Origin of the sequence: Bradyrhizobium ottawaense (assembly GCF_002278135.3) — a bacterium.
Lineage (GTDB): Bacteria > Pseudomonadota > Alphaproteobacteria > Rhizobiales > Xanthobacteraceae > Bradyrhizobium > Bradyrhizobium ottawaense.
Map to the genome: position 1 here is coordinate 3814641 of NZ_CP029425.2, position 56339 is coordinate 3870979.

General features: G+C 64.8%; 53 protein-coding genes and 1 pseudogene (2 of these 54 cut by a window edge). 40 read left to right on the forward strand and 14 right to left on the reverse strand.

Features of this window, described 5'->3' with window-relative positions:
• On the forward strand, positions 1-996 hold the 3' portion of the coding sequence (locus CIT37_RS18240) for a porin (RefSeq protein ID WP_038974922.1). 576 nt of this gene lie to the left of the window's left edge; only the last 996 of its 1572 coding nucleotides appear in the window; its start codon lies off the left edge, out of view; its stop codon occupies positions 994-996.
• A gap of 599 nt (positions 997-1595) precedes the next feature.
• Here CIT37_RS18240 and CIT37_RS18245 read toward each other — a convergent pair.
• Positions 1596-4040 (reverse strand): lytic transglycosylase domain-containing protein, encoded by a 2445-nt coding sequence (locus tag CIT37_RS18245; protein WP_161966543.1) that lies wholly within the window; start codon positions 4038-4040, stop codon positions 1596-1598.
• 279 nt (positions 4041-4319) lie between these two features.
• On the opposite strand from CIT37_RS18245, the gene dapA reads away from it, so the two are divergent.
• From dapA to CIT37_RS18265, 4 genes are read left to right on the forward strand one after another with little or no spacing between them, the layout of a single operon-like run.
• Positions 4320-5210: a 4-hydroxy-tetrahydrodipicolinate synthase gene (gene dapA / locus CIT37_RS18250; protein ID WP_095426319.1), complete on the forward strand. Its 891-nt coding sequence runs from the start codon at positions 4320-4322 to the stop codon at positions 5208-5210.
• A 55-nt stretch (positions 5211-5265) separates the two neighbouring features.
• The gene (gene mscL, locus CIT37_RS18255; RefSeq protein WP_028144386.1) at positions 5266-5679 is read left to right on the forward strand and encodes a large conductance mechanosensitive channel protein MscL; all 414 of its coding nucleotides are present in this window, start codon (positions 5266-5268) and stop codon (positions 5677-5679) included.
• A gap of 59 nt (positions 5680-5738) precedes the next feature.
• Positions 5739-6212, forward strand: a complete 474-nt coding sequence (gene smpB, locus CIT37_RS18260; protein WP_018320004.1) for an SsrA-binding protein SmpB — start codon at positions 5739-5741, stop codon at positions 6210-6212.
• A gap of 4 nt (positions 6213-6216) precedes the next feature.
• Positions 6217-6798, forward strand: a complete 582-nt coding sequence (locus CIT37_RS18265) for a peroxiredoxin (protein ID WP_038972467.1) — start codon at positions 6217-6219, stop codon at positions 6796-6798.
• A gap of 9 nt (positions 6799-6807) precedes the next feature.
• Here CIT37_RS18265 and CIT37_RS18270 read toward each other — a convergent pair whose 3' ends face one another.
• Both CIT37_RS18270 and CIT37_RS18275 read right to left on the reverse strand, forming a co-directional pair.
• Entirely contained in the window at positions 6808-7482 is a 675-nt protein-coding gene (locus CIT37_RS18270; protein WP_038972468.1) for a uracil-DNA glycosylase, read from the reverse strand.
• Positions 7463-8107 (reverse strand): LabA-like NYN domain-containing protein, encoded by a 645-nt coding sequence (locus CIT37_RS18275; protein ID WP_028144383.1) that lies wholly within the window; start codon positions 8105-8107, stop codon positions 7463-7465. The genes CIT37_RS18270 and CIT37_RS18275 overlap by 20 nt, the downstream gene beginning before the upstream one ends.
• Before the next feature lie 330 nt (positions 8108-8437).
• Here CIT37_RS18275 and rpoZ point away from each other — a divergent pair, with 330 nt between their 5' ends.
• The 14 genes and pseudogenes from rpoZ to CIT37_RS18345 all read left to right on the forward strand — a co-directional run bounded on the left by rpoZ (position 8438) and on the right by CIT37_RS18345 (position 24705).
• On the forward strand, positions 8438-8830 hold the full coding sequence (rpoZ, locus tag CIT37_RS18280) for a DNA-directed RNA polymerase subunit omega (protein ID WP_008133017.1): 393 nt from the start codon (positions 8438-8440) through the stop codon (positions 8828-8830).
• 204 nt (positions 8831-9034) lie between these two features.
• Positions 9035-11320, forward strand: coding sequence for a RelA/SpoT family protein (locus CIT37_RS18285; protein WP_018320008.1), 2286 nt, complete (start codon positions 9035-9037; stop codon positions 11318-11320).
• A 45-nt stretch (positions 11321-11365) separates the two neighbouring features.
• Complete coding sequence (locus CIT37_RS18290) at positions 11366-12118, forward strand: pyridoxine 5'-phosphate synthase (RefSeq protein WP_038950896.1); 753 nt, start codon at positions 11366-11368, stop codon at positions 12116-12118.
• Positions 12115-12534 (forward strand): holo-ACP synthase, encoded by a 420-nt coding sequence (gene acpS / locus CIT37_RS18295; protein ID WP_028144381.1) that lies wholly within the window; start codon positions 12115-12117, stop codon positions 12532-12534. Before CIT37_RS18290 ends, acpS begins: the two co-directional genes overlap by 4 nt.
• A 249-nt stretch (positions 12535-12783) precedes the next feature.
• Complete coding sequence (lepB, locus tag CIT37_RS18300) at positions 12784-13548, forward strand: signal peptidase I (protein ID WP_018320011.1); 765 nt, start codon at positions 12784-12786, stop codon at positions 13546-13548.
• The gene (rnc, locus tag CIT37_RS18305) at positions 13545-14366 is read left to right on the forward strand and encodes a ribonuclease III (RefSeq protein ID WP_028144379.1); all 822 of its coding nucleotides are present in this window, start codon (positions 13545-13547) and stop codon (positions 14364-14366) included. The genes lepB and rnc overlap by 4 nt, the downstream gene beginning before the upstream one ends.
• Complete coding sequence (gene era, locus CIT37_RS18310; RefSeq protein WP_028144378.1) at positions 14356-15282, forward strand: GTPase Era; 927 nt, start codon at positions 14356-14358, stop codon at positions 15280-15282. Before rnc ends, era begins: the two co-directional genes overlap by 11 nt.
• Positions 15283-15303: 21 nt before the next feature.
• Entirely contained in the window at positions 15304-15684 is a 381-nt protein-coding gene (locus CIT37_RS18315; RefSeq protein WP_038972470.1) for a hypothetical protein, read from the forward strand.
• Positions 15685-15831: 147 nt separating this feature from the next.
• A complete protein-coding gene (recO, locus tag CIT37_RS18320) occupies positions 15832-16584 on the forward strand; it encodes a DNA repair protein RecO (protein ID WP_038972471.1) in 753 nt (250 codons plus the stop codon).
• A gap of 101 nt (positions 16585-16685) precedes the next feature.
• Positions 16686-16973: a hypothetical protein gene (locus CIT37_RS18325; protein ID WP_028144254.1), complete on the forward strand. Its 288-nt coding sequence runs from the start codon at positions 16686-16688 to the stop codon at positions 16971-16973.
• Positions 16974-17033: 60 nt separating this feature from the next.
• Positions 17034-19292, forward strand: coding sequence for a DNA topoisomerase IV subunit A (gene parC, locus CIT37_RS18330; RefSeq protein WP_028144255.1), 2259 nt, complete (start codon positions 17034-17036; stop codon positions 19290-19292).
• Between the two features lie 374 nt (positions 19293-19666).
• Positions 19667-21211, forward strand: a pseudogene (locus CIT37_RS18335) (GMC family oxidoreductase).
• A gap of 1184 nt (positions 21212-22395) precedes the next feature.
• Entirely contained in the window at positions 22396-23001 is a 606-nt protein-coding gene (locus CIT37_RS18340; RefSeq protein ID WP_152036339.1) for a hypothetical protein, read from the forward strand.
• A gap of 351 nt (positions 23002-23352) precedes the next feature.
• Positions 23353-24705, forward strand: coding sequence for an adenylate/guanylate cyclase domain-containing protein (locus CIT37_RS18345; RefSeq protein WP_095426321.1), 1353 nt, complete (start codon positions 23353-23355; stop codon positions 24703-24705).
• A gap of 182 nt (positions 24706-24887) precedes the next feature.
• Here CIT37_RS18345 and CIT37_RS18350 read toward each other — a convergent pair whose 3' ends face one another.
• The 3 genes from CIT37_RS18350 to CIT37_RS18360 all read right to left on the reverse strand — a co-directional run bounded on the left by CIT37_RS18350 (position 24888) and on the right by CIT37_RS18360 (position 26108).
• Entirely contained in the window at positions 24888-25106 is a 219-nt protein-coding gene (locus CIT37_RS18350) for a hypothetical protein (protein ID WP_143279312.1), read from the reverse strand.
• Positions 25107-25316: 210 nt separating this feature from the next.
• Positions 25317-25628: a hypothetical protein gene (locus CIT37_RS18355; RefSeq protein WP_095426322.1), complete on the reverse strand. Its 312-nt coding sequence runs from the start codon at positions 25626-25628 to the stop codon at positions 25317-25319.
• 165 nt (positions 25629-25793) lie between these two features.
• Complete coding sequence (locus CIT37_RS18360) at positions 25794-26108, reverse strand: dodecin family protein (protein WP_271591059.1); 315 nt, start codon at positions 26106-26108, stop codon at positions 25794-25796.
• A gap of 256 nt (positions 26109-26364) precedes the next feature.
• Here CIT37_RS18360 and CIT37_RS18365 point away from each other — a divergent pair, with 256 nt between their 5' ends.
• Together CIT37_RS18365 and CIT37_RS18370 are read left to right on the forward strand one after the other, a co-directional pair.
• Positions 26365-26547 (forward strand): hypothetical protein, encoded by a 183-nt coding sequence (locus tag CIT37_RS18365; RefSeq protein WP_038950900.1) that lies wholly within the window; start codon positions 26365-26367, stop codon positions 26545-26547.
• Between the two features lie 178 nt (positions 26548-26725).
• On the forward strand, positions 26726-26953 hold the full coding sequence (locus CIT37_RS18370; protein ID WP_026202141.1) for a hypothetical protein: 228 nt from the start codon (positions 26726-26728) through the stop codon (positions 26951-26953).
• A gap of 155 nt (positions 26954-27108) precedes the next feature.
• Here CIT37_RS18370 and chrA read toward each other — a convergent pair whose 3' ends face one another.
• Both chrA and CIT37_RS18380 read right to left on the reverse strand, forming a co-directional pair.
• Positions 27109-28494: a chromate efflux transporter gene (gene chrA, locus CIT37_RS18375; RefSeq protein ID WP_095426323.1), complete on the reverse strand. Its 1386-nt coding sequence runs from the start codon at positions 28492-28494 to the stop codon at positions 27109-27111.
• Positions 28494-29312 (reverse strand): chromate resistance protein ChrB domain-containing protein, encoded by an 819-nt coding sequence (locus CIT37_RS18380; RefSeq protein ID WP_028144262.1) that lies wholly within the window; start codon positions 29310-29312, stop codon positions 28494-28496. Before CIT37_RS18380 ends, chrA begins: the two co-directional genes overlap by 1 nt.
• Positions 29313-29506: 194 nt before the next feature.
• Between CIT37_RS18380 and dmeF the strand changes: the two genes are divergently transcribed.
• Both dmeF and CIT37_RS18390 read left to right on the forward strand, forming a co-directional pair.
• Positions 29507-30460 (forward strand): CDF family Co(II)/Ni(II) efflux transporter DmeF, encoded by a 954-nt coding sequence (gene dmeF, locus CIT37_RS18385; RefSeq protein WP_095426324.1) that lies wholly within the window; start codon positions 29507-29509, stop codon positions 30458-30460.
• A 79-nt stretch (positions 30461-30539) separates the two neighbouring features.
• Positions 30540-31370: an N-acyl homoserine lactonase family protein gene (locus CIT37_RS18390; RefSeq protein ID WP_095426325.1), complete on the forward strand. Its 831-nt coding sequence runs from the start codon at positions 30540-30542 to the stop codon at positions 31368-31370.
• 5 nt (positions 31371-31375) lie between these two features.
• Here CIT37_RS18390 and CIT37_RS18395 read toward each other — a convergent pair whose 3' ends face one another.
• Both CIT37_RS18395 and CIT37_RS18400 read right to left on the reverse strand, forming a co-directional pair.
• Entirely contained in the window at positions 31376-31567 is a 192-nt protein-coding gene (locus CIT37_RS18395; protein WP_028144265.1) for a hypothetical protein, read from the reverse strand.
• 31 nt (positions 31568-31598) lie between these two features.
• Positions 31599-32756, reverse strand: a complete 1158-nt coding sequence (locus tag CIT37_RS18400; protein WP_028144266.1) for an MFS transporter — start codon at positions 32754-32756, stop codon at positions 31599-31601.
• Between the two features lie 165 nt (positions 32757-32921).
• On the opposite strand from CIT37_RS18400, the gene CIT37_RS18405 reads away from it, so the two are divergent.
• Positions 32922-34181 (forward strand): adenylate/guanylate cyclase domain-containing protein, encoded by a 1260-nt coding sequence (locus CIT37_RS18405; RefSeq protein ID WP_028144267.1) that lies wholly within the window; start codon positions 32922-32924, stop codon positions 34179-34181.
• A gap of 116 nt (positions 34182-34297) precedes the next feature.
• Here CIT37_RS18405 and CIT37_RS18410 read toward each other — a convergent pair whose 3' ends face one another.
• Positions 34298-35542, reverse strand: coding sequence for an MFS transporter (locus CIT37_RS18410; RefSeq protein ID WP_028144268.1), 1245 nt, complete (start codon positions 35540-35542; stop codon positions 34298-34300).
• 167 nt (positions 35543-35709) lie between these two features.
• Here CIT37_RS18410 and CIT37_RS18415 point away from each other — a divergent pair, with 167 nt between their 5' ends.
• From CIT37_RS18415 to CIT37_RS18435, 5 genes are all read left to right on the forward strand, one after another.
• Positions 35710-37062, forward strand: coding sequence for an Nramp family divalent metal transporter (locus tag CIT37_RS18415; RefSeq protein WP_095426326.1), 1353 nt, complete (start codon positions 35710-35712; stop codon positions 37060-37062).
• A 669-nt stretch (positions 37063-37731) separates the two neighbouring features.
• A complete protein-coding gene (locus CIT37_RS18420) occupies positions 37732-40755 on the forward strand; it encodes an adenylate/guanylate cyclase domain-containing protein (protein WP_246554606.1) in 3024 nt (1007 codons plus the stop codon).
• 149 nt (positions 40756-40904) lie between these two features.
• Complete coding sequence (locus CIT37_RS18425) at positions 40905-42035, forward strand: cytochrome P450 family protein (protein ID WP_240536456.1); 1131 nt, start codon at positions 40905-40907, stop codon at positions 42033-42035.
• Between the two features lie 19 nt (positions 42036-42054).
• The gene (locus CIT37_RS18430) at positions 42055-43863 is read left to right on the forward strand and encodes a hypothetical protein (RefSeq protein ID WP_038972477.1); all 1809 of its coding nucleotides are present in this window, start codon (positions 42055-42057) and stop codon (positions 43861-43863) included.
• Positions 43860-45341, forward strand: coding sequence for a Dyp-type peroxidase (locus tag CIT37_RS18435; protein ID WP_095426328.1), 1482 nt, complete (start codon positions 43860-43862; stop codon positions 45339-45341). Before CIT37_RS18430 ends, CIT37_RS18435 begins: the two co-directional genes overlap by 4 nt.
• Positions 45342-45376: 35 nt before the next feature.
• Here the strand turns inward: CIT37_RS18435 and CIT37_RS18440 are convergent, their stop codons facing one another.
• From CIT37_RS18440 to hemB, 3 genes are all read right to left on the reverse strand, one after another.
• A complete protein-coding gene (locus tag CIT37_RS18440) occupies positions 45377-46153 on the reverse strand; it encodes an arginyltransferase (RefSeq protein ID WP_028144274.1) in 777 nt (258 codons plus the stop codon).
• 122 nt (positions 46154-46275) lie between these two features.
• The gene (locus CIT37_RS18445; RefSeq protein ID WP_038950910.1) at positions 46276-46818 is read right to left on the reverse strand and encodes an RDD family protein; all 543 of its coding nucleotides are present in this window, start codon (positions 46816-46818) and stop codon (positions 46276-46278) included.
• A 326-nt stretch (positions 46819-47144) separates the two neighbouring features.
• Entirely contained in the window at positions 47145-48206 is a 1062-nt protein-coding gene (hemB, locus tag CIT37_RS18450; RefSeq protein WP_095426329.1) for a porphobilinogen synthase, read from the reverse strand.
• A gap of 124 nt (positions 48207-48330) precedes the next feature.
• Between hemB and CIT37_RS18455 the strand changes: the two genes are divergently transcribed.
• From CIT37_RS18455 to thiL, 11 genes are all read left to right on the forward strand, one after another.
• Positions 48331-48831: a DUF6163 family protein gene (locus CIT37_RS18455; RefSeq protein ID WP_018320039.1), complete on the forward strand. Its 501-nt coding sequence runs from the start codon at positions 48331-48333 to the stop codon at positions 48829-48831.
• A gap of 516 nt (positions 48832-49347) precedes the next feature.
• Entirely contained in the window at positions 49348-49866 is a 519-nt protein-coding gene (ldtR, locus tag CIT37_RS18460) for a transcriptional regulator LdtR (protein ID WP_018320040.1), read from the forward strand.
• Between the two features lie 200 nt (positions 49867-50066).
• Positions 50067-50303 (forward strand): hypothetical protein, encoded by a 237-nt coding sequence (locus CIT37_RS18465; RefSeq protein WP_028144415.1) that lies wholly within the window; start codon positions 50067-50069, stop codon positions 50301-50303.
• 55 nt (positions 50304-50358) lie between these two features.
• Positions 50359-50580, forward strand: a complete 222-nt coding sequence (locus CIT37_RS18470; protein WP_028144414.1) for a hypothetical protein — start codon at positions 50359-50361, stop codon at positions 50578-50580.
• A 260-nt stretch (positions 50581-50840) separates the two neighbouring features.
• The gene (gene glyA / locus CIT37_RS18475; protein ID WP_095426330.1) at positions 50841-52139 is read left to right on the forward strand and encodes a serine hydroxymethyltransferase; all 1299 of its coding nucleotides are present in this window, start codon (positions 50841-50843) and stop codon (positions 52137-52139) included.
• 15 nt (positions 52140-52154) lie between these two features.
• Positions 52155-52637 carry a transcriptional regulator NrdR gene (gene nrdR / locus CIT37_RS18480; RefSeq protein ID WP_011087793.1) on the forward strand — a complete coding sequence of 161 codons (483 nt, stop codon included), beginning with the start codon at positions 52155-52157 and terminating at the stop codon, positions 52635-52637.
• A complete protein-coding gene (ribD, locus tag CIT37_RS18485) occupies positions 52634-53782 on the forward strand; it encodes a bifunctional diaminohydroxyphosphoribosylaminopyrimidine deaminase/5-amino-6-(5-phosphoribosylamino)uracil reductase RibD (RefSeq protein ID WP_038950914.1) in 1149 nt (382 codons plus the stop codon). Before nrdR ends, ribD begins: the two co-directional genes overlap by 4 nt.
• A complete protein-coding gene (locus CIT37_RS18490) occupies positions 53782-54393 on the forward strand; it encodes a riboflavin synthase (protein ID WP_095426331.1) in 612 nt (203 codons plus the stop codon). The genes ribD and CIT37_RS18490 overlap by 1 nt, the downstream gene beginning before the upstream one ends.
• Before the next feature lie 107 nt (positions 54394-54500).
• On the forward strand, positions 54501-54992 hold the full coding sequence (ribH, locus tag CIT37_RS18495; protein ID WP_028144410.1) for a 6,7-dimethyl-8-ribityllumazine synthase: 492 nt from the start codon (positions 54501-54503) through the stop codon (positions 54990-54992).
• Positions 54993-54996: 4 nt separating this feature from the next.
• A complete protein-coding gene (gene nusB, locus CIT37_RS18500) occupies positions 54997-55494 on the forward strand; it encodes a transcription antitermination factor NusB (protein WP_028144409.1) in 498 nt (165 codons plus the stop codon).
• Positions 55495-55640: 146 nt separating this feature from the next.
• Positions 55641-56339, forward strand: the 5' portion of a protein-coding gene (gene thiL, locus CIT37_RS18505; protein ID WP_095426332.1) for a thiamine-phosphate kinase. It continues 300 nt past the right edge of the window; the window shows 699 of its 999 coding nt (coding positions 1-699); the start codon lies at positions 55641-55643; its stop codon lies off the right edge, out of view.

The window sequence follows — 56339 nt, forward strand, 5'->3', positions numbered from 1 at the left end:
TTCGACGCGCCCTGGACCAACTATCCCGGCAACAACTTCGACAGCCTCGTCGGCGGCAGCGGCACGGTCACTGGTGTCAACCAGTTCACCTACACCGCTGACTTCGGTCAGGGCGTGACGGCGTCGTTCTCGGCGGAAGACGCGACGGCTTACTACCAGGCCGGCAACCTCAACATGACCGGCGCTTCGGCGACTGGCATGATCGGCGGTTCGTATGGCTCGAACGCCATCGGCGGTTCGCGTTCGCCGAACCTCGTCGGTATGGTTCGTGTCGACCAGGCCTGGGGTCTGTTCCAGGCGTCGGTCGCCGCGCATGACAACCACGTTGCCTACTACGGCGCCACCGAGCCGACTGGCCACCCCGACGACAAGTGGGGTTGGGCTGTTCAGCTCGCTCTGTCGATCAAGAACATCCCGACTGGTGCGGGTGACGTGATCAACATTTCGGGCGTCTACACCGACGGCGCGTCCCGTTACAACTTCCAGAACCTGTCGGGCGGCAGCTACTCGATGTTCGGCAGCTCGGGCGTTGCCTACCAGAGCGTCGGCTTCGCCATCGCTCCGGACACCGTGTTCGTGACCGGCTCGTCGCAGGAGACTGTGAAGACCTGGGGCTTCCGTGGTGCCTACACCCACAACTGGGATCCCTACTGGAACACCGCGCTCTACGGTGCCTACGCTCAGGCACAGTTCGGCTCGCTGGCCAAGACCACGCTTTGCGGCGCCGGTGGTGCTGGCGGCGTGTTCGGCGGTCTCGCCGGTGTGACGGGTTGTAATCCTGACTTCGCCATCGGCCAGGTCGGTATCATCACCCGCTGGACCCCGGTCAAGAACCTCACGTTCTCGGCTGACCTGAACTGGACCCATCTCGACCAGAAGTACTCCGGTACGGTTGGTTACGCTGGTGCCGGCACGACGGCCAAGCCGGCCGCTGTGTACGAGCTGAAGGATCAGGACACCATCACCCTGCTCCTCCGCGCTCAGCGCAACTGGTAAGTTCGGTCTAACGACCTGACAGAGAGCCCCGGCGGGAAACCGCCGGGGCTTTTCCTTTGCCGCGATGCTTGCCTTCTCGCTTGGCGCAATGGGCCAAGTTTGGCGCATCGCTCTCCATTGACGGTCTTCGTTGCGATCTGATGGAAGTCGTGGTGGGAGGGCAATCGCACACGGCGTTTTCCGCCAAGTGAGCGCGCGCCTCGTCATTCGAGACGACCGCGAAGCCTGTCATAAGGCCGCCCTTTGCGCGGCCCCGTGGCGGTCTCCTGAGGCTGAGGCCAAGCGGCATCAGTGCCCGTCAAGACTGCTGCCGCACACTCCGTCCTCATCCTGAGGGCCCGCCAACGGCGGGCGTCTCGAAGGTTAGCTACAGAGGGGGCGCTCCCAAATGCGATTGCTCCGGGGTGGGAGAGGGAAGCTCCGCGCTTCCCATCCCTGGCAGTGGCGCGCGGGCGGAGAGCTGCGCTGGCCGGCGCGGCCGCGCATACGCTTCGCTGGTCTGTCTTTGCAGCGGTGGCGACAGGCCCTTCATCTGCACCGTGAGGCAACGGCAGCGCTCGCCACCCCTGCTCGCGGCTGCGAATCGAAAGAGCGGATCGCTATTCCACGCTGCCGGCGCCACGGCGCAGATCGGCTTCGATCTGTAGCCGTGTGCCGCCGCCGAAGCGGGCGCGGTAGACTTGCAGGTTCTCCATGATCCGCTGCACGTAGTTGCGCGTCTCGGAGAACGGAATCAGCTCGACCCAGTCGACCGCGTCGACCTTGGGGTCGCGCGGATCGCCGTAGCGCTCGACCCACTTCTTCACGCTGCCGCGGCCGGCATTGTAGGCGGCAAAGGTCATGATGTAGGAGCCGCGATAATCCTCGAGCAGTCCGCCGAGCTCGGCCGAGCCGAGCGTGGCGTTGTAGACCGAATCGTTCTTCAGCCGCCCCAGATCGTAAGTCGCGCCGTGACGCTTGCAGACAAAGCGCGCGGCGTCGGGCGTCACCTGCATCAGGCCGTAGGCCTGCGCCGGCGAGACCACTGACGGATTGAATGCGCTCTCCTGCCGCGCGATCGCATAGACGATGCTGCGCTCGACGTCGGGACCGATCGGGGTGAACTGCGGAATGCCGTTGACGGGGTAGGCGTAAAAGTCGAACGGCAGGCCGCGATTGAGCGCGGCCTTGCCGAGCAGCAGCATGCCGCGCGCATCGTTGTAGCGCTGGGTCAGCTCGCCGAGGCCGGCGAGTGCTTCGGGATCGCCGTTCTCGCCCATGTCGGCCAGCAGCGGTATCGCCATCTCGCGCTCGTCGAGCTCGTAGAGCAGGTGCGCGGCGCGCACGATCTCCAGCCGCTCGGCGCCGCGGCCGCGCGGCTGGCTGTTGAGCTCGATCTGCGGCAGGCCGAGCTTGGCCCGGGCGAGCTGGCCGTAATAGCTGGTCGATTGTTCGGCCGCGCGGGCATAGGCGTTGCGCGCCTCCTGCTGGCGCCCCGCCGCTTCCGCGGCGCGGCCCTGCCAATAGCCGGCACGCGCCAGCGCGGTCGGATTGACGCTGCCGACGCCGATGCGGGCGAAATGCTGGGTGGCGGCCGCAGGGTCGTTGAGGAAGCGCAGCGCGATCCACCCGGCCGTGAACTCCTGCTCGGTCTTGTAGATGTCGCGCGAGGGCAGTGCGGCGTCGCGCGCGATCAGATAGGCGCTGCGGAATTCCTCGGTGTCGATCATCTTGCGCGCCAAAAGACGCCGCTCGATCCACCATTCGTCGAGATTGTGGAGCCGGTTCGGATCCTTCGGCGCCGACAGCATGAGCTGGGCTGCTTCGGCGAACTTCTCCTCGCGGCGCAGCAGCTGGATCCTGCTGAAGGTGAAGCCGGGGTCGTTGTGCAGCTCGCGGGGCACGGCGTCGAGCAGCGCGCGCGCGTTCGGCGCCTTCTTGACGGCGGCGATGCGGGCCTTGGCGAGTGCGACATAGCCGGCGCCCAGGCGCTTTGCGGCGCGCAGCGCGGCCTCGTTCTCGCTGCCGTAGAGCAGGGTGTCCATCCGCGCCTTCTGGTCGCCCGGCGTCAGCAGGGCGCCGAACTGGTCGAGCGCGTTGTTCTCGGTGTCCTCGGACATCGGATCGCTGCGCCAGGCCTCGCGCACCAGCCGCTCGGCATTGGCGCGGTCGCCGCGCGCCAGCATCGCCTTGGCGAGCGTGAAGCGGCCCTTGGCGGAGATCGGAGATTCGTTCTCGAACCACGACCACGCGACGGAATCGTCGCGCCTGTCGTCCCACATCGCGGCCTCGAGGCGCCGGCGCAGGAAGGTTTGCGACGGCCAGCTCGGATTGGCGGAGAGGAAGGCGCGGTAGCGCTCCACGGTCGCGCCATTGTCCTCGCTGCGCAGGATGATCCATTCCGCGAGTTTTCGCGCGACCGGATCCGAGATGCCCGCTGCGACGCTGCTGGCGTCACCCGCCTTGCGCTTGCGCACGAGCTCGATGACACTCTCGAGGGCGTCCTTGTCACCCTGGGGCGTCGACGACGTCGCAGCGACCGCGGCCGGTATGACCGGCTTGCGCGGCGCGGCATGCTGGCGGGTCGCCGGAGCCAGCACCGGCGCTGCGGCCGGTCTGGCCGCGGGGGCGGAAGGTCTGACGGTGGCGGTCACGGCCGGCGCGGGGGCCGTTTTCGGCGGCGAACCGCTGGCGGCCGGATGCGATTTCGGCGCAGGGGTCGCTACGGCGGGCTTTGCGGCAGGCGTTGCTGCAGGCTTGGGCTTGTCCTTCGCGGGCTCTGTTCCGGCGCTCTTGCCGCCGTCCTTGCCGATCTCCTTGGCCGGTTTCTTCGCAGCGTCCTTCGCCGGAGCGCCAGCGGCACCCTTGCTCGCGCCCTTGCTTGCTCCCTGGCTTGCTCCTTTGGCCGCGTCCTTCGAAGTTTCCTTGCCGGTTCCCTTGGACGAGCCCTTCGCGCTGTCCTTGGCAGCGTCCTTGGCGGCCGGCTTCGCGGTGTCCTTGCCGGCTTCCGCAGGTGTCTCATTGGACTTGGCCAGGGCGGCGCAGCCGACCGACAGCCCTGCCATCAGGCACACGATGAGACCGGTGGATCGCCAGGCGGCACGAGGGAATGAGGTCACGGGTTTGGTCGCCCCGAATCAGTCAAGTGGCTCAAGATCTAGCTGTATTTGATTGAATATGCGGACAAAATACCAACAGCGGCTTACCGCGGGCGGGTTTGCACCACTACCACGGCAAAATCGCGGCCTAAACGGTGCGTCACACGGAAGCGGGCCTTTTACCGGCGGGATAGACCCGATATGAAAGGGGCTTGCTCAAGAGATAGCCGCGTACGGAGGAAGTCCATGGCAGCCAAGACGAAATTCCGGGGGTCGTTCACCGCCTTGGTCACGCCGTTCAAGAACGGCTCGCTGGACGAGGCGGCATTCCGATCCCTGGTCAACTGGCAGATTTCGGAGGGCACCAACGGCCTGGTCCCGGTCGGCACCACCGGCGAGAGCCCGACGCTCAGCCATGACGAGCACAAGAAGGTGGTCGAATGGTGTATCGCTGAAGCCAAGGGCCGCGTGCCTGTGATCGCCGGTGCTGGCTCCAACTCGACCAAGGAGGCGATCGAGCTCGCCCAGCACGCGGAGAAGGCCGGCGCGGGCGCCGTGCTGGTGGTGACGCCCTACTACAACAAGCCGACCCAGGAAGGCATGTACCAGCACTTCAAGGCGATCAACGACGCGATCGGCATTCCGATCATCATCTACAACATCCCGCCGCGCTCGGTGATCGACATGTCGGTCGACACCATGAAGCGGCTGTGGGAGCTCAAGAACATCGCCGGCGTGAAGGACGCCACCGCCAGCATGGTGCGCGTGTCGCAGCAGCGTGCGGCGATGGGCGAGGATTTCAACCAGCTCTCGGGCGAGGACGCGACCATCATCGGCTACATGGCGCATGGCGGCCACGGCTGCATCTCGGTGACGTCGAACGTCGCGCCGCGCCTGTGCTCGGAGTTCCAGGCCGCCTGGGCGAAGGGTGACCATGCCACCGCGCTGAAGATCCACGACAAGCTGATGCCGCTGCACAACAACCTCTTCATCGAGAGCAACCCGGCGCCGATCAAGTACGCGATGTCGCTGCTCGGCAAGCTCGACGAGACGCTGCGGCTGCCGATGGTGCCGGTCTCCGAGCCGACCCGCGTTGCCGTGCGCAGTGCCATGGTTCATGCTGGGTTGATCAACTGATGGGTTGACCAATCGGGGGGGGCCGTTCATGAGCGTCGACGAGAAGGGCAGGCGGATGCTCACGGAGTTCCGCGAATTCGCCATGAAGGGCAACGTCGTCGATCTCGCGGTCGGCGTCATCATCGGTGCGGCCTTCGGCGCCATCGTCACCTCGCTGGTCGGCGACATCATCATGCCGATCATCGGTGCAGCGACGGGCGGCCTCGACTTCTCGAACTACTTCGCCCCCTTGTCGAAGGCGGTGACCGCCACCAACTTAGCGGATGCGAAAAAGCAAGGCGCCGTACTTGCTTACGGTAGCTTCCTGACGCTGACGATCAACTTCATCATCGTCGCCTTCGTGCTGTTCCTGGTGATCCGCGCCATCAACACGCTGAAGCGGAAGGAAGAGACCAAGCCCGCGGAGCCGCCGAAGCCGTCGGCGGAGGTCGTGCTGCTGACCGAGATCCGCGATCTCCTCAAGAAGTGACGCGCGCGCTTCATCCAAACTGTTAGCATCGCTGCGCATCGCGCTCAGGTTTCGTCGCCATGGCTGAAAAGAACGAACGTCCGATCAAGGTCATGGCGGAAAATCGCAAGGCCCGCTTCAACTATGCGATCGAGGATACGATCGAGGCGGGGATTGCGCTGACCGGCACCGAGGTCAAGTCGATCCGCAACGGCAAGAGCACGATCGCGGAGTCCTATGCCGATTCCAAGGACGGCGAGATCTGGCTGATCAACGCCACCATTCCCGAATATCTGCAAGGAAACCGCTTCAATCACGAGCCCAAGCGGCCGCGAAAGCTGCTGCTGCATCGCCGGCAGATCAACAAGCTGATGGGCGCCGTCGACCGTGAGGGCATGACGCTGATCCCGCTCAAGCTCTATTTCAACGAGCGTGGTCGCGCCAAACTGCAGCTTGCGGTTGCAAAGGGCAAGAAGCTCCACGACAAGCGCGAGACCGAGAAGAAGCGCGACTGGAGCCGGGAGAAGGGCCGCCTGATGCGGGCGAGGGGATAGCGAGATGAACCAACGGAACCTGCTCGAGGTCGATTGGAGCCAGATTCCCGCACCCGAAGACGACGGCGCCGCCGCGCATCTGACCGGCATGACGTTGCCGCCGATCGGCCTGCTCGCGACCAACGACACCTCGGTGACGCTGTCGGCGCTGCGTGGCCGGACTGTGGTGTTCGCTTATCCCCGCACCGGCGAACCCGGCAAGATTTCGTTGGTCGACGATTGGGACATGATCCCGGGCGCGCGCGGGTGCACGCCGCAGACTTGCGCATTTCGCGATCTGTTCGCCGAGCTGAAGGGCGCCGGCGCCTCCCACGTGTTCGGCCTCTCGACCCAGAGCAACGAGTACCAGACCGAGATGGCGTCACGGCTGCATCTGCCGTTCCCCGTGCTGTCGGACGAGAAGCTGGCGCTGACGCGTGCGCTCAATCTGCCGACGATGGAGGTCGCGGGCCTGACGCTGATCAAGCGTCTTGCGCTGATCGTCGACGACGCCAGGATCACGCATGTGTTCTACCCGGTGTTTCCGCCCGACCGGAACGCAGGCGACGTCCTGGACTGGCTCAAGGCCAATCCGGCCAAAGCCTGAACCAGGGCGCTAATCGAGATCAGCCTTCACCTTCGCGAACACCGACCGGAACATGTCCGGCGTCAGCACGCCGGTATTCGTGTTGTAGCGCGAGCAGTGATAGCTGTCGTAGAGCCTGAACGCGCCGGCCTGATGCACGGCGCCGTGGCCGAAGGGGGCCTGCGAGGCCCTCAGGTTCAGCGGCTTGAGCACGCTGTCGTGCGCAATCCGCCCGAGCGCGATGATCGCGCGCAGCTTCGGCATCGTCTCGAGATTCGCGACGAGGAACTGGCGGCAGGTGTTGATCTCAACCGGCAGCGGTTTGTTCTGCGGCGGAACGCAATGCACTGCATTGGCGATCCGGCAGTCGACCAGCTTCAGGCCGTCGTCGGGACGCGCCTGATAGGTGCCCTTGGCAAATCCATATTCGAGCAGCGTGGCGTAGAGCAGGTCACCGGCGTAGTCGCCGGTGAACGGCCGTCCCGTGCGGTTGGCGCCCTGCATCCCCGGCGCGAGGCCGACGATCAACAGGCGTGCCTTGACGTCGCCAAAGGGCGCGACCGGCGCGTTGTGCCACAACGGCTCGCGCGCCCGGTTCGCCTCGCGAAAGGCGACCAGGCGCGGACAGAGCGGACAATTGCGGTCGGGAACGACGGTTGGAGCCTGGCGACTTGACCGGGCCGCCTCACTCCTCGAAGTCGTCATCGCCCCTCGGCGCCACGGTGGTTGCGCGCTGGAGGAATTGCGGGGCGTGGTGGCGGGCCTCGCGATCGCCGCGGTCGCGCGGGGCGGGGCGTTCGGAGGGATCGCGGCCGAGCTTGGATTGCAGCTCGACGAGGTCGGTGAAGACGTCGGCCTGGCGGCGCAGCTCGTCGGCGATCATCGGCGGCTGGCTGGCGATGGTGGAGATCACCGTGACCCGCACGCCGCGGCGCTGCACGGCCTCGACCAGGGAGCGGAAGTCGCCGTCACCGGAGAACAGCACCATCTGGTCGATGTGCTCGGCAAGCTCCATGGCGTCCACAGCGAGCTCGATGTCCATATTGCCCTTGACCTTGCGGCGGCCGGAGGCGTCGATGAACTCCTTGGTCGCCTTGGTGACGACGGTGTAGCCGTTGTAATCCAGCCAGTCGATCAGCGGGCGGATCGAGGAGTATTCCTGATCCTCGATGATGGCGGTGTAGTAGAACGCCCGAAGCAGCGTGCCGCGGCTCTGAAACTCCTTCAGCAGGCGCTTGTAGTCGATGTCGAAGCCCAGAGTTTTCGCCGTCGCGTAGAGATTGGCTCCGTCGATGAAGAGCGCGATCTTGTCGGTAGAGGAAGGTGACATTCAGTTTGCTCGCGTAGTGTTCGTGATTGATCGTTTATTGTTGGCGCGGCGGCAGGAGGCCGCGCAATTGTAGAGTGCCGCTAAAACCCATCGAAACCGCAAATCCGGAGAAGTCGGGGCAAACAAGGTATAGTTATGGCGGACTTTCCATACACCCGGCGCCGCCATCGATGGCAGCCCGGGTAACCACCCATCCCAGCCCCAATGTGGGGGTAGCAGAGCCGTTTGGCGAGGCCAAATCACAAATTGGCCTTGCGAAACCGCCCCAGCCCCTATAACTAGCCCCAATCATCCACATATTTCGTCCCACCCACAACGGAGCGACAGTCCATGGCTCGCGTCACCGTAGAAGATTGTATCGACAAGGTCGACAACCGGTTTGACCTGGTCCTGCTGGCCGCCCACCGTGCCCGCATGATTTCGTCCGGTTCACAACTAACGGTTGACCGCGATAACGACAAGAACCCTGTTGTGTCTTTGCGCGAAATTGCTGACACGACCATTTCGCCCGAGGACCTGCGCGAGGAGCTGGTGCACTCGCTCCAGAAGTTCGTCGAGGTCGACGAGCCCGAGCCGGATACGGTGCCGTTGATCGGTTCCGCGGGCGCGAGCGTCGATGCGGACGATACCGAAGTCGCCGTCGAGCGCATGACCGAAGAGGAGCTCCTGAAGGGACTCGAAGGCCTTGCGCCGCCCGAGGAGCAGCCCGAGGAAGACGAGTAAATCGTCCGTCGCGATCGTCGATGTCTTGTGATTTTATCAAAGGCCCGAACCGGTGTTCGGGCCTTTGCTTTTGTTGACGTTTTCGTGGTTACCATGCGTTGTACTTGGCGATGCGTCCTGTCACTGAATTGATCGGACACAAGCGCGATCGGAGCTAAGATGTATACAGCGGGCCGGCTCGGGCTCGTTTGAAGGCAGGACGGGATGGTATATCGGCGCCGCAGATCCACGCAGATGCAGGCCGCAACCGAATCGGTTGCCGTGGCCCCGACTGCGCCGGTCGCGCGCCCGGCCAAGCCGCGTGCGCGCATGATGCGTCAATATGACCTCGTCGAGCGCGTCAGGTCCTACAATCCCAACACCAACGAAGACTTGCTGAACCGCGCCTATGTCTACGCCATGAAGGCGCACGGCTCGCAGACCCGCGCCTCGGGCGATCCGTATTTCTCGCACCCGCTCGAAGTGGCAGCGATTCTCACCGACCTCAAGCTCGACGACGCCACCATCGTGGCCGCGCTGCTCCACGACACCATCGAGGACACCGAAGCGACGCGGGCCGAGATCGACCAGATATTCGGGCCGGAGATCGGCGCGCTGGTCGAGGGCCTGACCAAGCTGAAGCGGCTCGAGCTGGTGTCGCGCGAGGCCAAGCAGGCCGAGAACCTGCGCAAATTATTGCTGGCCATTGCTGACGATGTCCGCGTGCTCCTGGTCAAGCTCGCCGACCGCCTGCACAACATGCGTACGCTGGATTTCGTGCCGACGGAATCGCGCAGGCGCATTGCCGAAGAGACGCTCGACATCTATGCGCCGCTGGCGGGCCGCATGGGCATGCAGGAAATGCGCGAGGAGCTGGAGGATCTGTCCTTCCGCACCCTCGATCCCGAGGCCTATTCGGTGGTGATGCAGCGGCTCGACGCGCTCGCCGAGCGCAACCGCAACCTGATCGGCGAGATCGAGGACCAGCTCTCCAACAATCTGCGCCACCGGGGCTTAGGGGCGCGGGTCTATGGCCGCCGCAAGAAGCCGTTCTCGATCTGGACCAAGATGGAGCGCAAGTCGGTCGGCTTCGAGCAATTGTCCGACATCTTCGGCTTCCGCCTCGTCGTCAACGACATCGAGGCCTGCTATCGCGCGCTCGGCATCGTCCACACCACCTGGCCGGTCGTGCCGGGACGCTTCAAGGACTACATCTCGACGCCGAAGCAGAACGACTACCGCTCGATCCACACCACGGTGATCGGCCCCGGCAACCAGCGCGTCGAGCTGCAGATCCGCACCGAGGCGATGGACCAGATCGCCGAGCGGGGCATCGCCGCGCACGTCTTCTACAAGGAGGGCGTCGGCTCGCCGACCGAATTCCTCAAGCGCGAGTCCAATGCGTTCGCCTGGCTGCGCCACACCATCGGCATCCTTTCGGAGAGTGCCAACCCGGAGGAATTCCTCGAGCACACCAAGCTCGAGCTGTTCCACGACCAGGTGTTCTGCTTCACCCCCAAGGGCAAGCTGATCGCGCTGCCGCGCCACGCCAACGTGATCGACTTCGCCTATGCCGTGCACACCGACGTCGGCAATAGCGCGGTCGGCTGCAAGATCAACGGCCAGTTCGCGCCGCTGTCCTCGGAGCTGCAGAACGGCGATGAGGTCGAGGTGCTGACCTCGGAAGCGCAATCGGCGCCGCCCTCGGCCTGGGAGACGCTTGCGGTCACCGGCAAGGCGCGCGCCGCGATCCGCCGTGCCACGCGGACTGCGGTGCGCGATCAATATGCCGGTCTCGGCCGGCGCATCGTGGAACGCCTGTTCGAGCGCGCCAAGATCGAATACGCCGACGACAAGCTCAAGGGCGCGCTGCCGCGGCTCGCGCGCACCTCGATCGAGGACGTGATGGCGGCGGTGGGCCGCGGCGAGATCAAGGCCTCCCACGTCGCGCGCGCGATGTACCCCGACTACAAGGAGGAGCGCATCGCGCGCTACGGCGTCAAGAAAGGGCTTGCCGCGAAGCTCAAGGAGAAGTCGTCGGAGCCGCCGCGCAGCCCGGTCGCGATCCCGATCCGCGGCATCAATTCCGACCTCCCGATCAAGTTCGCGCCGAATGGCGGCGCCGTGCCGGGCGATCGCATCGTCGGCATCGTCACGCCGGGCGAGGGCATCACGATCTACCCGATCCAGGCGCCGGCCCTGAAGGACTTCGAGGAGGAGCCGGAGCGCTGGCTCGACGTCCGCTGGGACATCGAGGACTCCGCGCCGCAGCGCTTCCCCGCCCGCATCAAGGTCGAGAACGTCAACGAGCCCGGTGCGCTTGCCCAGATCGCGACCGTGATCGCCGAGCACGACGGCAATATCGACAACATCAGCATGCAGCGCCGCTCGCCTGATTTCACGGAGACGACGATCGATCTCGAAGTCTACGATCTGAAGCACCTCAGCGCGATCCTGGCCCAGCTGCGCGCGAAGGCGGTCGTCGCCAAAGTCGAACGTGTTAATGGATAGACGTCTTCCGCAGCCGTCCGTCCCCCGATTTCGTGAGTTTCTGAAATGCCCGCAATTCCGCTTCGCCTCGGCGTCAATATCGATCACGTCGCAACCGTGCGTAACGCGCGCGGCGGCCGCCATCCCGATCCGGTGCGCGCGGCGCTGATGGCCATCGAAGCCGGCGCCGACGGCATCACCGCCCATTTACGCGAGGATCGCCGCCACATCCGCGATGAGGACATGGCGCGGCTGAAGGCCGAGATCTCCAAGCCGCTCAATTTCGAGATGGCAGCGACCGACGACATGATGCGCATCTCGCTCGCCACCAAGCCGCACGCGGTGTGCCTGGTGCCGGAGCGCCGGCAGGAGGTGACCACCGAAGGCGGGCTGGATGTGGTCGGCCAGCACAACGCGCTCGCGCCCTACATCGCCCGGCTGAACGATGCCGGCATTCGGGTCTCCCTGTTCATCGCCGCCGATCCCGCCCAGATCGAGATGGCGGCGCGGCTGCGCGCGCCGGTGATCGAGATCCATACCGGCGCCTGGTGCGATGCCGTGGTCGACGGCCACACCGCCAAGGCCGAGGCCGAATGGCAGCGGATCGTGGCGGGGGTGAAGCTGGCGAAGGCCGCCGGGCTGGAGGTTCATGCCGGGCACGGGCTCGACTATGCGACGGCGGAGACGATTGCCGCGCTTCCAGAGATCATGGAGCTCAACATCGGCTACTACATGATCGGCGAGGCACTGTTCGTCGGTCTTGCCGAGACGGTGCGCTGCATGCGGGCGGCGATGGACCGCGGCCGGAGCCGGGCATGATCATCGGCATCGGCTCCGACCTGATCGACATCACCCGCGTCGGCAAGGTGATCGAGCGCCATGGCGAGCGCTTTCTCGATCGCATCTTCACCGCGGCCGAGCGGGCCAAGGCGGAGCGGCGGGCCAAGAACGAGAAGATGGTGGTGGCGACCTACGCCAAGCGCTTTGCCGCCAAGGAGGCCTGCTCCAAGGCGCTCGGCACCGGGATCCGGCGCGGCGTCTGGTGGCGCGACATGGGGGTGGTCAACCTGCCGGGCGGGCGGCCGACCATGCAGCTGACCGGCGGGGCGCTGGCCCGGCTTCAGGCCCTGACCCCGGAGGGGTTCGAGGCGCGGATCGACCTGTCGATCACCGACGACTGGCCGCTGGCGCAGGCCTTCGTGATCATTTCCGCCGTCCCGCTGCCGAAACCCTGAGGGGGCCCGGCGATTTTACGATTTGTGTTGTAAATCAATATCTTATCCAGTTTTGATGCGATCCTTGATTGCGTGGCCTCCGACAACCGTCTAAAAGTCCGCGGACACAAAATCAGCTTGGGCGAATTCGGCTTTACGCCGGAATTGGCCCTCACTATCAGAATCAGGACAATCTCCTTGCGCCGCGAACCGGTGGGCCGTTCGCGGGAGGAGGGCGCTCTGTGATCGCCGGGCGGAATTGAGAGAGCAATGAGCGTGACTTCAGGAACGAAAACTGAGAGCGGCGTCGGCGAAACGATCCGGGTCGTGATCCACGCTCTCCTGATCGCGCTGGTGATCCGCACCTTCCTGTTCCAGCCGTTCAACATCCCGTCCGGCTCGATGAAGGCGACGCTGCTGGTCGGCGACTATCTGTTCGTCTCGAAATATTCCTACGGCTACAGCCACTATTCGATTCCGTTCTCGCCGCCGCTGTTCTCCGGGCGGATCTGGGGCTCGGATCCGAACCGCGGCGACATCGTCGTGTTTCGCCTGCCGAAGGACGATTCCACCGATTACATCAAGCGCGTGATCGGCCTTCCCGGCGACCGCATCCAGATGCGGGACGGGCTGCTCTACATCAACGACACGCCGGTCGAACGGCAGCGCATGAGCGAATATGTCGGCGAGGAGCCCTGCGGCTCGGAAGGTGGCGGCATCTCCCGCGTGAAGCGCTGGAAGGAAACGCTGCCGAACGGGGTGTCCTATGAGACGCTCGATTGCGCCGACAACGGCTATGTGGACAACACCAATGTCTACACCGTGCCAGCCGGCCATTTCTTCATGATGGGCGACAACCGCGACAATTCCACCGATAGCCGCTTCCTCGGCCAGGTCGGCTATGTGCCGCAGGAGAATCTGATCGGCCGCGCCCAGATGATCTTCTTCTCCATCGCCGAAGGCGAGCATGCCTGGATGTTCTGGCGCTGGCCGTGGGCGGTGCGCTGGAATCGGTTCTTCAAAATCGTCCGATGAAAGACGAAGCCAAGGACATCGCGATCCAACCGACCGAGGCGCAAGCCGCTCCTGAGAGCGAAGCTGCAGCGAAGACGCCTGCAAAGAAGAAGCGGACACGGAGCAGCAAGGCCAAGGGCACCGATGCCAACGCGGCGCTCGAGGCGCGCATCGGCCATAGCTTCGCCGACCCGAATATGCTGATGCAGGCGATCACGCATGTCTCGGCGCTGAAGTCCGGGCGCAAGCGGGGCGACAGCTATCAGCGCCTGGAATTCCTCGGCGACCACGTGCTCGGGCTGGTCGTCTCCGACATGCTCTATCACGCGTTCCCGAACGCCGATGAGGGCGAGCTGTCCAAGCGTCTTGCCGAACTCGTGCGCAAGGAAAGCTGCGCCGACGTCGCCAAGTCGCTCGGTCTGCTCGACGACATCAAGCTCGGCTCGGTCGGCTCCAGCGCCGACGCGCGCCTGCGCAAGTCCATCCTCGGCGACATCTGCGAGGCCGTGATCGGCGCCGTCTTCCTCGACGGCGGGTACGCGGCGGCGTCCGAGTTCGTCAAGCGCAACTGGACCGAACGCATGCACAAGCCGCGCCGTCCCTTGCGCGATCCCAAGACCGTGCTGCAGGAATGGGCGCAGGGCAAGGGACTGCCGACGCCGGTTTACCGCGAGGTCGAGCGCACCGGCCCGCACCACGATCCGCAATTCCGCGTCGCGGTGGACCTGCCGGGGCTCGCGCCGGCCGAGGGCATCGGCGGCAGCAAGCGCGCGGCAGAGAAAGTAGCAGCTTCAGTGATGATCGAACGTGAAGGCGTTGGCGGCGGCAATGACGGCTGAAACAAGCGGCGAGGCGCCCACTGCCACGCGCTGCGGCTTCGTTGCGCTGATCGGCGCGCCGAATGTCGGCAAGTCCACGCTGGTCAACGCGCTGGTCGGGGCCAAGGTCACGATCGTCTCGCGCAAGGTGCAGACTACGCGCGCGCTGATCCGCGGCATCGTGATCGAGAACAACGCGCAGATCATTCTGGTCGACACGCCCGGCATCTTCCTGCCGAAGCGCCGGCTCGACCGCGCCATGGTTTCGACCGCCTGGAGCGGGGCGCATGACGCCGATCTCGTCTGCGTGCTGCTCGACGCCAAGACCGGGATCGACGAGGAGGCGGAGGCGATCCTCACCAAGGCGGCCAGCGTCAATCACGAGAAGATCCTCGTCATCAACAAGGTCGACCTGGTCCAGCGCGAGAAACTGCTGGCGCTGGCGCAGGCCGCCAACGAGCGCATGAAGTTCGCGCGGACCTTCATGATCGCGGCGATCTCGGGCGACGGCGTCGACGACCTCCGCAAGACGCTGTCCGAGATGGTGCCGGCGGGGCCGTTCCTTTACCCCGAGGACCAGATGTCGGACGCGCCGATGCGGCAGCTGGCGGCTGAGATCACGCGCGAGAAAATCTATCAGAAGCTGCACCAGGAATTGCCCTACCAGTCCACGGTCGAGACCGACAAGTGGGAGGAACGCAAGGACAAGTCGGTGCGGATCGAGCAGACGATCTTCGTCGAGCGCGAGAGCCAGCGCAAGATCGTGCTCGGCAAGGGCGGCGCCACCATCAAGTCGATCGGCGCGGACTCGCGCAAGGAGCTGATGCAGATCCTGGACGTGCCGGTCCACCTGTTCCTGTTCGTCAAGGTGCGCGAGAACTGGGGCGACGATCCCGATCGCTACCGCGAGATGGGCCTGGACTTTCCGAGAGAATAACCAAGAAAAGATCGGTATCCGATGAGCGTGCCCAGCAATGTCCGGCGCTTCGAAGCGCTGCTCTATGCATCGTTGATGCTGGACGCCTTGTCCGTTGCGGTCCAGGACCGCACGCCCAGTGCCGAGGTGACCGAGCAGATGATCATGACGGGGACCTTGCTCGCCGGCGGCATGATCCTGCTCCTGGTCTACTTCGTCTGGCTCGCTGCGCATTGGCGCAAGAATTGGCCGCGCTGGGTGCTGGCGGCGGCGCTCGTGCTGTCGGTGATCTCGCTCGGCCAGATCATCGGGGAGAAGGGCATGGAGCTCGACAGCGCCATCGAGATCGTCTCTTGCGCGCTGACGACGGTAGGCCTGTATTTCTCCTTCAGCGGCGACGCGCAAGGCTGGTTCAACGCGTGAGGTTTTGCGCGGTGCCGTAGGGTGGGCAAAGGCGCGCCCTTGCGCGCCGTGCCCACCACAATCAATTTGCATCGGGTGGATCAAATTGGTGGGCACGCTTCGCTTTGCCCACCCTACGACAGCTCGAAATGCGGTAAGATTCCTCCCATGGAATGGACCGACGAAGGCATCGTGCTGGGCGTGCGTCGGCATGGCGAATCCAGCGCCATCGTCGAGCTCCTGACCCGCGGGCATGGTCGTCATCTCGGCCTCGTCCGCGGCGGCGCAGGCTCGCGGATGCGGCCCTTGCTGCAGCCGGGGAACAGCGTCAGCGCGGTGTGGCGGGCTCGGCTCGACGAGCATCTCGGCACCTATGCCATCGAGGGATTGAAGCTGCGTGCGGCCACGTTGCTCGGATCATCCCATGGCGTCTACGGCGTCACCCATCTCGCCTCGATTGCGCGCCTCCTGCCGGAGCGCGATCCGCATGAGGAGATCTTTGCGCTGCTCGAGCATTCGCTCGACGATTTCGACGACATCGGGGGCGCCGCCGTGCACGTGATCCATTTCGAGCTGGCGATGCTCGCCGAACTCGGCTTCGGGCTGGCCCTGGAAAACTGTGCGGTGACCGGCGAGACCACGGACCTGATCTATGTCTCGCCGAAATCCGGCGGCGCGGTGTCGCGCGGCGCGGGCGAGCCGTGGCGCGACCGCTTGTTGCGCCTGCCGCCGTTTCTGCGCCAGGGCGAGACCGCAAGCGACCTCACCGAGCAGGATCTCCAGGACGGTTTTCGGCTCACCGGTCTGTTCCTGCTCCGCCATGTGCTGGAGCCGCGTGGACTGGGCCATTCCGACGCGCGCGCGGGCTTCATCAACGCCTTGATCCGGCAGCAGGCGAAGGCGGCAATTCCCGCGCCATGAGCCGAGCGGGACTCTGCTTTGCCTCCGGGCATGGCGTTCCGGGGAACGAAGTAGGGCTGGTTGAGTTCGCTTCCTCAGGTTCCATAGCGGGGACAGCCTAAATGTTGATCAGAGGATTCGCCTTGTCCGCGGCGCTGCTTGCGTTTGCGCCTGATGCAATGGCCGGCGAGCCGCAACCCGGCGTGTTTCGCCGGGCGTCCTGTACGGTCGTCCGGTACTATGTGGCGAAATATTCTGCTGCGGCCGCAGAGACATGGGCGCGGTCGAAGGGAGCGACGGAGGCTGAAATCGAGGCCGCCCGGCGGTGCCTGACCAATGTGCCCGCGCCGGCCCAAACGCCTGGTGGGACCCAGACCCAGACCGTGACAGCCGGCTGGGCCGGGCATTAGCCGCCCACAGGGAACCAATCCATCCTTGCCCGATTCGCTTCCACGGTTTAACCGGGCGGCATGGGAAAACGAATCGTTCCGCCGGAAGAACCGGCCGAAATTCACGAGGTGCCGCTGCGTGAAGCGCTCGAGGAGCGTTATCTCGCCTATGCGCTCTCCACCATCATGCACCGCGCGCTGCCCGACGCGCGCGACGGCCTGAAGCCGGTTCACCGTCGTATCCTCTACGGCATGCGCCTGCTCAGGCTCGACCCCGGCACGGCCTTCAAGAAATCCGCAAAAATCGTCGGCGACGTGATGGGCTCGTTCCATCCGCATGGCGACCAGGCGATCTACGACGCCATGGTGCGCCTCGCGCAGGACTTCTCCTCGCGCTATCCGCTGGTCGACGGCCAGGGCAATTTCGGCAATATCGACGGCGATAATCCCGCCGCCTACCGCTACACCGAAGCGCGCATGACCGACGTCGCGCGGCTTCTGCTCGACGGCATCGACGAGGATGGCGTCGAGTTCCGCGCCAATTACGACGGCCAGTCGAAGGAGCCGGTCGTGCTGCCCGGCGGCTTCCCGAACCTGCTCGCCAACGGCGCGCAGGGAATCGCGGTCGGCATGGCGACCTCGATCCCGCCGCACAACGCGGCCGAGCTTTGCGAAGCCGCGCTGCATCTGATCGAGAAGCCGGACGCCAAGTCCAAGGCGCTGATGCGGTGGGTCAAGGGGCCCGATTTCCCGACCGGCGGCATCTGCGTCGATTCCAAGCAGGCCATCGCCGAAGCCTACACCACCGGCCGCGGCTCGTTCCGCGTTCGCGCGCGGTGGGAGCAGGAGGAGGGCGCGCGAGGCGCCTGGGTCGTCGTCGTCACCGAGATTCCCTTCCTGGTGCAGAAGTCGCGGCTGATCGAGAAGGTCGCCGAGCTGCTCGACCAGAAGAAGCTTCCGCTGGTCGGCGACATCAGGGACGAATCGGCCGAAGACGTCCGCATCGTCATCGAGCCGAAATCGAAGAACGTCGATCCCGCGCTGATGATGGAATCGCTGTTCCGCCTCACCGAGCTCGAAAACAAGATTCCGCTGAACCTCAACGTGCTGATCAAGGGCCGCGTGCCCAAGGTGGTGGGTCTTGCGGAGTGCCTGCGCGAATGGCTCGACCATCTGCGCGACGTCCTGATCCGCCGCAGCAACTACCGCAAGGCCCAGATCGAGCACCGGCTGGAAGTCCTCGGCGGCCTCCTGATCGCCTATCTGAACATCGACAAGGTCATCAAGATCATCCGCACCGAGGATGAGCCGAAGCCGGCCTTGATGAAGGAGTTCAAGCTCACCGAAGTGCAGGCCGAAGCCATCCTCAACATGCGCCTGCGCTCCTTGCGCAAGCTCGAGGAGATGGAGATCCGCACCGAGGACAAGAACCTCCGTGCCGAACTCAAGGGCATCAACGCGGTGCTGGCCTCGGAAGCCGAGCAGTGGAAGAAGGTCGGCGAGCAGGTCGGCAAGGTCCGCGACATGTTCGGACCGAAGACGCCGCTCGGCAAGCGCCGCACCACTTTTGCCGACGCGCCCGAGCACGATCTGGCCGCGATGGAGGAGGCCCTCGTCGAACGCGAGCCGGTGACGGTCGTGGTCTCCGACAAGGGTTGGATCCGCACCATGAAGGGCCATGTCGAGGATCTCTCGGGGCTCGCCTTCAAGCAGGACGACAAGCTCGGCTTTGCGTTTTTCGCCGAGACGACCTCGAAGCTGCTGCTGTTCGCCACCAACGGCAAGTTCTACTCGCTCGATGTCGCGAAGCTGCCAGGCGGCCGCGGCCACGGCGAACCGATCCGCCTGTTCATCGACCTCGAGCAGGAGGCGGCGCCCGTCGCGCTGTTCGTCAACAAGGGCGGACGCAAATTCCTGGTCGCGAGCAGTGAGGGCCAGGGCTTTGTCGTCAACGAGGACGATTGCGTCGGCACCACCAAGAAGGGCAAGCAGGTCCTCAACGTCGACATGCCGAACGAGGCGCGCGTGGTTACCGAAGTGCTGGGCGACACCGTCGCGGTCATCGGCGAGAACCGCAAGATGCTGATCTTCCCGCTCGACCAGGTGCCGGAGATGGCGCGCGGCCGCGGCGTGCGGCTGCAGAAGTACAAGGACGGCGATCTCTCCGACGTTGCCGTGTTCGAGGCCAAGGCGGGCCTGACCTGGAAGGACTCCGCGGGCCGCGAGTTCTCCGCGACCATGAAGGAGCTGGCGGAGTGGCAGGGCACCCGCGCCGACGCCGGCCGCCTGCCGCCGAAGGGTTTCCCGAAGTCGAACAAGTTCGGCCGGGGGATCGGGTAGGGCGGGCTCGCGTCCCGGACGCGCTGCAACGCTCTTGGCGTTGCTGCGCAGAGCCGGGACCCATGCTGCACGGATTGCTCTGAGACATGGGCCCCGGCTCTGCAACGCACCGCCGAAGTGGCGCTGCGCTGCGTCCGGGGCACTCGTCAATGTGTGGTACACATCTGTCTCCCCTTCGCCATTGCGAGCGAAGCGACTTGTCCGCCGAAGCCTTTGGCGAAGGCGGGTGCAATCCAGAATCTCTCCGCGGCGGCAGTCTGGATTGCTTCGTCGCTTCGCTCCTCGCAATGACGCGCGGCGAAAGCGCCACTGTCCAAATGCCATCCTGCTGATATCATCAGCCATCCCGGTATTCTCCGTTGAGACCTAACGCGATGTACGATGTCATTGTTGTCGGCGGCGGCTCCGCTGGCGCGGCTGTTGCGGCACGGCTGTCCGAGGATCCTGCGCGGCGCGTGCTGCTGCTTGAGGCCGGCCGCGACTGGCGCGCCGATGAGGCGCCCTGGGAGGTGCGGACGCCGAATCCGATCCCGATCATCCACAAGCGCGAGTACCAGGAGAAATGGCAGTGGCCTGATCTGTTGTCGCGGCGCGTTGCCGGGCAGGAGGCGCGCTTCTACTGGCGCGGCAAGGGGCTCGGCGGCTCCTCGATGATGAACGGCCAGATCGCGATCCGCGGCGTTGCCGATGCGTTCGACGAATGGGCCGCCAATGGCTGCAGCGGCTGGTCGGCCAGGGAGGTGATGCCGCTATTCTCCGTGATCGAGGACGATCTGGAGTTCGGCGATGCCGAGGGCCACGGCCGCGGCGGGCCGCTGCCGGTCTATCGCGCGGCGCCGGAGACTTGGGGACCGATCGATCGTGGCTTGCGCGATGCGGCGCTGGCGAGCGGCTATCCCTGGTGAGCCGACCTCAACGGCCCCGACGGCGAGGGCGTTGCCTGCTATCCCATCAACAGCCGCAACAGCCGCCGCATCAGCACCAATGAAGGTTATCTCGAGCCGGCGCGCGGGCGCGCCAATCTGGAGATCCGCGGCCATGCGCTGGTCGATCGCGTCCTGATCAGCGACGGAAGGGCAACCGGAGTCCGTGTTCATGTCGAAGGGCAGGGCACCCACGAGATCAGCGCGCGGCAGATCGTGCTGTGCGCCGGCGCCATCCACAGTCCGGCGATCCTGTTGCGCTCGGGCGTCGGCCCGGCCGAGGAATTGAAGGCGATGGGAATTGGCGTCGCGCGCGACCTGCCGGTCGGCCGCCACTACTTCGATCACCCGCTGTTTCGCACCACGATTCAGCTTCGCGAGGAACTGCGTCCCACCGACCCCGACACCCGTCACACCAATTGCTGCGTGACCTATTCCTCGGGTCTCGCCGAGGGCGGCAAGCGCGACATGATCCTGATCGCCTTCAATCATCGCGGCATCGGCAATCCCGGGGCGATCGGTGCGGGCCTGTTCAACGCCTATTCGCGCGGCACGCTGAAACTGGCCTCGACCGACCCCGCGATCGATCCCGTGGTCGAGGAGAACATGCTGGCCGATCCCCGCGACATGCTGCGCATGATGGATGCGGTGAGACGGCTCGCCGTGATCACGTCGCAGTCGGCGCTCTCAGGCATCGCGGACTGGATCCGGCTCGCCGACACCGATCTGACGCTGCCGCAGGCAGCTGCCCTGCCGGATCACGAACTCGATGCGGTGCTGCGCCGTGAGACCGGCGACATCCAGCACGCCGCCGGCAGCTGTCGCATGAGCGGCGCCGGGGATGCCGACGGCGTGGTCAATCCTGATGGCGCCGTGAAAGGCATCTCCGGCTTGCGTGTCGCCGACGCCTCGATCATGCCGTCCGACTGCCGCGCCAACACCCATTTCACCACGGTGGTGATCGGCGAAGCGATCGCGCGGATGATGATGCGGTAGCGGAATTGAGGGAGGCGCAGGGCGTCACAACACCGGTGTCATGCCTCGGCTTGACCGGGGCATCCAGTACGCCGCGGCGTCTTTTATCCGTCACGATTGCCTCTGAGATACTGGGTCGCCCGGTCAAGCCGGCGACGACACCGCGGGTGAGGTCAGGCCACCGTCACGTCAATGGTCATTTCCAACAGCAGGCGCACGTTCGCATTCTCGCGGCGCGTCTCGCCCGAGTCTTGCTTCTCGCACGCCCTCGAAAATGACAAGGGCGCAGGGAAGGCCGGGCGCCGGCTGGCACCCGAGATCCGTGCGCGACAGAAATGCACACGGGGTGGACCACAGGTGATGCCGGTCGCCCGGCCTTCCCTGCGCGAATGGTTTTAACGGTGTCCTTCGTGCTCTCCTCGGGGAGCGTTGCACTATTGCCCCCGTCGCCTTGCGGATGATCGATGCGCGCGCCGGTCGGCCGCCACATCACCGCAAGACTTGACGCACAGACCCCGGGCGTCGGGACCACACGACTTCTCCGTCCGCGCACGTCCTCGCTGGGAATCCGAGGGGTGGCGTGTGCTCGCCCCCGAAGCCATGCGAAGACGCTGTCAGCGTCGTGTCGTTCGCGCGGAAAGCCATTGCTCACGGCTGAAGCCGCCCTGCAATGCCCATCGCGCCCGACGCCGTCGCGTCCATCGCTGCCCAGCCCGCGGTTCGTGACGATCGCGATCCGCCCCTCGTCTCGGGCCAGGGTGATCAGTCTGTACGACAAATCCGAATTTCGGTAAAGTGGAATATTTTGCGGGACGGGGCTTGACAGGCGACGTAGCGGAATTGGCCGGCTGTTTTGCCCGACGGGCGCGCTGCGACGAGCGTTTTTTTGAGGACGGGTGTTCGCGAATGGCAGCTTCCAAGGGCAAAGCGGAACTCGTTCCGCTTGGTCGCCATCGACGGCTTGCGACCCGGACCGGAAGCTGACCGAGTTCGTGTATGAACCATTTGAATTGTGACCCCGACCAAGGGTCGAAGAGGGTTCGGGGAAATAGCAATAGGCTATCTTCGGCCGCTCCCGACGCCGCAGAAGCGATCGGGCGAGTGAAGAAGGCTTTGAGCCAAAAATGGTGAGCAATCGAGCTATGCAGAAGCGCTCAACCTTCAATGTAAGGCAATTCGGAGTTGATGGTCGAAAGACGTTCTTCTTGCTGCTTCTCCTTTTCGCGATCCCCGCGGGCGACTGCTCCGCGCAGACACCTCCGCCCCCAGTCAGCGAACATGCGTTCGAGCGCGTGCCGCCGACAGTCGTGAAGAGATTGGCGACCCGCTTTTCGCTAGGCGCATTCGCCGGCCGCTTCGAGGAGACGCGGCTCGGCGCGGTTCGTGAAGCCGTGGGCGAAGGGACCGTCCAACACCAGGGCGACGCTGGAGGTAGCATCTATTGGCTGTGCTATAGGCGCGCGCAGCATCGATTATGGGTCGTGTCCAGCGGAGAGATGGGCGGCCCGGACCATCTTGTCACAGAGGTCGTGGAAGAGCTCACCGAGAAAGACACCGAGACCTCGGCAGATTGCGCCATCATCCCGGAAAAGTTCGCGCCCCTCGTCTTCGACGGCAAGCTGCATTTGGGTATGTCGCGTTTGGAGGTAGTCAAGGCGCTGGGACCGCCGTCGAAGTCGGAAGCTGCTCAGATGGTGTATTACCACGAAGGAAAGCTCGCGGACGGTTTCGATGAGACCGCATGGTTCGTTCTCCGATTTCGTGAGAAAAAGCTCGTGTCCATGCGCGGCGGCAAGACCACGACGAATTGAAGTGGCAGCTATCCGCTCAATCTGGCGCTAAAGAGACGTTGTCTCTCGGTCATAAAGCAGACGCCACTTCGGGCGCCAAGGTCCGCTTTTGCCCCTTGCCGAAGGTCTCGCTGGTCATTGGAATGTCGCCCCACAGAGGTAGAGCGGACATCGTTTGGTTCGGCTGGAGGCGCGGCTTTTGACCCGAAGCAGACGTCGCGGCCGATTGGGTGTCACCATCGATTCCCTCAATCGCTTCCTACCGGCCGTGCGGCGGTCGAGCACATCAATTTTCGACTGAATTTCGCTGGCCTGACGCGGAATGAGGTGCGACACTCGCGTCGCGCGGTTTTTGTCACGCAGTAGGCCAGCATGGCTGACATCCCGGCCACTCGCTATGTTAAAAGTGACGACGTCCATATTGCCTATCAGGTGATTGGTGACGGTCCGCGCGACCTGCTGTTCGTCCCGGGTTTTGTCTCCAATCTTGAGGCGCTCTGGCAATCGCCGGCGCGCACCGCCTTTTTCTGCAGGCTTGCAAGGTTTGCGCGGATCATCATGTTCGATAAACGCGGCACCGGAATGTCCGATCGCGGCTCCCAGATATTCACGCTTGAACAGCGGATGCACGACGTGCAGGCAGTGTTGGACCAGGTCGGCTCCCGACAGGCCACCTTGTTCGGAATATCAGAGGGCGGTCCGATGTCGTTGCTCTATGCGGCGACCTATCCCGAGCGCACGTCGGCTCTGGTGCTTTACGGCACCTATGCACGACGCTCGTGGGCGCCTGACTATACATTCGCATGGACAGATGCGCAGTGGAGCACTTTCCTGGATGACATAGAGCACCACTGGGGCACGACTGATGCAATGAGTTTGCTGATGTGGGCGCCCAGCGTTGCCGGGAACAAGCACGCAGTCGAGCAAATTGCTGCCTACTTCAGGGCCTCGGCAAGCCCAGGCGCGGCGTCTGCAATCATGCGTATGAACCGGGACATCGATGTCAGAGATATCCTGCCTGTCACGCGCGTACCGACGTTGATTTTGCATCGCACCGACGACCGCGTCATCGACGTAAAGCATGCCCGCTACATGAGCCAGCGGATTCCGCGCGCCAAACTGATTGAGCTCAACGGCGAGGACCATATGGTCTGGGTTGGCAATCAGGATGCAATTCTTGACGAGGTCGAAGAGTTCGTCACCGGGCATCGGCAAACAGCGGAGCCCGACAGGGTGCTTGCGACTGTGCTGTTCGTCGACATTGCGGGATCGACGGAACGCGCCGCCGCACTCGGCGACGGCGCCTGGCACGTGCTGCTCGATGCGTTCTATGCCAAAGCGCGGGGCGCGCTCGGCCAGTATCGAGGGCGCGAAATCAACACCGCCGGCGACGGGTTTCTTGCCACGTTCGACGGCCCGGCCCGCGCCGTGCGTTGCGCCAGCGCAATCCGTGATGCGGTGCGCCCGCTCGATCTGAAGATCCGTTGCGGTTTGCATACCGGCGAATGCGAATTCGTCGCTCACGACATTGTCGGCATTGCTGTACATATTGGCGCGCGTGTAGCGGCGCTAGCTGCCCCGGGTGAAGTTCTGGTCTCGCAAACGGTCCGCGATCTCGTGGCAGGATCCGGATTGGCCTTCGAAGAGAAAGGTACTCACCTGCTCAAGGGAGTCCCCGACCGTTGGCGTCTGTTCCGCGCCGTAACGGGCGAGCGCTTCGGTTGACGGCCTCTTTCATATTAGGCCAAGTCTGCGATGTCGCTTGTTGGCCCATCAGCGAAGCGACGCGCTCTCGGATTGACGTCCGCTCCGTGCGGCATGGCGGACTGGATCTGCTCACCCCGAGTTCTTCGCATTTTGACCCCAACTGAGACATTGGCGCTGGGCGTCTGTCGCTCGTTTTGCGTTCAGGACCACGGCGGCTCTTCGCTCGTCCCGGCTGCCTCGTGGCGGATCGTGACATCCGCCGAACGCAACCCGGTCAGCAATACAGTTCTGACAGAGGCAGCATCAAATCCAATATCCTTGGCATTTGGTGGATGTGCCTCGGTGTTCTTCAATCGGAGCGCAAGGTGCAATTGCTCGCAAAGGTGCTGAACGACGAGATTGACCTGATCGTCAGTCATGATCGGCTTCTCCTGCGGCCATTCTGCTACCCAACCAGGTAGCGCACTTGAGAATCGGACGGTACGCGATTGGACCGCCCATGGGATCACTCTGTGCGATGACCATGGGCGGATGAATGAGACGCATTCGGTTCGCTACAAGGCGCGAGTCCGAAATTCGACGACATCAGCAAGAGGGCGGCGCTCCGACGCAACTGGCGGCGTTTACGGCTACTTTATGCCCGAGGACCCATTAGGCTCTATGTGCACCAAAACCTCGCCGGTTGTGATTTCGGGAACTCCAAGATCGAGGTCAGGTAGACTTGCTTGAACAAACGCCAGTATCTTGGCATTTGCTGCATTGGCGCTTTCGCGGTCGTCAAATATCATCACGGCGATACCAGCACCGTCGCCCGCATCCAGCACATAGTAAGATTTGAATCCGGGCGATTGCCTTAGGATCTCGCCGACGCCGCTCTTGGCGCGGCGAGCAGCGTCCGCTACCGAACGAACCTTGGTATACTTGCGAATGACCATGTACATGGGGCCACCACGCGCCACACGCCCGCACGCATCAAAGCACATCGGCCCTAGTCGGACTAGGGCCTACTCCGGGATGGGTCACACCGCCCGGTTGGGCGGACCGCGCAACGCGCCTTTTCCAGTGAGCCATCCTCGCCCCGCAAGTGGAGGCCGAGGTGCTGAGGCTCAGGAGCCCTCGAACTTGAACGATACGTTGAGCTTGGCGCGATAGGCCTCAACTTTTCCGTTCTCATCCAGTTGCATATCGAGCTTGATGACCTCTGCAACGCGAAGATCCCGGAGAGATTTCGCAGCTTGCTCGACCGCATTGGCGGCCGCCTTCTCCCACGAGTCGCTGCTGGTACCGACCAGTTCTATGACCTTGTAGACGCTATCAGGCATGTCGTCCTCCTGTTCGGTATGACCGAGGAAATCTAGCATCAGGATCTCGACGCTGATACGCGGCTCTTGGCTCCGAATGGACTGCCGGGCCTGCGCCATCGTGTCCGCTCATGGCGGATCGATGGAAAAGCGTCCGATTGGCTGTCTCTTTTCAGTCTGCCCGGACCGCAGCACGATCCGGTTGGCGCGCAAGCTCACGCTCAAGCAAAACGGTTATGGCTCGTGCCGAGCGCGAGAAAGATGCCCCAAGGAAACTCTGGAAGGAAGCTATGGCTCGCACGCGGACCATCTCGGTCACCTGCCTCGCCGAAAAAGGGGTAAAGTGCCCCAGGGCTCACATCCGAGGAGCAACAACATGACCCTACTCCCCGAGCTGGTTCCCGCCAGGATCGACTGGCATGTCTTCGCGGTTATGAGCAACGCGATGCCGCCTCGAGATCCTGATGACGACGAAGAAGATGACGACGAAGAGGATGAGGACGAAGAGGATGAGGAAACCGACGAATCGCCGGTCGTGCGCGAGCCGGACGAAGACTAGGCGGGATGCTTGGAGGTAGCCTGAGCTTCGGTGAGGGCGATCCCCAGCCTTGCGTGCGGCGCACTGGTGCGTCCGGCGGCTTTCAAGGTCGGTCTGATTTCGAGAGCCGCGGATAGACGCTGAATGGACCAAAGTTTCGGCGCAGCTCTATCGGCGTTCACGGGTAGAGGAGGTGAGCATGACCCTCATATGGCTTGGTGTGCTGCTTGTTTTCGGCGGCATACTCCAGATGGCGTTTCAGCCCATCTGGCGAGGCCGATTCAGCGGTGGAAGGTGGCTTCGCTCCGGGCGTGACACGCTGGAGCCTGAAAGGCCAGGTGGCGGCTTCGGCATCAAATCGAACTGGCCTGGACTTGTGATGGTCGCACTTGGCGGCACTTTCTTGCTGGCCGGAGCTGCCATCTGAGCTGAAATGAATGTCTCGGGCGTCGCCCGTTATCTGGCGGCGCCAATGTGCTGGGGCCGTGTCTCTTCCTGGCCCAAAGCCACCATCCAGCTCCGCCGGCTTCGAAGTCGCCTTCCAACCGCAAACCGGACACAACGAACCGACGCGTGCGTGCCTCAAATCACCCCCGCCATCCGCAGCGCCACCCCGGCCGCGCATGAGCCCGCAAGCACGGTCAGCATCCCCAGCTTGAACCGGAAGATCGCAGTTGCTGCCGCGATTGCCAGCACCAGTGCGGGGAGATCGACGCTCGTCAGCACCGGCCTGTCGAAATCCAGCGGAAACGCATGCACCGGCACCGTCTCGCGGAACAGCGTGTGCAACGCGAACCAGATCGAGAGGTTGAGGATCACGCCGACGACGGCGGCGGTGATGGCGCTGAGCGCGCCGGCCAATCCCGTGTTGCCGCGCAGCCGCTCGATATAGGGCGCGCCGACGAAGATCCAGAGGAAGCAGGGCGTGAAGGTGACCCAGGTCGCGAGCAGTCCGCCATACGTCGCAGCCAACAACGGCGACAGGCCGCCCGGATCGCGGAACGCGGCCATGAAGCCCACGAACTGGAGCACCATGATCAGCGGGCCCGGCGTGGTCTCGGCCATGCCGAGGCCGTCGAGCATCTCGTGCGGCTTCAGCCAATGATAGTGCTCGACCGCCTGCTGGGCGACATAGGCCAGCACGGCATAAGCGCCGCCGAAAGTCACCAGCGACATTTTGGAGAAGAACAGCGCGATCTGGCTGAACACGTTGCCTTGCCCGAGCGCGAGCAGCAACACGACCACCGGCACGAGCCAGAGCGCCAGCCAGAACGCGCCGACGCCGATCGCACGCGCGGTGTTGGGACGCACATGCTCGGGCACGGCTTCGCCGAGCATGCTGTCGATCAACGCCGTGCTGTCGCCATGGCCGTGACCGGCGGGGGCGAATTCGGGACGGCCGCTCCGCGCGCCAGCGTAGCCGATAAGGCCGGCGGCGATGATGATGATCGGGAAGGGAACCGCGAAGAAGAAAATCGCGACGAAGGCGATTGCCGCCAGCGCGATCATGACGCGGTTCTTCAACGCGCGCTTGCCGACGCGCACCACGGCCTCGACGACGATGGCGAGCACGGCGGCCTTCAGCCCGAAGAACAGCGCCTCGACGAAGCTGACATTGCCGTAGATGGCGTAGATGTAGCTGAGGCCCATGATGGCGATGATGCCGGGCAGGATGAACAGGCCGCCCGCCATCAGTCCGCCGGCGGTGCGATGCATCAGCCAGCCGACATAGGTCGCGAGCTGCTGGGCCTCCGGTCCCGGCAGCAGCATGCAGTAGTTCAGCGCATGCAGGAAGCGGCCTTCGGAGATCCATTTCTTCTCCTCGACCAGGATGCGGTGCATCACCGCGATCTGGCCCGCAGGCCCGCCGAAGCTCAGGCAGGCGACGCGGAGCCAGACGCGAAAGGCTTCACCGAAGCTGATGCCGTGACCGGCATCAGCCCCAGCTTGAACGTTACGGGTGTCCATTAAGCCTTCACCTTGTTGGTCGGCCAGTTGTGGGTCTCGGTGGTGGCGTCGCGGCACCAGCGGTAGAAGGCGTCGTACAGCGTCATGCCGGCCTCGAGCTGCGCGAGGTCGTCGTCATACATCCGCGACAGCCCGAGCGAGGCCGCGAGCAGGCCGGGCGCCTCCGGCGCGAGGTCGGGCCGCGCGGTGTCGGCGCCGCGCACCAGCGTGGCCAGCCGCAGCAAAGGCGGCGTTGCAATGCCGAACTCCTCGATCATCACGTCGAAAGTGCAGAGCTCGCCGCGGTGGCTCCAGAACACGTTCTCGATGTCGAAGGGGGCAGCATTGAATCGCTCGCCGACGGCGACCACCTCGGACGGCGCCACGTACAGGAACACCGCATTGGGATCGACGAAGCGGCGGATCAGCCAGGGGCAGGCGATGCGGTCGACCTTGGGTCGGGCCCGCGTGACCCAGACGGTGCGGCCCTTGGCATCGCGTGGCGGCAGCTTGCGGGCGTCGACCAGAGGCAGCTTGGCCGCCTTCCAGCCCTCGAAGCCGCCCTCCAGCGTCTCGGCCTCCACGCCCAGCTGGCGGAGCCAGGCCGCCGTGCCCTGCGCGAGCTTCTCACCGCGGAAGCACGAGACGACGGCCCGGCGGCCGGCGAAGTCGCCGCCCCAGTCCGTCACATTGTCGTGGCTGAGCTTGATGGAGCCGGGGATCAGCCGTCGGTCGGCGGCAAAATCCTCGTCGGTGCGCACATCGATCAGGGCAGGGCCGTTCGCCGTGCCGATCAGCCGTGCCAATTTGTCAGATGATATGGTCGTGAACGTAGACATGATGCGTCCTCGCAAAAACCGGGGGACGCGATACTTGGGCATGTCGCCTCGTGGGGAGATCGCTCAAATCCCCATGGCGCGGATTACAGCGAAACTAAGAAGCACTGTCAATCCGCGGGATGATTGGACCTTCGAAAAGTGATGCACGGCGACTATACTGTCCGCCAACAGAGCTGAATCTCCTGGAGAATTCGATGCATTCCCATTCCATCGAACAATGGACCCACGACCACGCCTTCCTCGGCCAGAAGCACGACGAGAACGAGCGGCGCACCTGGTTCGTGGTCGTCCTGACGCTGGTCATGATGGTCGGGGAGATCGTGGCGGGCTCGCTGTTCGGCTCGATGGCGCTGCTGGCCGACGGCTGGCACATGGGCACGCATGCCGCCGCGCTCGGGATCGCCGCCTTCGCCTATCGATTCGCGCGGCGGCACCTGGGGAATGCGCATTTCACCTTCGGCACCGGCAAGTTCGGCGATCTCGCCGCCTTCGCCAGCGCAATCATCCTCGGCCTGATCGCGGTCGAGATTGCCTATGAGAGCGTGCTGCGGCTGATCAATCCGGTGCCGATCGTCTATGGCGAGGCGATCGCGGTGGCCGCCCTCGGACTGTGCGTCAATCTCGCCAGCGCGTGGCTGCTGCGCGACAGCCACGATCATCACCATCACGGCCACAGCCATGCACATGACGCCCACGACCATGATCACCACGGCCATCACCATCATCACGACAACAATCTTCGCGCGGCCTATGTCCATGTCATGGCCGATGCCGCGACCTCGGTGCTGGCGATCGCAGCTCTTGCCGTCGCCATGTATTCGGGATGGGTCTGGGCCGATCCGGCGGTCGGCCTGATCGGCAGCGTGGTGATCGCGAGCTGGGCGTTCGGACTGATCAAGACGTCAGGCGCGGTGCTGCTCGACGTGCGCGCCGACGAGAAGCTGGAGCGGGTGATCCGGGCGCGCATGGAGGTCGGCGACGACCGCGTCACCGACCTGCATCTCTGGCAGGTCGGCCCCGGCCATTGTGCCGTCCTGCTCTCGGTGGTGTCCGACAAGCCGAAGCAGCCGGCGGTCTACAAGCGGCGGCTCGCCGGATTGAAGGGCCTCAGCCACATCACGGTGGAGGTCGAGACATGCCCGCATTGACGTGAACCGCAAGCGGAATTCCGCGGCGCGGCCGGGGTTGATCCTCGGTCGCAGCCCGCATGGCTGTACCGGAGGAACAATGATGCCCAGGATCACGTTCGCTGTCGCCATCGCTGCACTCGCTTTGTCCGGTTCCGCGGCGCAGGCGCAATCGGAAAAGGCCGGCGTCGAGAAGCTCTATGTGCTCAACTGCGGCGAGGGCACCGCAGGCGATATCTCGCGCTGGACGCCAGGCTTGAACGAAGGCAAGACGATGGACTTCGTCGACACCTGCTATCTCGTCAAGCACAGCAAGGGCTGGTTCCTGTGGGACACCGGCATCGCCGATTCCGTCGCAAGCATGCCCAATGGTCTCGTGCCCGCCGATCCCAAGGCCGTCACCTGGCGCCGGCCGAAGACGCTTGCCGCCCAGATCGAACAGCTTGGGCTGAAGCCCGATGACGTCAAGGCGATGGCGGTCTCGCACACGCATCCCGACCACACCGGCAATGTCGAGCTGTTCCCGCAGGCGACGCTCTACGTGCAGAAGGCAGAATATGATTGGCCCGGCGCCAACAACGAGCCGCGCTTCAAGCCCTCGCACCCGGTGGAGCTGCTCACAGGCGACAAGGACGTCTTCGGTGACGGCAGCGTGACCATCCTGTCGACGCCCGGCCACACGCCCGGACACCAGTCGCTGCTGGTGAAGCTGCCGAAGACCGGCGCGGTGGTGCTGTCGGGCGACACCGTCCATTTTAAAGATAATTGGGACAACCGCCGCGTCCCCAGCATGAACGTCAACAAGGACCAGAGCGCAGCCTCGATGCAGAAGATCGCCGACACGCTGGCCAAGGAGAAGGCGCAGCTCTGGATCAACCACGACAAGGCCCAGCGCGACAGCCAGAAAATGGCGCCGGAGTTTTACGATTAGCCGGCTTAGGTTTTTGGTGCCGTCACTGTGGGCGGGCTCGCGTCCGGCGTCTTCTTGGGCTTGAGGGTGCCGGCGTAGAATGAGATCAGCCAGATCAAGAGGAGGGCGAGGAGGTAGACGCCCCAGGCCTGCGGCGGGGTGGTGGCCCAGCGCAGGAGGCTTTTGAATGTGCGGGGCGGGCCAGCGTCCTCGGTCATGGCCCGCTTGTGCTTGAAACCTCGGGCATGGTCAATCGGGCCGCGGCTTGGTGCGAACCAGGAACAGCGCCGCCAGCGCCGACAGGCTGAGCGCGGACGAGACGATCAGCACCTTGGCGCCCATGAGGTCGATCAGCAGGCCGAAGGTCAGCGGCGCCACCGCCTGCGCCATGCGTGCCGGCGCGCCGATGATGCCGAGACGGTAGCCGAAATCCTTCGGGCCGAAAATCGACAGCGGCAGCGTGCCGCGCGCGATCGTCAAGATGCCGTTGCCCGAGCCGTGGAACAGCGCAAACGCGCTCGCCGCGGCGCCGCCGAAGATCGCCACGATCACCGCGCCGATCGGGTGGGTGAGGCAGGCGAGCCGGGTCGACCACAACGGATGGAAGCGGCTGAGGAAGCCGGCCTCCAGGATGCGCGCGCCGACTTGCGCCGGGCCGATCAGCGCGCCGGCCGCGATCGCCTCGACCGGCGTTGCGCCCGTCGTCTCGAGGATGCGGGGGAAATGCGCGGCCATCGCGCCGGTGACGGTCCAGACCGCCGCGAAGATGAAGGCGAGCAGGATCATGGTGCGGTCGAGCGGCAGATGCGGTTTCTCCGCCGCGGCCGCCGCCTGCTTGGCGCCCTTGATCGTCGGCAGCACGAAGAAATTGAGCGGCAGGCCGATCAGGATGTTGGCGGCCGCCCAGGCAAAGCAGGTCTCGCGCCAGCCGATATGCGACAGGCCCCAGGCCGTGAGCGGCCAGCCGACGGTGGAGGCGAAGCCCGCCATCAGCGTGATACCCGTGATGGGCCTGCGCGCCTCGGTGCCGTAAATGCGCCCCAGGGCGGCGAAGGCGGCGTCGTAGAGCCCCATCGCCATTCCGATTCCGAGCACGAGCCAGGCGATCACCATCACCGGGACGGAATGCGCGAAGCCAAGCAGCGCGAGGCCGGCGGCAATCGTCAGGTTCGAAGCCGACAGCACCTGCCGGCCGCCGACAAGATCGATCTGACGCCCGATGCGCGGGCCGAGCATCGCCGAGATCACCAGCGAGGCCGAGAACGCGCCAAAGATCCAGTTGGAGGAGACGCCGAGGTCGCGCGCCATGGGATCGGCGATCAGCGCCGGCAGATAATAGCTGGACGCCCAGGCCAGGGTCTGCGTGGTCCCGAGCGCCAGGATGATCGGAAGCTGGCGCTGGCTCATAGTCTTGTATTTCTGGTCGGCAGGGACATCGGTTCCATTTGCAGCCGGCACGACAGTGCGTCAACAGCGGTTGCGGCATATTCGACCTGCTGCAGGCGGGCGCCTTGGTTGCATGACGTTCGCGCGTGGCCTTCCGCTCGTCACGAATGCACGCCATAATGGCGTATGCAATTGACCTCGCGCCTTGCGCTGATGAACTGGCTGACCGGCCAGGGGCTCACGGGCCTTCCCGAAATCGACCTGCTCCGCGGCTTCTGCGAGCGCTGCCGCGCCGAAGGGCTGGAGCTGTCGCGTGCGCTGGTCGTGATCGACACGCTGCATCCGATCTACGAGGGCCGCGGCTTCCGCTGGAGCGACCGTCCCAGCAACGAGAGCGACGCGTTCGAATACGGCTCGACCGCCGAGGGCGACGCCGCCGCAAGCTGGCGCCGCTCGGTGTTCTTCCACATGCTGGAGCACGGCCACGACGAGATGGTGATCGATCTGGCCGACGCGCCGTCGATGGATTTCTCGCAGATCGGCGAGCTCGCCGAAAAGGGCCACAAGCACTATCTCGCCTTCGTGCACCGCTTCGGCGAGAATGGCGCGCTCGGCCTGATGGACTGCCTCTATTCCTGCTGGACCACGCGCCGCGACAGCGGCTTCAGCGAGGGTGAGCTGGAGGCGCTGCGCGATCTCGTCCCGGTGCTGGGGCTCGCGATCAAATCGGCGCAGCAGGTCGACATCGCGCGCACGCTCGGGCGCGTCTATCTCGGCCGCGACGCCTCCGAGCAGGTGCTGCGCGGCCGCATCTCGCGCGGCGTCACCGAGCGCATCAACGCCGTGCTCTGGTACTCCGATCTGCGCGGCTCGACCGGAATCAGCGAGAGCATCGGCCCCGACGAGATCATCCCGTTCCTCAACGATTATGCGCAGGCCGTGATCGACGCGATCCACGAGGCCGGCGGCGACGTGCTCAAGCTGATCGGCGACGGCGTGCTCGCGATGTTCTGGGGTGAGGACATGGCGGATGCGCGGCGCGCTGCGCTCCGCGCCGAGCATCTGTTCCGCAAGAACGTCGCGGCGCTGAACCGGCGGCGGGAGGCCGACGGCCGTCCCACCACGTCGGCCTATATCGGCCTGCATGTCGGCGAGGTCTTCTACGGCAATATCGGCAGCGAGGACCGGCTCGATTTCACGGTTGTCGGGCCGACGGTGAACGAAGTCAGCCGCATCGCCTCGATGAGCCGCTCGGTCGACCGCGAGCTGCTGGCATCGGCGGAATTCTACAAGGGCCTGGATGCCGCCGGCCGGCGCTATCTCGTGTCCACCGGCCGCTACGCGCTACGCGGCATCGGCCGCGCGCAGGATCTCTACACGCTCGATCCCGAGGTCGATGCCAGCGAGCCTGTGACGGGGAGCTACGAGCGATATCTGGCGAATTAGCCCGGCTGCAGCAAACACACACCGTCAGTGCGAGCGCAGCGAAGCAATCCAGGGTCTTTCTACGGAGGGATTCTGGATTGCTTCGTCGCGAAGAGCTCCTCGCAATGTCGGCGTAACTAGCAGCGCACCGCCACCTCATCCCCCACCATGTCCGGCTGCCGGTCCAGCGCCACGGCCGGCGACAGCCAGATCACCAGCGCCTGCACGCCGAATACGGCGGCCGCGAGATAAAGGCAGGCTTCCGCGCTCCAGAGGCCGCCGACGATCGCGCCCAGCGCCGAGCCGAGCGGGCGGGCACCGTAGCTCATGATGTTGATGGCGGAGACGCGGCCCAAGAGGCGCGGCGGCGTCACCGACTGGCGCAGCGTCGTGGTCGAGATCACCCACAGGATCGGCCCGACGCCGAGCAGGAAGAAGCTCAACGCCGCGAGCCAGGGCGAGGGGATCAGTACCGTCAGCGCCATCACAACAGCTGCAACGAAACCCGTGACCGGGCCGAGGCCGACGACGGTGCCGAACGCGAGCCGCTGCATCACGCGCGTTGCGAACAGCGCGCCGATCACCATGCCGACGCCGTACATGGTCAGCACCGTGCCGACGCCGGCGGCGGTGAGGCCGAGATGGCGCACGGCATAGGGCACGAACACCGCGATCTGCAGGAACCAGCCGGTGTTGAAGATGAACTGGGTGATGAACACCGGCCGCAGCAGCGGATGGTGGAATACGAAGGCCGCGCCTTCGCGGATGTCCTGGAGCGGATGGCGCCGCGGGGCGGGGGCACGCGCGGGTTCAAAGATGCCCGAGAGCAGCACGACAGCGATGGCCGAGAGCGCCGCGGCAAAGCCGAAGGCCGGGCTGGCGCCCCACCATCCCACAAGTGCGCCGCCGAGGGCGGGTCCGCTTGCGAAGGCGACGGTTCGCGCCAGCTCAATGCGGGCATTCGCCGCCGGCAGGAGGTCAGAGCTGACCAAGGACGGCACCAGCGCCGGCGCGGCCACGCTGTAGACCACTGTGCCGCACACGGCTGCGAAGCCGAGCAGCGCCAGCAGCGGAAGATTGAGGGCGCCGAGCGCGAGCAGCAGCACGATTGTCCCGAGGGCCACCGCCCGCAGCGCCTCGGCCCCGGCCATCAGCGAGCGACGCGAGATGCGGTCGGCGAGCAGGCCGGCCGGGATCGCGAACAGCACGAAGGGCAGGGTCAGTGCGGTCTGCAACAGGCCGGTCTGGCCTTCGGCGACCCCGAGCGTGAGCACGGCGACGATGGGAGCTGCGGCCAACGCGATCTGCTCGGCTGACTGCGCCGCGAGGTTGGACCAGGCGAGGCGGCCAAAGGTGTCGGGGAGGCGAGGCGGGTTTGACATGGCTCATTTCCTGCAAAGTCGGGTAGGCGCCAGTATCCGGCGCCAACGGCCGTCAAACCCACCCGCTTCCCGACACGGCGGCGAATAACGGCAGGAACGGGAACCCATGCCGCTAGATGCAGTTGCAAATGAGTTGCAATAAGACTCGATTTCGGTATTCTCGCCCCATGGATGCCCGATCGCCTGATTTGAGTCCCGACGCCGCCGGCTGGCGCGCTGATGCGCCCGTCACCAAAAGTCTCGCCGAGGTCAACGCCACGGTCGCCGTTCCGGCCGCTGGCCGCTGGTGGCGCCGGCTGCTCGCCTTTGTCGGCCCAGGCTATCTGGTCTCAGTCGGCTACATGGACCCCGGCAATTGGGCGACCGACCTCGCCGGTGGCTCCAAATTCGGCTACACGCTGCTGTCGGTCATCCTGCTTTCGAATTTGATGGCGATCCTGCTGCAGTCGCTGGCGGCACGGCTCGGCATCGTCACCGACCGCGACCTTGCGCAGGCTTGCCGCGCCACCTATTCGCCGGCGGTGAATTTCCTGCTCTGGCTGGCCTGCGAGGCGGCGATCATCGCCTGCGATCTCGCCGAGGTCATCGGCACGGCGATCGCGCTCAAACTCCTGTTCGGCATTCCCCTGATCGGCGGCGCGCTGCTCGCGGCGCTCGATGCCTTCCTGCTGCTGCTCCTGATGAACCGCGGCTTCCGTTTCCTCGAAGCCTTCGTCATCGCGCTGCTGGCGGTGATCGCGGTCTGCTTCGCGGTCCAGATCGTGGCTGCGGCGCCGCCGGTGGCGGAGGTCCTGCACGGCTTCATGCCGAAGAGCGAGATCTTCACCAACCCGGAAATGCTCTACATCGCGATCGGCATCATCGGCGCGACGGTGATGCCGCATAATCTCTATTTGCATTCCTCGATCGTGCAGACGCGCGCCTATGAGCGCAACGACACCGGCCGGCGCGAGGCGATCAAATGGGCGACGACGGACTCGACCATCGCCCTGATGCTGGCGCTGTTCATCAATGCCGCGATCCTGGTGGTCGCAGCCGCAACCTTCCACAAGAGCGGCCATTCCGACGTTGCCGAGATCGGCCAGGCCTTCGAGCTGCTGTCGCCGCTGCTCGGCCTCGGCATCGCCTCGACGCTGTTCGCCGTGGCGCTGCTCGCCTCCGGCCTCAACTCGACGGTGACGGCGACGCTCGCCGGCCAGATCGTGATGGAGGGCTTTCTCGACCTGCGCCTGCCGAGCTGGGCGCGCCGCCTGCTCACGCGCGGCATCGCCATCGTTCCGGTGATCGTTGTTACGGCGATCTATGGCGAGCGCGGCACGGCGGATCTGCTGGTGTTCAGCCAGGTCGTGCTGTCGATGCAGCTGCCCTTTGCGGTGATCCCGCTGGTCCGCTTCGTCTCCGACCGTCGCAAGATGGGGCAGTTTGCGATTCCGGGATATGTCGCGGCGATCGCGTGGATCGTCGCGGGCGTCATCGTGATTTTGAACGTGAAGCTGCTGGTGGATACGCTGTTCGGGTAAGGGGGCGGCGGCTATTTGTCCGGCCCGTTCAAGTGGGCCTTGCCCGGACGGCCCCCCGATCAGGCAGCGAGCATGACCTTTGCGAAAGCGAGCGTCTGCCCGGTTTGATGTGTTGGCTGGCGACGTTGCTTCCGTTTCGCGCGCAGGGGTTGCAAAACCTGGCGTCGGAACTCGATTTGGCAAACTGTCACTTTTCAATCTGTGCGGCGCGCGTATACTAGTTGCAATTGCTGACCGGGCGTACAATAATAACCCCTGTTTCAGCATTGATTTTGCTTCCGGCGGGATGATCGGCGGGTCCTGCGCCGGACCAAGAGCGGCCACTGCAAATCTCCGGGCTCATCTATCGGTTGTGCGCGAATATGGTTGGCGCACGAAATTTTTGGTTTGATCGTTTGGATTGATCGACAGCTTGTTTTTCTGCTGAGCGGGTTCACGCCCCGAAGGGGCGATGTTCAAGCCAGAACGCGTTGGTAATTTCGTTCAAGTCATTGATGAGTGTGTGCTGCCGTGACCAGGTGTCCCGCTTGTTCAGCCCGTATTTCCCGCGAGCATCGCTTCTGCTCTCAATGTGGCGCGAGTCTCAATTGTAACGCGGAGGAGCCGGGCGCCCCGGAGCGCGATGCGCACGTCGTCCAGCTGCACCATCATCTTCCCGTTCGCTCGCAGATGCTGACTGAAAACAAGCAGGTCAGCGTGCTGTTCGTCGACGTCTGCAACTCGACCTCCCTTTTGCAGCATGTCGACCCCGAGGAAGCCCGCGCCTATCTCGGCAGGGCACTGGACCGGCTGGCTGAGGCGGTCGAGACCTATGGCGGCACGGTGAGCCAGTTGCTCGGCGATGGCCTCGTCGCCTTGTTCGGCGCGCCCGTGGCGCAGGAAGACCACGCCCTGCGGGCGTGCCTTGCCGCTCTCAAGATGCAGAGAGCATCCATTCCAGCCCATGACGTCGGAGGCGTTGTCAGCCCGACGCTGCGCATCGGTATCAATTCGGGCGAGGTGCTGGTCGGTATCGTCGGACAATACCGGTGGTCCCATTACGGCGCGGACGGAAAGACAATCCATCTCGCCTCGCGGCTTGAGAAGATGGCGCCGCCCGGAGGCATCCTGATCAGCGCCGCGACGCAGCGGCTGGTCGCGCAGCAGATCGACACGCGTACGGCCGGCGTGCGGATCGTGCGCGGACTGGATGATCCGATCGAAGTGCATGAAGTCGTGGTCGAGACCGAAAGTTCGGCGGCAGCGCCGTTGACGCGGAAACAGCGCTGGGCGCCTCTGATCGGACGCGAAGACACGTTGAGGATCCTGGAAGGGGCCCTGGAGACCGTTCAAAGGTCCGGAATGCGAACCGTCGGGTTGTGCGGCGATGCCGGGATCGGCAAGTCGCGCCTGATCGTCGACTGGATGGACAGCCTCGCGCGGGAGGGGGTTGAAGTCTGCTTTTCCCAGGCGAGAGGATATGCGAGCACGCGGGCCTACAGCACCGCCACCGATCTGACCGCAAGTTTGGTCGGGCTTCCGCAAACCAGCGCGGCGGACATTCGGCATTCCGCCAAGCAGACGTTGATCGCGAAATGGCCCGATGACGGCGCCGAGCATCTGGCGGCGGTCAATGATCTCTTGGGACTTGCGGCGCCGGATGAGGCCTGGCTGGCGCTGAACCCGGCGCAACGACGGCGCCGGATCGGCGAGGCGCTGCTCTGGCTCGTGCGCAGACGCGTGCGGTCCGGCGCGTTCCTGCTCGTGCTCGAGGACGTCTTCCTGGCCGACCGCGAGAGCCGGCGGCTGTTCGAGGGCCTGCTTCCCAAACTTCAGGCGCTGCCGGTCCTGATTTGCGTCACCTATCGCCCGGATTTCGACCATCAGTGGCGTCGAGCATCCTGGTTTTCCGAGCGCGTGATCGAGCCGCTGGGCGACGGAGAAATGCTCCAGCTCGCGCGCGCCTGTCTCGGCGATGATCCGTCCGTGCTCGGCGTCATGACCGAACTGGTCGCGCGTGCCGACGGCAATCCCTTCTTCCTGGAGCAACTGGTCTTCACGCTGATCGATGACGGGTCGTTGGAAGGGACCCCGGGCGCCTACCGTTTGCAGAGGCCTTTCGGAGAGCTGCGCGTGCCGGGCTCCATTGCGGCGGTGATCGGGGCGCGGGTCGACAGGCTGCCCGAAGCCGCAAAATCGGCGCTCGAAGCTGCGGCCATCCTGGGCGATCCCATCACGCACGATTTGGTTGCGGCGATGCAGGCCGTGGACCTCGAGCGCGCCGAAGAACTGCTAGGCCTTTGTGTCGCGTCCGGATTGCTGACGAGTCCGGATCAGGCGAGGGGCTCGCACGGATCGCACGCCTTCGCGTTCCGCCATGCGCTGGTCCGTGACGTCGTGCTCGGGGTGCTCACGCGCGCCAGGCTCAAGGCACTTCATCGCCAGGCCTTCCTGGCGCTGCACGCCCAGCCCGGGGCCGCCGATGTCGATGCCGCGCCGGCACTGGCTCATCATGCCTTCGGGGGCGAGGAATGGGAACAGGCGGCAAGATTCGCCGTCAAGTCGATGGCTCGTGCCATCTCGCGCTCGGCCAATCAGGAGGCCGTCCAGCTGCTGGAAAAGGGCATCCAGGCGGCACGGCGCGTCGAGGGCGCGACGACCGCCCAGACCCTGGAGCTCGCGCTTCGGCTGGAGGCCATTGGCGCAATGCTGGCTCTCGGGCAGATCGACGAGATCTTCGACAACATGGAGCGGGCTGAAGCCATCGCCGTGCAACTGAACGATCAGCGTGCAAGGGCGGCGGTTTCGACCGAGACGGCGGTGTTTCTGTGGATGCGCGGACGTTTCGAGCAAGGTCTGGGGTACGCTTCGCAGGGACTGGAAGCGGCTCGCCTCGCACAGCGTCGTCACATGATGATGGCGGCGCATCAGACCCGCCTCATGCATCTGCATGCGCTCGGGCGGTACGCGGACGCGGCGGCCGAAGGTCACATCCTGCTGTCGGACTACGAACCGGAATTGTCGGCGCATTATGTCCAGTCCGGCTGGGCTGCGATTCCGATCATCAACCTGTACGCATTTCATGCCAGCACGCTGTGGCGCCTCGGGGATGGCGGCGCCGCGGACGATTTCTGCGCCAAGAGCTATGAGATTCTGTCGAACATCGATCACCCATATTCCCGTCTGTTGATCGACACGGTCCAATCGCAGATCTGGGTCGAACGCGAGGAGCTCGACCGTGCCGAGTCCCTGATGCGCACGGGTGTGCAGCAATGCATGACGCACAACGTGCCGACGATGCTGTCCGTGTGCACCGGCGTTCTCGGCAGCGCGCTGGCGCGCAATGGCAAGGCTGCCGAAGCGGTGCCCATGCTGGAGAAGGGGTTCGCCGATCGCATCTACGAGGCGGCCGGCCCCTATGGCAGGACGTTCATGCGCGTGAGCCTGGGTGTCGCCTATCGCAAGCTCGGACGACTGGATGATGCGATCGCTGTCGGACGCAAGGCGGTCGAGCAGGCCGCTGAGGAATACGGACACCAGACCGAAGCCCTGTACGAGCTCGCCGAAACGCTGCGGCAGGCCGGCGATCAGGCCGGGGCCGAAGCGCATTTCAAGCGAACCGCCGAGGCGGCGGAGCGTCTGGGTATGCCTCACTACCGGAAACGGGCCGCTGCGGCGCTCGCAGATCGGCGGAAGGACGGGTACGCAGCATGAAAATCTCAGCTGGCACTCCTGATGCAATGCCGCCGGGGCTCCGCAGCCTCTCCTATGGGATCTTCTGTTGGGCCAATCGCCGTCCGAGGGCATTGCGAACCGTCGGTGCCCTGTTTCGGCTTTGGCCGTTCGCGGGCGGCTGGTTCGGCATGGCGGCACGCGCCAGTGCGGTCAAGGGTGTGCTGACCAGGCCGCAGAGTTTCTCGAACTCGGCTCATGCGGCCAATCTGGCCGCCGGCGATTACCTGATTGGCATGGATCCGGGTCCTACCTACCACGACGACAGGCGTCTGCTCGATGACCGGTTGGCTTTGCTGGCTGCGAGCCTGCCGGCCGCGGCCGATCAGGAGGTTCAGCGACGCGTCCAGCAGCTTGGGCAGCTCGGGACGAACAAGTCGTTCGACCTCATTGACGATTACCTGATGTGGATCGTGTTTCGAGCGATGGATCCGCTGTTCGGGGCGGCAACGGGCAAGGTGGTGGCGGGCGCGCATGGCAACGTCAACGATCCCGGGCTGCAACGGCAATATCTCCTGGAAATCAGGTATGTCGCAGGCCAGCTGCTTGCCGGAAGCACTGCGACGCTGAGGGTTCAGCGACGGGCGGAACTCTGCTCGGACGCGTTGCGGGCACGTATCGCCGCCGTGAGCCGCGACATCGAACAGGCTTGGGGTGTCCAGAGCACCGCCAGCACCATCACGCGGAATGCCGCCGGTCTTGCCTGGATTTCGCATCCGGTCACGGTGCAGTCGGGGGCACTGGCCGTGCAGGAGTTGCTCGGGCGCTCCAGGGTTCACCGGGCCTTGCGGGCCGAAGCCCAGCGGCTCGGGCCGGCCGGCGTTTGGCAAGACGCCAAGTTCCGCGATCTGGTGCGCGAGCACATGCTCGAGCTCATGCGCTTTCGACCCATCTTTCCGCTGCTCGCGCGCGACGTGCCGCGCGATACGGAATTCGAGACCGGGGCGCGGCACAACGCGCCGTGCTCCGCTGGCGGCAAGATGGCGATCTGGTCGATCGCCGCCCTGTTCGATTCCAGGGTGGTCAAGAAGAGCGGTCGGTTCTGTCCCGCCCGCAATTGGGGGCCGCACCAGGATTTGCGCTGGCTGATGTTCGGATACGGCACCCGCCAATGTCCCGCCAAGGATTACGCGGTCGAGATCCTGACGAGTGCGCTGATTGGTCTGCTGATCCTGCCCGAGTTGCGGCTCACGCGGGGCGAGGGCAAGGCCATCGCCTATGACGGCCCGCTGATGTCTCGCATGCGCGTGAACTTCGTCTGACGGATTGGAAGGACAATCCATGCTCAAAATGGTCCGGCAGCAGATGATCTGCATCATTGCGCCAGGCTGGCGCGGCGCGGTGGATTTTTCGGACTCCGGAGACATGCAGTCCGCGCTGAATGCACTTCTTCAGGACGTTGCGGTCATTCAGTTCGCGTCCATCGCCCTGTTGCCGGCGCGCACGGACGCACAGGAGCAGGCGCCGTCGCTGATGCTCGAGCTTGCCGTCGAGGAAGGCATCGATCCCAAGGACATGCTGTACAGGCTGGTCCATCATCCCAGCGGCGCGATGTGGTCGCTCTTCAGCTCCTATTGGCCCGGCGGCGGGCCTCCGCTGGTGAGCGCGCGCAACGGGCAATTGTTCGACAAGCTGATCGGGTGGCTCAGTCTCGCCGATGGCGGCTTCGTCGGTCCTCGCGACAGAACGGCCCGGCAGATCAAAAAGGAGCACGATCTCCTGATATGGACCCGGGATGAGGGACGCAAGTTGAGAGCCATGTACGGCGATGATCGTGCATCGTTCGCGCTTGCGCTGGCGCAGCGGGCATTCCAGGACCCGCGCTTCGACTGGGCGATGCAGCCTGCGCCGCGCTCCTATTGGCGCGGGAGGGGTGCGAGCATCTCCGCAAAGGTCGGCTATGGGCTCGTGGTTTTCGGCTTGTGGCTGGCCCTCGTCTGGCTCCTGGGCGCGCTGCCGCGCGGGCTGTTCGGCGCCATCACCTGGTTCGTCGGCGCATCCTATCCCCCGGTGCAGTCCGTGGTGGACGTCATCAGCAGTGTGAGCATGTGGATCGTGTGGGCGAGCATCAGGGCACTGCTCGCCTTTGTCGGGCTGCTGTTCCTGGGATGGCTGCTCCTGGTCGCGCTGCCGGCCCTGTTCGCGCCGTGGCGGCGCTGGGTGGACAGCGTCCGCCGCGAACTCGAACGACCGACCGAGACGTGGTCGTCATTCTCCACCCGTGTTGTCGGCTGGATCGTGGTCGTCCCGTTGCTCCTCGCCATCGTGGCGTGTGCGGTGGTCTTCGTCTTCTATCCCAAGCCGATCATGGAAGGGATCGAGGCTTTGACCGCGCGGGTTCCGGGATGGGAGCTCGCCCTCTTCGGCGTGCTCGCGATCGTCGCGCTGCTCTGCATCGGGTCCTTTTTCTCCTGGATCAATCGCCGGTTTGCGACCTTGAGCAAGTGGTTCTTTCATCCCTACGAAGACGATGTCGCCCGGGCCCAGCAGGTTCATCCGTCAATCGACCAGTGCGAAGCGCTGTTGGCCAGTGGGACCGCGCACATGGTCAGCCTGACCGATATCCGCAGCCCGAACGGCTGGAGCGCCTGGTGGATCCGCGTGTCCCTGCGCGTCGTGACGTTCTTTGGGCGGGTGTTCTTCACCGAGGGGCGGCTCGGTGATGCACCGGGTATCCATTTTGGCCATTGGCACATTATCGAGGACGGTCGGCGCTTTCTATTCTGCTCGAACTATGACGGCAATTTCGGCGGTTACCTCGACGATTTCATCAACGGCGCGACGATAGGGACGACGTTGGCCTGGCGATGGACGACGCTGAGGCCGCGGGGATCGGCGGCGGTCGGGCAGCCGGACATCAAGGTGCCGCGCGATTTTCCGCCGACGCGTTTCGTGCTTTTTCGCGGCGTGAAGTGCGAGTTGAAATTCAAGTCCTACGCCCGCGACAGCATGCTTCCGCACATGTATCGCTTCGATGCGTGCAACGCGACGATCGAGGAGATCGACCTCGCGACCGGGCTGCGCGACGCCCTGTTCGGCGAGCGCAACGACAGGAACGACGACTTCATCATGAGGGCGATCGAAACATGAAGGCCTCGCATCTCTCCGAACAGCTCGCGGACATTCAGGGAATGCTCGGAAGCGGCTATGGCTGGTTGAAGACCAGCCGCTTCTGGCTGCTGACGATCAAGGCGGGCCGCGAGGACGATGCCCGGGCGTGGCTCGCAGGGCTCGTCGACAAGAAGCTGGTGGTCAGTGCCGCCGATGTCAGGAAATCGAGGACCCACCCCGTCGACGATGCCGTCGCGATCGCTTTCAGCTATTTGGGGCTGGCAAAGCTCGGATGCGACGAGACTGCTGCGCATCCTTTCCCGTCCCCGTTCAGCAGCGGCATGGGCTGCGACCTGCGCGCGTTGCTGTTGAGGGACAGTCCGCGAGAATGGCGCTGGTCCGATGTTGAAGGCGGTGCCGGCGGCCCCGTGCATGTCCTGGTTGGCGAATGGAGAATGCGACGGAGCGCTGCCGAGATGGCGAGCGCGCCGGAGAAGTCGGCAGAACTGGATCCTGATCCTGATGTGTTCGATGTCATCAAGGTCGACAACGATCCCTGCGCCTTCCAGCAAAAGGCGGGCGACGAGGAAGAAAGATTGTACGAGTCCTTCGGGTTTCGCGATGGCCTCGCGCAGCCCGTGATCAGCGAGCTCAGGGAGGAGCGCGGCGCCGAGCGCAAGAAGATCAGGCGGGATGCCGGCATCCTCTACGAGGACCGCGTCGTCGCCCCGGGGGAATTTATTCTGGGCTATCGCAACGAATACGACGAGCTGACCTATTGCCCCAACGTCAAGCGATGGCCCGGCGACGCCACGTATACGAGCGGCCGCTTCGCGCTGAACGGGACCTATCTCGCGGTTCGCCAGATCGAGCAGGATGTCGATGCGTTCGCGAAATTTGAAGCGGTGTACGGCGAGGCTGTCTGCGAGAAGATGATGGGCCGTCGAAGGAATGGAAAGCCATTGTCGTGGCAAGGCAGTCCCGGCGTTCCGATTTCGGATTCGGAAGCCGATGCATTTCGCTTTCGTGTCGACGACGCGAACGGCTTTGGCTGTCCGAAGGGAGCCCATATCCGCCGCGTCAATCCGAGGGATACGCTCGGCATCGACCTGCAATCGAGCATCAAGTCGGTCAAGCTGCACCGGCTGCTGCGCCGGGGGCGGCCCTATCGCGAGGAGGTTGCGAACGAAAAGCCGCGCAAGGGCATCTTCTTCATCGCCTGCAACGCCGATCTCGAGCGGCAGTTCGAGTTCATCTACCAGCGCTGGTTGCGAAATCCCCGGTTCGTCTGCCTCAACGACCAGGACGACCCTCTCGTCGGCAAGCCCGCTGCCACCAGGAGCTTCTCCATGCCGGGATTGGCAAGCGGCGAGGAAGTGTCCCTGGCCGCGTTTACGCAGACGCTGGGGGGAGGCTATTTCTTCCTTCCCGGAATCTCTGCGCTCAAATTCATCCTCGGCCGCGAGGGCAGTTCGAAGGCGGTCGGCTCAGAGGCCGTCGTAGCCTTGGCGCCCTGAAAGCCGGCGCGGGGCCGGACGGGCAATCGTGAGGGTCAATCCTGCGGCTCGGAGGCCGCGTCGCCCTGTGCGTCGACGCGCAGCCAGCCCGAGGGCGCGAGGCGCTGCTGCGGCAGGAAGCGGGCCTTGTAGTCCATCTTCTTCGAGCCCTCGATCCAGTAGCCGAGATAGACGTAAGGCAGCCCCTGCCGACGGGCGCGGGCGATGTGGTCGAGGATCATGAAGGTGCCCATCGAGCGGCTGACCTGGCCCGGCTCGAAGAACGAATAGACCATCGACAGGCCGTCGCTGAGCACGTCGGTCAGCGCGACCGCGATCAGCTCCTCGCCACGGCCGGTGATGCCGCTGTCGGGGCCGCGCTTGCGGTATTCGATGATGCGGGTCTCGACATGGCTGTCCTCGACCATCATGGCGTAGTCGAGCACGGTCATGTCGGCCATGCCGCCATGGCGGTGGCGGGCGTCGAGATAGGCGCGGAACACCGAATATTGCTCGGAGGTCGGCACCGCGCTGCGCTGCTCGCCGATGATGTCGGAGTTGCGCGCCATCACCTTGCGGAAGTTGCGGGAGGGGCGGAACTCGTTGGCGACGACCCGGACCGAGACGCAGGCGCGACACTGGTCGCAGGCCGGCCGGTAGGCGATCGACTGGCTGCGGCGGAAGCCGCCATGGGTCAGGAGGTCGTTGAGGTCACCGGCGCGCTCTCCCACGAGGTGCGTGAACACCTTGCGCTCATGCCGACCCGGCAGATACGGGCAGGGGGACGGCGCCGTAAGGTAAAATTGGGGGGTATCGCGCGAGTGCTGGGTCAAGGGACGTCGTGGGCCTCCGAAGTGAGTATCAGCATCGCGCTACGGAAGCTCCCGGTCAATTGGTCAGCTTGGCAAGTCAGGTCAGCAGTCAGCTTAGAGGATCCCGGTTAGTAGGCCGTTGATCACCAGGTCCTCGCGGCCTGCGGCACCGGCGCGCGGACGGAATTGTTGATCACGACCGTTCCCAGCACGAAATCCTGCAGCAGGCGCCGGCGGCCGTTGAACAGGCCGAGCAGCACCACGAAGGGCGTCAGGAACGAGACCGACACCCAGAACAGCACGGCATGGGTGGCGCCCAGCACGAAATAGCCGGGTGCGCCGTACCAGGTGCGCAGCTCCAGATCCATCACCCGCATCCCGATCGTCGCGGAGGAGGGACCACCGATACAGGCGCCGTAATAGACGATCGCCCAGATCACGGAGGCCGGCCAGGCCAGCCAGAACAGCGCCCAGCCGATGCCGAGCGTGACCACACCGAACAATGCGATGAAGATGTAGCCGAGGATCACAGGCACTGAGATCACGACCATGTCGATCAGGAAGGCAAACACGCGCCGCGTCGCAACGCCACGGAACAACTCCGGGTGCAGATAGGGGTCGTAGGCATGCGGCTGCGCCCCGCCGTCATTGCGCCAGGCTCCTGAATTGCCCGAGTCGTACGACATGATCCGTCCTCCCAAGGGGGAAACAGAGGGGAAAAACCCTCGAGGCAGGACATGGGAACAGGCTTTCCCCCTGCCAAGGGCGCAGGCGCATTAACAAGCCGAAATATTCCGGCGATTCGGGGGCGGGGGAGGGCACGATGTTGGCGCCGCAAACACCGGTGTCGTCCCGGACAAGCGAAGCGCAGATCCGGGATCCATAACCACAGGGAGGAGTTTGGCGAAGACCGTTAGTTGATTTCGCCGGTACGAATACCGCGGATCACAGTTAGATCACGCGGTATGGGTCCCTGCGTACGCAGGGACGACAGTGAAGGTGCCCCGCCAGCTTACCCCTGCGACCGCAGCCTCTCCGCCGCCTTCGGCGCAAAATAGCTCAGCACGCCGTCGGCGCCGGCGCGCTTGAAGGCGAGCAGGCTCTCCATCATGGCGCGCTCGCCGTCGAGCCAGCCGTTGTTGGCGGCGGCCGCGATCATCGCGTATTCGCCCGAGACTTGGTAGGCGAAGGTCGGCATCGCAAAGGTGTCCTTCACGCGGCGGACGACGTCGAGATAGGGCATGCCGGGCTTCACCATCACCATGTCGGCGCCCTCAGTGATGTCGAGCTCGACCTCGCGCAGCGCCTCGTCGGTGTTGGCGCTGTCCATCTGATAGGTGCGCTTGTCGCCGGTCAGCGTCTTGGCCGAACCGATGGCGTCGCGGAACGGGCCGTAGAAGGCGGAAGCGTATTTGGCGGCGTAGGCCATGATCTGCACGTCGAGCAGGCCGGTGCGGTCCAGGCCTTCGCGGATCGCGGCGACGCGGCCGTCCATCATGTCGGAGGGCGCGATGATGTCGCAGCCGGCTTCGGCCTGCACCAGCGCCTGACGCACCAGCACCGCGACCGTCTCGTCGTTCAAGATCCTGCCGTCCGAGATCAGGCCGTCATGACCGTGGCTGGTGAAGGGGTCGAGCGCGACGTCGCAGAGGATGCCGATCTCAGGAAACTCCTTCTTGATCGCGCGCACCGCCTGGCAGACCAGATTGTTCGGATTGGTCGCTTCGGAGCCTTCCTCGTCGCGCAAGGACGGCTCGGTGTAGGGAAACAGCGCGAGGCAGGGGATGGTGAGCTTCATGGCGCGCTCGGCCTCGCGCACCGCCTGGTCGACGCTGAGCCGCTCGACGCCCGGCATCGAGATGACCTGCTCGCGCTTGTTGTCGCCGTCGATCAGGAACAGCGGCCAGATCAGATCGTCGGTGGTGAGGACGTTCTCGCGCACCATCCGCCGGGCCCATTCGGCCTTGCGATTGCGGCGCGGGCGGACGGTCAGATCGAGGGCATGGGGCACCGCCGCTCCCTCCCGGCGCGAAACCTCGCGCAGTTCGATCGGACGTCCGTATTTGATCGCCATCACTCTTCCTCCGGCTGGAATTATTCTTATACCAGCTCGCATGGTTCCCGTCACCGCGGCTTGACCTGCCGCAACGTGATGGCAGCCGATTGATTTTGCGGGCCGAAGCAGCCAGAAGGGGGCCATGTCCGAGATTTCCACCCGCGATGCGGCCCGTGACGGCAGCCCCAGGGACGCCGTCAGAGACAGCGCCAGAGACAGCGCGATGTCGGTGGCTGCGATCTCGTCGGAGCGCTCGGAGTCCGACGACAATGTCTGGACTCGCCGCCTCGTGCTGTTCCTGCGGGTGATGGCGCTGCTCTCGATCCTGAAAGGTCTCTATCACTGGGCGCAGGTGACGGGCTTCGTCGGCGGCGAGGACGAGGCGTTCGAGAACCAGTCGATGGCCTGGCAGGCCGCGACCGTCTACTTCGCGGTGATCGAGCTCGTCGCCGCGGTCGGCCTGTGGCTGGCGACGCCGTGGGGCGCGGTGGTGTGGCTGACCACCGTAGTGTCGATGGCGGTGATCGAGCTGATGTTCCCGGGAATCTACGGCGGCAGCCTGATCGTCGTCGGCGTCGAAGCCTTCATGCTCGCCGCCTATCTCGCGCTCGCCTGGATGGCCGCGCGCGAGCGACCGCCGTAGGCGACACCTTCGATACATAGATACTCTCGTGCCCCGGACGCGACGCAGCGCGCCGCACTTGCGGCGTGCTGCGTTGCAGAGCCGGCTCTCCGCGATCCCGCTTTTGGCTTTCGGGGTCCCGGCTCTGCGCTCCGCTTGTCCGGGACACGCGAGTGGAGCTTGCGGAGTTGTGCCGGTTTGGTTGACCGTTGGTTGCCTAAAATTTGCGGTAAGTTCTCGTTGACCAGCCGGTTCCGCCACAGCCGTTACGCGCCCGTTTCGAAACGAAGCGGGGCTGTTCTGGAATGCGACAGTTGCGGCGGACGGAGGGTGAACAGGACCTTGCGAAGGTCAACAGAGCGTTGCGAAAAGTGCTTGTGGCACAGGCTTAATCCGCAATTCACTGTCTTAAATTCATGATCTCTTTATTCTCTTATTTAAGCCGATCTTCAAACGAGCCCCTTAAGTTGCACCTATCAGACGGGACACAAGTTTCGTCGAATAAGTGTCGATAAAAACGACAACAGGGGAAGTGTCATGATGAAAGCCGTCGCAACTGCGGCAGATACCGCAGAGCGCGTCTCCGGCCAGCAGGGTTCGGTGCAGTCGCTCTATCTGGAAGCTTTGACTCTGGTGGAGCGGCTGCATCGCCGGCTCCTCGACGTGATCAAGGACGAATTCGATCGCCGCGGCCGCGCGGACATCAACTCGGTGCAGGCTCTCCTGCTCTACAACATCGGCGACAAGGAGCTGACCGCGGGCGAGCTGCGCACGCGTGGCTACTATCTCGGCTCCAACGTCTCCTACAATTTGAAGAAGCTCGTCGAGCTCGGCTTCCTCGATCATCAGCGCTCGCGCGTCGATCGCCGCTCGGTGCGCATTCGCCTGACCCCGCAGGGCCAGGAAGTCCGCCGCATCGTCGATGCGCTCTACCAGAAGCACGTCAAGACGGTGGAGCAGGTCGGCGGCATCTCCGGCGAGGAATTCTCGACCCTCAACAAGTCGCTGCACCGCCTCGAGCGGTTCTGGACCGACCAGATCCTGTATCGGCTCTGAGTTTCCAAGGGATAAGGCCAAGCCGGCCCGCAACAAGACCGGCAAGCCGCCCGAACGTGCCTCAACTTCCCCAGCGCGCCGGCCCGGAGTTGCCCCCGGACCGGTGCGTTTTGCATTTTGCACCTGCGAAGAAAATTTTGCGACCCCGAGGAACCAGTTCCGGGCTTGGCGCTTATCTCCTTCGGATCGGAGACAGGGCGATGCTGGTCGAGCGCGGGTTGCAGGCGATGAACGTGGAACTCGTGAGCGAGGCCTACGCCATTGCCGCGAACTACCTTCGCCGGTCCGGCGCGATTGCCGATACGCTCGTGACCGACGAACATCTGCTCGGGATCATCATCAAGCTGCTCCAGAACGGGGAGTTCAACAAGATCCGGCTCGCCAACACGGCGATCGCCCGGTTCCAGGCGCAGGCCGAGGCCCGCGCGGTTGCCTGATCAACAGTCGCAAAATACCGACGAACCCAGAATATCGCACGAACCAGAGGGTGCCATGGAAGCCGCCATCGACCGCATCATGCAGACCTATGACCTGCTCGCCAACCGCACCGCTGCGGCCAGCGAGGAGGCACGGGCCAAGGTCACGAACTACCTCACCACCCTGATGGAAGCGGGCGAGAAGGACCCGCACAGGTTGACGGTGTGCGGCCTGACTTATCTGCGCCAGCTCGACGGCAGCGTGGACCCTGTGAAGGCGGGGTATACCGGGCTGTGATAGACAGCCGGCGGCTCCACGGATGAGGAGTTAGGGCCCAAAGCGGCCCCATTCCGGGGAGGGGTGGACGGGCGGCTCCCCAGAGCCGGCCCAAGTGCCGAAAACCGCCACCCTCCACCATATCTTGCATAAATATCAGGCCCGACCCGCAAATGCTTGGCCTGTTGCGGGCGATGTGGTAGATCGCGCGTGCTTCCGATCGCCACACCAGACCCGCCCGTAGCCCGCCAAAAGGCTGCGGCGGTGGAGATATTCGCAAGATGACTTCAGCAAAAACCGCCTCCGCGCCCGATTCGTTTTTCACTGCCTCGCTCGAGCAGGCCGACCCGGAAATCGCCGCCGCCATCAAGGGCGAGCTCGGCCGGCAGCGCCATGAGGTCGAGCTGATCGCCTCCGAGAACATCGTTAGCCGGGCCGTGCTGGAAGCGCAGGGTTCGGTGATGACCAACAAATACGCGGAAGGCTATCCGGGCGCGCGCTACTATGGCGGTTGTGAGTGGGTCGACGTCGCCGAGAACCTCGCGATCGATCGCGCCAAGAAGCTGTTCGGTGCCAAATTCGCCAACGTGCAGCCGAACTCCGGCAGCCAGATGAACCAGGCGGTGTTCCTGGCGCTGCTGCAGCCCGGCGACACCTTCATGGGTCTCGACCTTGCGGCCGGCGGCCATCTCACCCACGGCTCGCCCGTCAACATGAGCGGCAAGTGGTTCAAGGCCGCGCACTACACCGTGCGCCGCGAGGACCAGATCATCGACATGGATGCGGTTGCCAAGCAGGCTGAAGAGGTCAAGCCGAAGCTGATCGTCGCCGGCGGCTCGGCCTATTCGCGCGCCTGGGACTTCAAGCGCTTCCGCGAGATCGCGGACAGCGTCGGCGCGTACCTGCTGGTCGACATGGCACACTTCGCGGGCCTCGTCGCCGGCGGCGTGCATGCCTCACCCGTGCCGCATGCCCACATCACCACGACGACGACGCACAAATCGCTGCGCGGTCCGCGCGGCGGCCTGATGCTGTGGAATGACGAGACGCTGACCAAGAAGTTCAACTCGGCGATCTTCCCGGGGCTGCAGGGCGGCCCCCTGATGCACGTGATCGCGGCCAAGGCGGTTGCCTTCGGCGAGGCGCTGCGTCCGGACTTCAAGGTCTACGCCAAGAACGTCGTCGAGAACGCCAAGGCGCTGGCCGAGGCGATGAAGAGCCACGGCTTCGACATCGTCTCCGGCGGCACCGACAACCATCTGATGCTGGTCGATCTCAGGCCGAAGGGCCTGAAGGGCAACGCCTCGGAGAAGGCGCTGGTTCGCGCTGCCATCACCTGCAACAAGAACGGCATTCCGTTCGACCCCGAGTCGCCGTTCGTGACCTCCGGTATTCGTCTGGGCACGCCGGCGGCGACCACCCGCGGCTTCGGCGTCGCAGAATTCCAGCAGGTCGGCGGCATGATCGCCGAGGTCCTCAATGCGATCGCGCAGTCGGACGACGGCAAGGCGCCGCTGGTGGAAGCCGCGATCAAGGAACGCGTCAAGGCGCTCACCGATCGGTTCCCGATCTATCAGTAAGGCTGGGCCACGAGGATGCGCTGTCCGAACTGCAATAGTCTCGATACGCAGGTAAAGGACTCGCGTCCGACCGAGGACTCTTCCGTGATCCGCAGGCGGCGCGTGTGCGTCGCCTGCAATTTCCGCTTCACCACCTTCGAGCGCGTGCAATTGCGCGAGCTCACGGTGATCAAGCGCAACGGCCGCCGCGTGCCGTTCGACCGCGACAAGCTGATGCGCTCGGTGCAGATTTCTTTGCGCAAGCGGCAGGTCGAGCCGGAGCGGGTGGAGAAGATGGTCTCCACCATCGTGCGCGAGCTCGAGACCGGGGGCGAGGCCGAGATCTCCTCCGAGGTGATCGGCGAGACCGTGATGGAGCATCTGCGCACGCTCGACGACGTCGCCTATGTGCGCTTCGCCTCGGTCTATCGCAATTTCCGCGAGGCCAAGGATTTCGCCGACGTGCTCGGCGAGCTCTCCGGTGAGGAGGAAGCGCGGCTCGCCGCGATCCGCAAATGATCTTCCGTATCCTGGAGGATCAGTTCGCGCAGAAGGCCCGCGAGGCCAGGGACGCCGATCGCCGCTTCATGGAGCTGGCGCTGGCGCTCGGACGCCGCGGGCAGGGACGCACCTGGCCCAACCCGGCGGTCGGTGCCGTCGTCGTCAAGGACGGTGTCATCGTCGGCCGCGGCTGGACCCAGGCGGGCGGGCGTCCGCACGCCGAGCCCGAAGCCCTGCGGCGGGCCGGTGAGACCGCACGCGGCGCCACGCTCTACGTCACGCTCGAACCTTGCTCGCATTTCGGCAAGTCGCCGCCTTGCGCCGATGCGGTGATCGCGGCCGGCATCAAGCGGGTGGTGGCGGCGATCGAGGATCCCAATCCTGAGGTCGCGGGGCAGGGCCATGCGCGCCTGCGCGCCGCCGGCATCACAGTAGATGTAGGCCTGTGCGCGGCGGAAGCCGCCTTCGACCATGCCGGGCATTTCCGTCGCATCCGGGACAAGCGCCCGCATGTGATCCTGAAGCTGGCGGTCTCGCCCGACGGCAAGATCGGCGCCGCCGGCGGCAAGCCGGTCGCGATCACGGGGGAGGCGGCGCGCAATCGCGTGCATCTCCTGCGGGCGCAGAGCGATGCGATCCTGGTCGGCATCGGCACGGTGCTGGCGGACGACCCGCTTCTCACCTGCCGCCTGCCGGGCATGGCGGCGCGCTCGCCGGTGCGCGTGGTGCTCGATCAGAGCCTGCGCATTCCCGGGGGAAGCAAGCTCATAGGCTCCGCGCGCGAGACGCCGCTCTGGGTGATGGGCTCCGACCTTGCGGAAGCCGCGGCAGCAACACGTCTCGGCGCGACCGGCGCGCAAGTGATCCGCATCCCGCCGGCAAGTGCCTCCGGGCTCGATTTGCCGGCCGCGCTGCATGCGCTGGCCGGGAAGGGCATCACCCGCCTGATGGTCGAGGGCGGCAGCCGCGTTGCGGCTTCGTTCGTCGCGGCCGACCTCGTCGACGAGATCTGGCTGTTCCGCGGCACGGAAGCGGTGGGCAGCGGCGGCGTCGATGCGCTCGATGCATTGCCCCTGTCGAAAATCACGCAGTCGCAGGCCTACAAGGTTCATGCTAGCGAAACATTCGACAAGGATACTCTCACCATCTACGAGCGCGCGTAATGTTCACCGGCATTGTCACCGATATCGGCGAGATCGTCAGCTTCACGCCTGTGGCGCAAGGGCAATTGCACCGGCTGCGCATCGCCTGCCGCTACGATCAGACCACCATCGCCGACGGTGCCTCGATTGCCAGCAACGGCGTCTGCCTGACCGTGGTTGCCTCCGGCGTCGCAGGCGGCAAAACCTGGTATGACGTCGATGCGGCGGCCGAGACGCTGGCGCTGACCACGGCAAAGCACTGGAAGCTCGGAACGAAGCTCAACCTCGAGCGCGCGCTCAAGATCGGCGACGAGCTCGGCGGGCACATCGTCGCCGGCCATGTCGACGGTATCGCGACCCTCGTCAGCCGCGAGGATCTGCCCGACATGGCGCGGTTCGAGCTCTCGACCACGCGGGAGCTGGCGCGGTTCGTCGCCACCAAGGGCTCGATCACGCTCGACGGCGTTTCGCTCACGGTCAATACGGTCAGGGACGTGACTTTTTCGGTGCTGATCATCCCGCACACGCTCTCGGTCACGACGATCGGTGGCTGGAAGGCGGGGGACGAGGTCAATATCGAGGTCGACCTGATGGCCCGCTACGCGGCGCGGCTGACGGAAATGACGACGTAGTCGTCATTCCGGGTTCGCTTCGCGCCCCGGAATGACAGTCTTTGAACTTGGCTTACGTGCCCGCGGCGACTACATAACGCGCCGACCCCAGTAAACGGATTGAGACGATGGCAGACGCGCGGCGCGCACCCCTGAAGGACCAGACCGACATTTCCGGCGCGCGCGCGCTGATTGTCGAGGCGCGGTTCTATGACGATCTCCAGGACGCGCTTCTGGACGGCGCGGTGACCGAATTGAAGGCGGCGGGCCTGACGCATGACGTGATCACGGTTCCCGGCGCGCTGGAGATCCCTGCGGCAGTCGCCATCGCGATCGACGCGGCGGCGGCGAACGGAAAGCCCTATGACGCGGTGATCGCGCTCGGCTGCGTGATCCGCGGCGACACCATCCATTTCGAGATCGTGTCGCAGGAATCCTCGCGCGCGCTGATGGATCTTGCCGTGGCGCGAAAGCTGCCGCTCGGCAACGGCATCCTCACCGTCAACAATGAGGCGCAGGCCTGGGCGCGGGCGCGCGCCAGCGAGCTCAACAAGGGCGGCGATGCCGCACGTGCGGCGCTTGCGATGTTGCGCATCAAACGCCGCATGGCGCGGGCCTGAAGCCATGGCTGATCCCACCAAGAAGCCGGCAGGGCCAAACGAGAAGAAGGCGAACCGGCGCGGCGCGGCGCGGCTCGCGGCGGTGCAGGCGCTGTACCAGATGGATATCGCCGGCGCCGGCATCAACGACATCTTCGCCGAGTTCGAGAGCCATTGGCTCGGCAACGAGGTCGAGGGCGACACCTACCTGCCGGCCGAGGCGGCCTTCTTCCGCGACGTCGTCTCGGGCGTCGTGCGCGACCAGAAGAAGCTCGATCCCCTGATCGACGAGGCGCTGTCGAAGGGCTGGCCCTTGAAGCGGATCGAAGCGATCCTGCGCGCGGTGCTGCGGGCAGGGGCCTATGAGCTGGAGCACCGCAAGGACGTGCCGGGCCGCGTCGTCATCTCCGAATATGTCGACGTCGCCAACGCCTTCGTCGACCGCGAGGAGACCGGCATGGTCAACGCCGTGCTCGACCAGATCGGCCGCCAATTTCGCGGCGACGAGTTCGGACGGGGGTAGACATTCACTCCGCTGTCATCACCGTGATCCAGTACGCCGCGGCAGCGGTGATTGATAATCGGCTTCGCGGCGTACTGGATCGCCCGGTCCTGGTGCGCAAGTGCGCACTGGCTGGGCGATGACAGCGAAGTTTGAGGCCGGCGCCGATGACGAACACGCAAAACCCCTCCGCCGAAGACTCCCTCATCGCGCGCTATTTCAAGCCGCTGGCGACCGATCCCGGCGCGTTCGGTCTGGTCGATGACGCGGCGGTGCTGTCGTCGTTCGGCGATGACATCGTCGTCACCACCGACGCCGTCATCGAAGGCGTGCACTATCTTGCCACCGATCCCCCTGACACCATCGCGCGCAAGGCGCTGCGGGTGAACCTGTCCGATCTCGCCGCCAAGGGCGCGACGCCTGCAGGATTCGTGCTGACGCTGGCGCTGCGCAGCAGGGAGGATGCCTGGCTCCAGCCCTTCGCGGACGCGCTGGGCGAGGACGCAAAGGAATTCGCCTGTCCGCTGCTCGGCGGTGACACGGTGTCGACGCCGGGTCCGCAGATGATCTCGATCACCGCCTTCGGCCGCGTGCCGCAGGGGCGGATGGTCGGCCGGACCGGCGCGAGGCCAGGCGATCGCATCCTGGTGACCGGCACGATCGGCGACGCTGCGCTCGGCCTCGACGTGCTCACGGGTGGTGCCGCTGCCGCAGCGCTTGCGACCGATCCGGCGGCAAGGGAAGCCCTGGTCTCCCGCTATCGCGTGCCGCAGCCGCGCAACCCGCTGGCATGGGCCGTGCGCGATCATGCGACCGCGGCGATGGACGTCTCCGACGGGCTCGCCGGCGATCTGACCAAACTCTGC

Excerpts from the sequence above, each read along its gene's own strand:
- CIT37_RS18490 (WP_095426331.1), top strand. The coding sequence starts at position 53,782 with ATGTTCACCGGCATTGTCACCGATATCGGCGAGATCGTCAGCTTCACG.
- CIT37_RS18370 (WP_026202141.1), top strand. The coding sequence starts at position 26,726 with ATGACCCTCATATGGCTTGGTGTGCTGCTTGTTTTCGGCGGCATACTC.
- CIT37_RS18395 (WP_028144265.1), bottom strand. The coding sequence starts at position 31,567 with ATGACCGAGGACGCTGGCCCGCCCCGCACATTCAAAAGCCTCCTGCGC.
- CIT37_RS18350 (WP_143279312.1), bottom strand. The coding sequence starts at position 25,106 with ATGACTGACGATCAGGTCAATCTCGTCGTTCAGCACCTTTGCGAGCAA.
- hemB (WP_095426329.1), bottom strand. The coding sequence starts at position 48,206 with ATGGCGATCAAATACGGACGTCCGATCGAACTGCGCGAGGTTTCGCGC.
- CIT37_RS18325 (WP_028144254.1), top strand. The coding sequence starts at position 16,686 with ATGTTGATCAGAGGATTCGCCTTGTCCGCGGCGCTGCTTGCGTTTGCG.
- ribD (WP_038950914.1), top strand. The coding sequence starts at position 52,634 with ATGATCTTCCGTATCCTGGAGGATCAGTTCGCGCAGAAGGCCCGCGAG.
- nrdR (WP_011087793.1), top strand. The coding sequence starts at position 52,155 with ATGCGCTGTCCGAACTGCAATAGTCTCGATACGCAGGTAAAGGACTCG.
- CIT37_RS18245 (WP_161966543.1), bottom strand. The coding sequence starts at position 4,040 with ATGGCAGGGCTGTCGGTCGGCTGCGCCGCCCTGGCCAAGTCCAATGAG.
- CIT37_RS18265 (WP_038972467.1), top strand. The coding sequence starts at position 6,217 with ATGAACCAACGGAACCTGCTCGAGGTCGATTGGAGCCAGATTCCCGCA.
- era (WP_028144378.1), top strand. The coding sequence starts at position 14,356 with ATGACGGCTGAAACAAGCGGCGAGGCGCCCACTGCCACGCGCTGCGGC.
- CIT37_RS18400 (WP_028144266.1), bottom strand. The coding sequence starts at position 32,756 with ATGAGCCAGCGCCAGCTTCCGATCATCCTGGCGCTCGGGACCACGCAG.
- CIT37_RS18470 (WP_028144414.1), top strand. The coding sequence starts at position 50,359 with ATGGAAGCCGCCATCGACCGCATCATGCAGACCTATGACCTGCTCGCC.
- CIT37_RS18355 (WP_095426322.1), bottom strand. The coding sequence starts at position 25,628 with ATGTACATGGTCATTCGCAAGTATACCAAGGTTCGTTCGGTAGCGGAC.
- CIT37_RS18465 (WP_028144415.1), top strand. The coding sequence starts at position 50,067 with ATGCTGGTCGAGCGCGGGTTGCAGGCGATGAACGTGGAACTCGTGAGC.
- dapA (WP_095426319.1), top strand. The coding sequence starts at position 4,320 with ATGGCAGCCAAGACGAAATTCCGGGGGTCGTTCACCGCCTTGGTCACG.
- lepB (WP_018320011.1), top strand. The coding sequence starts at position 12,784 with ATGAGCGTGACTTCAGGAACGAAAACTGAGAGCGGCGTCGGCGAAACG.
- CIT37_RS18365 (WP_038950900.1), top strand. The coding sequence starts at position 26,365 with ATGACCCTACTCCCCGAGCTGGTTCCCGCCAGGATCGACTGGCATGTC.
- rnc (WP_028144379.1), top strand. The coding sequence starts at position 13,545 with ATGAAAGACGAAGCCAAGGACATCGCGATCCAACCGACCGAGGCGCAA.
- CIT37_RS18415 (WP_095426326.1), top strand. The coding sequence starts at position 35,710 with ATGGATGCCCGATCGCCTGATTTGAGTCCCGACGCCGCCGGCTGGCGC.
- chrA (WP_095426323.1), bottom strand. The coding sequence starts at position 28,494 with ATGGACACCCGTAACGTTCAAGCTGGGGCTGATGCCGGTCACGGCATC.
- recO (WP_038972471.1), top strand. The coding sequence starts at position 15,832 with ATGGAATGGACCGACGAAGGCATCGTGCTGGGCGTGCGTCGGCATGGC.
- CIT37_RS18360 (WP_271591059.1), bottom strand. The coding sequence starts at position 26,108 with ATGGCGCAGGCCCGGCAGTCCATTCGGAGCCAAGAGCCGCGTATCAGC.
- ribH (WP_028144410.1), top strand. The coding sequence starts at position 54,501 with ATGGCAGACGCGCGGCGCGCACCCCTGAAGGACCAGACCGACATTTCC.
- ldtR (WP_018320040.1), top strand. The coding sequence starts at position 49,348 with ATGATGAAAGCCGTCGCAACTGCGGCAGATACCGCAGAGCGCGTCTCC.
- rpoZ (WP_008133017.1), top strand. The coding sequence starts at position 8,438 with ATGGCTCGCGTCACCGTAGAAGATTGTATCGACAAGGTCGACAACCGG.
- CIT37_RS18390 (WP_095426325.1), top strand. The coding sequence starts at position 30,540 with ATGATGCCCAGGATCACGTTCGCTGTCGCCATCGCTGCACTCGCTTTG.
- CIT37_RS18445 (WP_038950910.1), bottom strand. The coding sequence starts at position 46,818 with ATGTCGTACGACTCGGGCAATTCAGGAGCCTGGCGCAATGACGGCGGG.
- CIT37_RS18345 (WP_095426321.1), top strand. The coding sequence starts at position 23,353 with ATGGCTGACATCCCGGCCACTCGCTATGTTAAAAGTGACGACGTCCAT.
- CIT37_RS18275 (WP_028144383.1), bottom strand. The coding sequence starts at position 8,107 with ATGTCACCTTCCTCTACCGACAAGATCGCGCTCTTCATCGACGGAGCC.
- CIT37_RS18315 (WP_038972470.1), top strand. The coding sequence starts at position 15,304 with ATGAGCGTGCCCAGCAATGTCCGGCGCTTCGAAGCGCTGCTCTATGCA.
- CIT37_RS18290 (WP_038950896.1), top strand. The coding sequence starts at position 11,366 with ATGCCCGCAATTCCGCTTCGCCTCGGCGTCAATATCGATCACGTCGCA.
- CIT37_RS18285 (WP_018320008.1), top strand. The coding sequence starts at position 9,035 with ATGGTATATCGGCGCCGCAGATCCACGCAGATGCAGGCCGCAACCGAA.
- parC (WP_028144255.1), top strand. The coding sequence starts at position 17,034 with ATGGGAAAACGAATCGTTCCGCCGGAAGAACCGGCCGAAATTCACGAG.
- mscL (WP_028144386.1), top strand. The coding sequence starts at position 5,266 with ATGCTCACGGAGTTCCGCGAATTCGCCATGAAGGGCAACGTCGTCGAT.
- CIT37_RS18455 (WP_018320039.1), top strand. The coding sequence starts at position 48,331 with ATGTCCGAGATTTCCACCCGCGATGCGGCCCGTGACGGCAGCCCCAGG.
- CIT37_RS18425 (WP_240536456.1), top strand. The coding sequence starts at position 40,905 with ATGGCGGCACGCGCCAGTGCGGTCAAGGGTGTGCTGACCAGGCCGCAG.
- acpS (WP_028144381.1), top strand. The coding sequence starts at position 12,115 with ATGATCATCGGCATCGGCTCCGACCTGATCGACATCACCCGCGTCGGC.
- CIT37_RS18380 (WP_028144262.1), bottom strand. The coding sequence starts at position 29,312 with ATGTCTACGTTCACGACCATATCATCTGACAAATTGGCACGGCTGATC.
- CIT37_RS18405 (WP_028144267.1), top strand. The coding sequence starts at position 32,922 with ATGCAATTGACCTCGCGCCTTGCGCTGATGAACTGGCTGACCGGCCAG.
- smpB (WP_018320004.1), top strand. The coding sequence starts at position 5,739 with ATGGCTGAAAAGAACGAACGTCCGATCAAGGTCATGGCGGAAAATCGC.
- CIT37_RS18410 (WP_028144268.1), bottom strand. The coding sequence starts at position 35,542 with ATGTCAAACCCGCCTCGCCTCCCCGACACCTTTGGCCGCCTCGCCTGG.
- CIT37_RS18420 (WP_246554606.1), top strand. The coding sequence starts at position 37,732 with ATGCTGACTGAAAACAAGCAGGTCAGCGTGCTGTTCGTCGACGTCTGC.
- dmeF (WP_095426324.1), top strand. The coding sequence starts at position 29,507 with ATGCATTCCCATTCCATCGAACAATGGACCCACGACCACGCCTTCCTC.
- CIT37_RS18435 (WP_095426328.1), top strand. The coding sequence starts at position 43,860 with ATGAAGGCCTCGCATCTCTCCGAACAGCTCGCGGACATTCAGGGAATG.
- nusB (WP_028144409.1), top strand. The coding sequence starts at position 54,997 with ATGGCTGATCCCACCAAGAAGCCGGCAGGGCCAAACGAGAAGAAGGCG.
- CIT37_RS18270 (WP_038972468.1), bottom strand. The coding sequence starts at position 7,482 with ATGACGACTTCGAGGAGTGAGGCGGCCCGGTCAAGTCGCCAGGCTCCA.
- glyA (WP_095426330.1), top strand. The coding sequence starts at position 50,841 with ATGACTTCAGCAAAAACCGCCTCCGCGCCCGATTCGTTTTTCACTGCC.
- CIT37_RS18430 (WP_038972477.1), top strand. The coding sequence starts at position 42,055 with ATGCTCAAAATGGTCCGGCAGCAGATGATCTGCATCATTGCGCCAGGC.